The following is a 43,851-nucleotide window of genomic DNA, read 5'->3' as shown; positions in this document are numbered from 1 at the left end:
ACAATCCCTTGTCTGGTGGCGATAGCGAAGCGGCCACACCCGTTCCCATGCCGAACACGGAAGTTAAGCGCTTCAGCGCCGAAAGTAGTTGGGGGTCTCCCCCTGTGAGGATAGGACGTTGCCAGGCCATATGAAGGACGACCAAGCACATGCTTGGTCGTCTCTTTTTGTATAATTTATGCGTACGGTGTCGGATAAGGAGGATTTCCACATGACTCGAAAGCCTAAAAATAATCCATTCACGTTTATGGAAATGCTTGAACAGCACGTTCGGGAAGGACGTGTGTCGTTTCATGTGCCAGGTCATCATAACGGGACCGTGACAGATGATAGCCTCCCGACAGCATTTAATAAAATCATGCCGTATGATTTAACCGAACTTGCACATCTGGATGACCTTCATCACGCTGAAGGGATTATCCAGCAAGGTGAAGAGGCTCTTGGGACCCTGTATCAAAGTAAGAGTAAATGGTTAGTCAACGGATCGACCGTTGGCAACTGGAGCATGTTAGCTGCGACAGTCAAACGAGGTGAGCGGGTATACGTCCAGCGAAACTCACACAAATCAGTTTGGAACGCAATTGAATGGTTGGGCCTAGAGCCGATTTTATTGACTCCTGAACTAGAACGGGGCAGCGGTCTGCCGACGGTCGTGTCCCTTCGTACCGTCGAAGCGGCAGTTACGCAATACCCCGGAGGAAAAGCGTTACTGCTTACGTCCCCGACTTACTATGGGGATATGGCAGATGTACGGGCAATCAGTCGTTTTCTGAAAACGTTAACGATTCCCTTACTCGTAGACGAGGCGCATGGGGCACACTTGATTCATCCGAATCTCCCAAACCGCTCAGCAATTTTTGAAGGGGCGAGCGCTGTCGTCCAGTCCGCCCATAAGACACTCCCGGCATTCACGATGGGGGCATGGATTCATTATAAGGAAGATATTAATGAATCGCGTCTATTTCATGCGCTTTCTTCCTTCCAGACGTCTAGCCCGTCTTACTTGATCATGGCGTCGCTTGATCACGCTCGAGCTTATCTCGAAAATTTGAGTGACCGAGATTGGTCACTGATTCAAACGAGTCATTTAGCTTTTATTATGGAAATGAGACGTGCCGGTTTCACGATAAAAGTGGGCGACGATTTCACAAAAATGACGGTACTGACTTATCCGAAGAACGGTTTGATCTTTAGTAGACATCTATCTTCGATTGGAATTGATATTGAACTTGCGGCCGAGGACCATGTGTTATTCTGTCTGCCGTTCCGGGAATTAAAAACGCAAGAGATCCATCATTGGGTGAAGCTGATTAAAAATGCTTCTCAGCATGTCCCGCTTATTGACGAGGATGAAACAATTTATCCGTTTCCGATGACAGAGCCTGTTTCGCGCCTTCATCTTATAAAAGAAGATACACAGGTCGTGCGCCTTCCGTTCGATGAAGCGATCGGACGCATTGCAGCTGAGACGATTATCCCTTATCCGCCAGGGATCCCTTGGATTTTGAAAGGTGAGACCGTGACGGATGAGAAAATTCGTGTGTTAAAAGAGTGGATTTCGTTGGGACGGAACCTCCAGGCGAACAGACATGTTATGATAAAACAAATTGATGTTATCGTAGAGGAGTTTTAAACGTGAAAGGTATGTTCATCACTGTCGAAGGTCCAGACGGGTCTGGAAAGACGACGCAGTTGCAATTGCTGGCTAACGCCTTGACTAAAAAAGGGTATGAGGTTGTTATGACACGAGAGCCAGGAGGAACGAAAGTCGGGAATAGCATCCGGGAAGTGTTATTGTCTCCAGAGCATGACGAAATGACACCACGCACCGAAATGATGCTGTATGCAGCGTCTCGTGCACAAAACGTGGATCAGGTGATTCGTCCGGCCATCGACCGGGGTGCCATCGTTGTTTGTGACCGGTTTGTCGATGCATCCATCGCGTACCAAGGGTATGGTCTTCAGTATGACTTAGAGCAAGTTGTGTCGCTCAATAAGTGGGCGACAGCTGGAGTCACACCCGATTTGACTTTCTTATTCGACTTAAGTCCAGAGCAGTCGAGTCATCGCATGAAAGAACGTGGGCAGTTAGATCGAATCGAGAGTCGGGACGAGGCGTTTCACCAACGCGTCTATGAAGGTTTCTTGACGTTACTTCAACAAAATCCTGGCCGAATGGTCCGAATCGACGCAAGCCAGACGATTGAACTCATCCAAGATGAAGTGTTCGATATCACGATAGAACGACTACACGAAAGAGGAGTGAACGAATTATGAAAATGGTAATCGCAATCGTACACGATAAAGACAGCGCGCGTTTGTCAGACGCTTTAATTGAAGAGGATTTTCGAGCGACGAAATTGGCTACGACCGGAGGCTTTTTGAAGGAAGGTAATACGACGTTCATGATTGGTGTACCGAAAGAACGCCTTGACGATTTGCTAGGTTTGATCAAATCGAACTGCTCAAGCCGCGATCAAATGATTACGCCAATCTCGCCTATGGGTGGACATGCCGATTCATACATTCCGTATCCTGTTGAAGTCCAAGTTGGCGGAGCGACTATTTTCGTCTTGCCGATTGAAGGATTTCATCAGTTTTAATGGGAATGGTCACACATATGCGATTCCAAGAGTTGACTGAATCACAGAAAGTCGTAGCAAAAGTGATTGAAAATTCGATAGCCGCTCAAAAAATCGGGCACGCCTACATTTTTTCGGGTGACTATGAACCTTATCTGATTGAAACGGCCCAATTATTTGCCAAGGCACTTTTTTGTGAGATGCCGAGTGGAGCTGAACCTTGTGGCGTTTGCCGAAACTGCAAACGGATGGATTCTGGCAATATCGTCGACTACATGGAAGTTGAACCGGACGGGGCCAGTATCAAAAAAGAACAAATCCAGCAGCTATTGAGCGACCTGTCGTTACGGGGAGCCGAGGGCGATCGTCAAGTCTATGTGATCCACCAAGCGCATAAAATGACGACGCAAGCAGCGAACAGTTTATTAAAATTTTTTGAGGAACCCGGTGTCGGCAAACTCGCCATTTTGGTGACGACACAACCTCAACTGCTTCTCCCGACGATTCGTTCCCGGGCTCAACACTTAGTATTTCGCCCCATTGACCGGGTCCGCCTTGCTGAAAAACTGGCAGAAGAGATGCAATGCACGAACGATTTGGCACGTCTTGCCCTGACCGTTTATCCGAAATGGGACGATGCGCGCGAGGCACTTCACAACGACTGGTTTGTACAGGCGTACGGGCTAGTGGTACAATTAGTTGAAGTATTGACAAAACGGCCGCAAGAGTTGCTTTTGTTCGCCCAAGAGAAGTGGCTCGGTCACTTCAAAGGGCGCAATGAACTCCGAGTCGGCCTCGAACTGTTCGAAAGTTGGTTGGAGGAAGCTCTCCACTTCAAAGTTCGAACCGATTATGTCCCGGAACTGTTCACGAAAGAGCAGTCGTTATATACGGCTTTCGTGAATGATCGTCCGGTACACAAAATCGTCCATGCCATCGAATTCGTTCATGAAGCGATTCGACGGCTCGAGGCAAACGTCAATCCTCAATTAACGTTCGAACGGTTAACGTTCGATTTGCAGAAGGGATAGGAGAGCGTGCTTGAAGTAGTTGGAGTCCGTTTTAAAGAAGCGGGAAAAATCTATTACTTTTCACCAGGCGAAGCAACGCTTGAACGTGGAGACCATGTCATCGTCGAGACGGTGCGAGGAATCGAATACGGTGAAATCGTCCAAGTTGGTAAACAACTAGGTGAAGACGAAGTCGTCTTGCCGTTGAAAACGATCCTTCGTGTCGCCGATCAAAAAGATGCCGAAATCGTTCAAGACAACCGATTGGCAGCTGTTGACGCTCACGCCGTCTGTGAAGAAAAAATTCGCGAACATCGACTTGAGATGAAATTAGTAGATGTTGAGTATACATTTGATCGTAATAAAGTTATTTTTTATTTCACGGCTGAGGGGCGCGTTGATTTTCGCGAGCTTGTTAAAGACTTAGCGAGCGTGTTCCGGACACGGATCGAACTCCGACAAATCGGGGTGCGGGATGAAGCGAAGCTACTCAGTGGAATCGGTCCTTGTGGTCGAGTGCTGTGTTGTTCCTCGTTCTTAGGCGAGTTCGAACCGGTGTCCATCAAGATGGCCAAGGATCAAAACCTTTCTTTGAACCCTAACAAGATCTCCGGTGTATGCGGTCGTCTCATGTGTTGTCTCAAATATGAGAACGATACGTATGAAGAATTGAAACGAGACTTGCCAGACGTCGGGAAGCGAATCAAAATTCCAGAAGGTGACGGACGTGTCGTCGGTCTCAACATCTTGGATCAGTTGATTCAAGTCGAATTGAATGACCGGACTCGTGTTGTGACGTATACGATCGATGAACTCGTCGAAGTCGGTGCGGTCAAACGAAAACCGTTGAAACAGTGATGGGGTGCTGAGCAGTGGAGAGAATGGATAAAAAAGAAGTTATGATGCGGGTCGATGCCATCGAGCAACAGATGTACGTGTTGACGGAGCATTTAAGCGTGCTCAAAGAACAACTCGCCTATTTGCTTGAAGAAAACCAACATATGTATCTCGAGAACCATCACCTGCGTGAAAAGGTTGAGCAACTTGCAGAAGTCGAAACCCCTGATGGCGATCCGCAAATCGCTTTGTCCGGAAAAGGACAGAACAACTTGGCGGCGCTCTATCAGGAAGGGTTCCATATTTGCAACTTGCACTACGGACAAGTCAGAAAAGATGGCGATTGCCTTTTCTGTATGTCGATGTTAAATAAGCATTAATCTGGGGCGATAGACGGAGGAAATCTCTGTCCGTCGCCTCTGTTGTTATATAGGAGGGAAACAGCGTGACTGTAAAACAAGGGGAGCGCCTTGACGATTTGCTTGGACGCCCCGGTAAAATCATCCAAAGTGATGATGTCTTTTCATTCTCATTGGATGCTGTGCTACTCGCCGAATTCGTTTGGGTACCGATTCAACAAGGAAAGTTGGTCGATTTATGCGCTGGCACCGGCGCAATCCCACTCTTTTTATCTTATCGGACGAAAGGGACGGTGACGGGCGTCGAGATTCAGCCCCGGCTCGTCGACATGGCGAATCGCAGCATTGAGGTGAACGGTCTCGAAGAGCGGCTTCACATCATCGAAGGAGATGTGAAAACGGCCGCCTCCAGTCTCGGCCATGCCCGTTATGATGTTGTGACGTGTAACCCACCTTACTTCCTGGCCAATGAGACGTCGCTTCGCAATCAAAATGAGCACCATACGATTGCTCGTCATGAAGTACTCTGTACGCTTGAAGATTGCATTCGTTCGGCAAGTCAGCTTGTGAAGCCAGGCGGGAAAGTCGCGTTCGTCCATCGGCCCGAACGGCTGCTCGATATCGTCACGCTCATGCGGACATACCGCATTGAGCCGAAGCGGATGCAGCTCGTCTACCCGAAGGCAGGACGAGATGCGAACACATTACTTATAGAGGGGTCTAAAGATGGAAAACCAGGACTCACGATCTTACCTCCGTTTATCGTTTATGAGGAAGATGATACGTATACGAAAACGATGCGAGACATCCTCGATGCGTAACTATTATGCGTATATTCTTGAATGCAGTGACCAAACCTACTACACCGGTTACACGACCGATATCAAAAAACGGGTCACTGTGCACAACGCCGGTAAAGGTGCGAAATATACGAGGGCGCGTCTCCCGGTCAGTCTTCGATACGTCAAGTCGTTCGAGACGAAACAGGAAGCGATGCGGTATGAATGGTCGATCAAACAATTGACCCGCGCTCAAAAACAGCAGCTGATGGAGGGGACGACCAATGAATTCACAGAAAAGTTATCAAACTGAGGGGCCGACGCTTTATGTCGTACCGACACCGATCGGCAACTTAGAGGACATGACGTACCGGGCTGTCCGCATCATGCGTGAAGTCGATTTGATTGCGGCCGAAGACACACGGCAAACGATGAAACTATGTCGTCATTTCGAGATCGAGACGAAATTGGTCAGCTATCATGAGCACAATAAGCAAGTGAGCGGACCCCGTTTAATTGAAGACATTCAAAACGGTAAGTCTGTCGCTGTCGTATCGGATGCGGGCATGCCTGGTATTTCAGATCCTGGGAGTGACCTCGTCCGACTCGCGATCGAGGCGAAGCTGCCAGTTGTCGTCTTGCCAGGTGCGAACGCGGCACTCACGGCACTCGTCGCATCTGGCCTCGCGACAGAACGGTTCTTATACTACGGGTTTTTACCTCGTAAAAAGAAAGAGCGGACCGAAGTGTTGGCTTCCCTTCAATATGAACCGGGTACACTCATCTTTTATGAGGCGCCGCATCGGTTGAAAGAGATGTTGACCGGGGTGAAGGACGTACTCGGTAATCGCGAAATCGTGCTCGGTCGAGAGTTGACGAAAACGTTCGAAGAGTTTTTAAGAGGCACGGTTGAAGAGGCGCTCGCATGGTGCGAGGGCGAGGTGCGTGGCGAATTCGTCGTCATGGTGAGCGGCTCTACAGAGTCGGTACCGACGAGCGACTGGTGGGAAGCGCTGTCGCCTTTAGAGCATGTCGACCGGTACATCGAAGACGGACTCAAACCGAACGCGGCCATCAAGCAAGTCGCAAAAGAGCGTGGCTTGGCACGAAGCGAAGTCTACGATTCGTATCATCAAGTCGACAAAAAAGAGTAAGCAAGGGAATCCTTGCTTACTCTTCGCTGTAGTAGTTCTCGAGCATGTTTTTCAACTCGACGAGAACGCGCTGTGCGCCTTCAGGTGAAAGGATGAGTTTTCCGTCAGCCAACTTGAAGTTGTCGTCAGATACTTCGCCTGTCACTTGGCATGTCATGTTTGGTTTGTATTTTTTTAAGATGATTTGTTCGTTGTCGACGTAAATTTCGAGTGCGTCTTTTTCAGCGATACCGAGTGTCCGGCGCAATTCAATTGGAATAACGACGCGGCCGAGCTCGTCAACTTTCCGTACGATACCTGTAGATTTCATTTTGTGTTTCCTCCTCCAATGATGTCGAAATCTCATGGTGACATGAATCGTCAAAATTCGACAATGTAGCTTCAGCAAAAAGCATACTAAACTTTCCAATTGCAGTCAACTGCTTACTATTGGAAATGCGTATTTTTCGAAAAATGACGATAAGGGAATCATATATCCATAAAATTCCCCGAAAGTTTACACCTGAAACAAAGAAAGGTTTTTTTTGGAACATATTTTATGAACTAGTATCAAATTAATTCCAAACAATTGGTTTGGAAATTCTTTTGTCGAACCGTGTATAATGGAAATTGCAAATGTCGAAAGGATGGAGAACATACTATGGCGAAGCCAACTTTTTATATCACGACTCCGATTTACTATCCGAGTGCGAAACTACACATTGGTCATGCCTATACGACGGTGGCCGGCGATGCGATTGCTCGCTATAAGCGTTTGAAAGGATTTGACGTCCGTTACTTGACTGGGACCGACGAGCATGGACAGAAGATTCAAGAAAAGGCCCAAGAAGCTGGCGTGACGCCACAAGCGTTTGTCGATGAAGTCGTCAAAGACATCCGTGTGCTTTGGGACAAGCTTGAGATCTCATATGACGATTACATCCGGACAACTGACGCCCGTCATAAAGCGGTCGTCGAGCACGTATTTGAGACACTGCTCAAAAATGATGATATTTACCTCGGTGAGTACGAAGGGTGGTACTCAATCCCGGACGAGACGTACTATACAGAATCACAACTCGTTGATGGGAAAAGTCCTGACAGCGGCCATCCGGTGGAACTCGTGCGCGAAGAGTGCTATTTCTTCCGCCTCAGCAAGTATGCGGACCGGTTGATCGAGTACTTCGAGTCACATCCGGATTTCATTTTACCGGAATCGCGTAAAACTGAAATGATCAACAACTTCTTGAAACCGGGACTGCAGGATTTGGCAGTCTCGCGGACGACGTTCGACTGGGGTGTACAAGTCCCGTCGAATCCGAAACACGTCGTATACGTCTGGGTCGACGCGCTCACGAACTATATCTCCGCGCTCGGCTACGGGACAGATAACGATGAATTGTTCAATCGTTACTGGCCGGCAGACGTACACTTGGTCGGGAAAGAAATCGTTCGTTTCCATACTATCATTTGGCCGGCGCTGCTCATGGCGCTTGACCTACCGCTACCGAAGCAAGTGTTCGCGCACGGCTGGTTGCTCATGAAAGACGGTAAGATGTCGAAGTCAAAAGGGAACGTCGTCGATCCGATTCCACTCATCGACCGCTACGGTCTTGATTCGCTTCGCTACTACTTGCTCCGTGAAGTCCCATTCGGTGCAGACGGCACGTTCACACCGGAAGCGTTCGTCGATCGCTTGAACTTTGATCTCGCGAACGACCTCGGGAATCTTCTCAACCGGACCGTTGCCATGATCAAGAAGTATTTCGATGGCAACGTACCGGCTTATGCGGGGAATGTGACGGCGTTCGATGCGGAACTTCTCCGTATGGTAAACGAAACGACGAACAAGACAGAAGAAGCGATGGAGCATATGGAATTCTCGGTCGCCCTCGCAAGCATTTGGCAACTCGTCAGCCGAGCCAATAAATATATCGATGAGACACAACCATGGGTGCTCGTAAAAGATGAGTCGAAGCGTGATGAGCTTGCGTCTGTGATGACGCACCTCGCCGGCGTACTCCGCCATGTCGCGATCATGATTCAACCGTTCATGACACGGGCGCCGAAAGAAATGTTCCGTCAGCTCGGACTCGTTGACGAAGACATGTCATGGGAAGCGCTCGATACGTTCGCTGCCTTTGATGGGGCGGTCGTGACGGACGGAACGCCGATTTTCCCACGTCGAGACGTGAAAGAAGAAGTCGATGCGATTCAAGAGATGATGCGTCAAGCTTCGCAAGCGCGCATCGAAGCGGAAGCAACGCCGGCTGAAACTGAAGATGAGGACGTCCGTCCAGAAATCACGATCGATGTGTTCGACCAAGTTGAGTTTCGGGTCGGGCAAATCGTCGAAGCAGATAAGATCAAGAAAGCGAAAAAACTATTGAAGCTTCAAGTCGACCTTGGCGGCGAAACGCGACAAATCGTCTCGGGTATCGCCGAATGGTATGCGCCGGAAGACTTAGTCGGTAAAAAAGTGATCGTCGTCGCCAACTTGAAACCGGTCAAACTCCGCGGTGAACTGTCTCAAGGAATGATTTTAGCAGCCGATAAAGATGGTAAGCTAGAACTCGCCACCGTCTCAGAGAATATGCCGAACGGGGCCATCGTCAAATAATTTTGAGGGAGACTTCGGTCTCCCTCTCTTTGTCTAAATAAGGAGGATGCATCATGTTGATTGATACGCACACCCATATTAACGCTGAGCAGTTCAATGAAGATGTCGAGGCGACAATCGAGCGTGCTCGAACTGCCGGCGTCTCGCCGATGCTCGTCGTCGGATTCGATACACCTACGATTGACCGTGCCATTGAGTTGGCTGAGGCGTATGAGGACGTCTACGCCATCATTGGCTGGCATCCGGTCGACGCGATTGACTGCACCGAAGCTGAACTCGCCCGAATTGAAGCGCTTATGGCACATCCTAAAGTGATGGCACTCGGGGAAATCGGTCTCGATTACCATTGGGACAAGTCACCGAAAGATGTACAGCAGCGTGTGTTCCGTCAGCAAATCGCGATCGCGAAGCGGACGAACATGCCGATCGTCATCCACAACCGCGAAGCGACGGCGGACGTGCTCGATCTGCTAGAAGAAGAGCACGCGGAAGTTGTCGGCGGCGTGTTTCATAGTTACAGCATGTCTGTCGAACTGCTCGAGCGCTGTTTGAAGTTGAATTTTTATATCTCGCTCGGCGGACCGGTGACGTTCAAAAACGCCAAAGTGCCAAAGCAAGTGGCGCAGCAGGTACCGCTCGACCGTCTTCTTGTCGAGACGGATTGCCCCTATTTGACGCCGACACCGTTCCGCGGTAAACGAAATGAGCCGGCATACGTCACTTACGTCGCTGAAGAGATTGCAGCGCTCCGCGGCATACCTTACGAAGCACTCGCCGAGGCTACGACCGCCAATGCGAAACGGCTGTTCCGACTTCCATGATGATTAGACGTTTCGTGTTAAGTGTAGGCGTTATTGTCGTTGCCGTCTTCGCCTACATGATGATGCAGCCGGAGAAGATTACGATTATCGATAACGGTGTCAAGATTGAGCACGATACACAGGCTGATTCGGTCATCGAAGTGCTCACCGAGGCCGGGATCACGATCGATGAGGCTGACTATGTGACGCCGGCACTCAGTGCAGACGTCCCGCCGGAGCGTGTCATTCATATCGAACGGGCCCAAACGGTGTCGCTCCAGATCGGTTACGGTCAAATGGAGACGATTGATACCCGTGAGCGGACCGTTGGTGATGTCCTGCTCCGATACGGTGTGAGCGTGCGAGAAGGTGATGATGTCTATCCGTCGGTCAGAACGCCGATCACGTCAGGCATGACGATTCGCTATCAGCCGGTCGTGGCGCTTGATTTGATCATAGGCGATGATGCGTCAAAAGTTTATACGATGGCATCGACCGTGGAAGAGGCGTTACGAGAAGCCCGAATTGAGATTTCAGATAAAGATACGGTCGTTCCGGCGCTCACGGCCGAAGTGCGTGATGGGATGACGATCACCGTCAACATGAGCCGAGACGTCGTTCAATATGAGAACCGCTTAATCCCGTTCGAGATCATTGAAGAAGAGGATGCGACACTTGCAGCCGGAACGACCGAAGTGTCACAAGTCGGCGTCCCTGGTCTAGAGCGGACGCGGTATGCACTGACAGTTGAAAATGGTACAATTACAAATCGGACCGAGACAGACGTCGAAATGGTGCAGACAGTGCGACCGCAAATCATTAAGGTCGGTACGAAAGTCGCAACCGAGCGCGAAGCCGAGTTTGAAGCAGCCGAAGCGCCGACTGAGACCGTTGACTCGACAAGTCCATTCCGCGAGGAAGCGGAAATCAAAATCGAGGAAACACCTCGGGCCGACGATGTCCTTGACTTCACATCAGCCAAACAACTCCTCGTCGAGGCCACCGCCTATACGAACAATGCAGAAGACACCGTGACGTATGACGGCAGAGTACTGACGCGCAGCGGCTATGACGTGACGGATACGATCCTGTATGAAGGAATGCGAATCATTGCGGTCGACCCGGCCGTCATCCCGCTCGGAACCCGCGTCTATATCGAAGGGTTTGGCATGGCGATTGCTCTCGATACAGGCAGCGCGATCAAAGGCAATATTATCGATATCATGATGGATACGAAAGAGGAAGCGGTCACGTTTGGTCGTAAGCCACTGACGATTTGGGTGATCCCGAAGCAAGAAGAGAAAGAAGGAACTGACAATGCGTGAGAAAATACAAGAAGTGATCGTCGTCGAAGGACGCGATGATACGACCCGGCTTCAAGAAGTGTACGACGTCGACACGATTGAGACGAACGGTTCGGCCGTGTCAAAACAGACAATCGAACGGATCAAACGTGCCCAGGAGACTCGTGGTGTCATCATCTTGACCGACCCGGACTATCCTGGCGATCGGATCCGGGCCATCGTCGAAGAGCAAGTGAAGGGCTGTAAACACGCCTACCTCCCTCGGGCCGAGGCGAAAGACAAACGAGGGAAAATCGGCGTCGAACACGCGACACCTGCGACAATTCGTCGTGTGCTCGAGGCGGTTTATGAAACGCGAGTTGAGACGGACGAGCCGCTCGTCACGCGACAAATGGTGCTCGAGGCCGATTTGATCGGTGGGGCGGATGCCGCAACTCGTCGCAAGCGTCTTGGCGTCTTGCTCCGCATCGGGGAACCGAACGCCAAACAATTTGTGAAACGAGTCGAAGCGTTGCGCGTGACCATCGAGGAATGGGAGCGGGCGCTCGCTCAGTTAGAGGAGGAAAATCATTGAAAGATATTGCAACGATTCATCGCACGAAAGCGATTTTACAACGTCACGGCTTCTCATTCAAAAAGTCGCTCGGACAAAACTTTTTAATCGACTTGAATATATTAAATAAAATCGTCGACGCCGCAGAACTAGGTGAAGCGAGCGGTGTGCTCGAAATCGGTCCGGGAATCGGCTCGTTGACGGAACAATCGGCCAAGCGGGCGCAAAAAGTAGTCGCGCTTGAAATCGATCAACGCCTTCTACCGATCCTTGAAGACACGATGGCGCCTTACCCGAACGTTCACGTCATTCATGGGGACGCGCTCGAGCTCGACATTCGCAGCATCGTGGAACGTGAGTTCTTGAGTGAGGGGATTGACGATATCGCGGTCGTCGCCAACTTGCCATATTATGTGACGACGCCGATTATCATGCGTTTGCTCGAGAGCCGGATCAAATTCCGTTCGCTCGTCATGATGATTCAAAAAGAAGTGGCTGAGCGCATCGGGGCGAAACCTGGCACGAAAGCGTACGGTTCTTTATCAATCGCGATCCAGTATTATGCGGAAGCGAGTGTAAGCTTTATCGTACCGAAAAGCGTGTTCATGCCGGCTCCAAACGTCGACTCGGCCGTGATCACGCTCAAGATGCGTCCGCGCCCGGCTGTCGATGTCGAAGACGAAGCCTTTTTCTTTGAAATCGCCCGCGCTAGTTTCGCGCAACGTCGAAAAACGATTTTGAACAACTTGACGAATCATCTCGGCAAAGATAAAAAAGTAGACCTTGAACGTCTCTTGAATGAAGCGGGAATCGACCCGAAACGGCGAGGCGAAACGCTTTCGCTTCAAGAGTTTGCACGCTTAGCAGACACAATTTTACCACTTAAAAATAGTTGACGACTGGATAGCGAGTCGCTATAATATTTATTCTTTATTTCTGTTTTAGAATATGCTATACTTGTAACAGTGAGGTGAAGCGTATGCCAAAGACGTTGCAAGAAATCAGACAAAAACTCGAATCACATGTTGGAGAACGATTGACGTTGAAAGCAAACGGCGGTCGTAAGAAAGTCGTTACTCGGTTTGGAACGCTCGTTGAGACGTATCCCGCGGTGTTCGTTGTCAAGTTGGATGAAGAGCATCACAACGTGGAACGTGTCTCTTATAGCTACGCTGATGTCCTAACGGATACAGTTAAAATTGAATTCAGTAATTGATCGATAAATGAGGGGCGGATGCATTGGCAGCTGCTTCTTTTTTTGTGCGTCCGTTTACGGTACAATGGCGAACAGGAGATACATTGGGAAGGGTGAACGATATGCGTACGATCAGTGTGAAAGCGCCGGCAAAAATCAATTTGACACTAGACGTCCTCGGGAAGCGGACGGACGGCTATCATGAAGTAGAAATGGTGATGACGACAGTGGACTTGTCCGACCGGCTCGAATTGACCGTACTCGATACGGATGAGATTCGAATCCAGTCTGAGCACGCCTATGTCCCGAGCGATCATCGGAACTTAGCTTACCGTGCGGCCGATTTGTTGCGGAAGCGGTTCGACATCGCAGAAGGAGTCGAAATCGTCCTCGATAAACAAATCCCGGTCGCAGCAGGGCTCGCCGGAGGATCGAGTGATGCGGCGGCGACGCTTCGGGGAATGAACGAACTGTTCGAGCTCGGTTTGACGCTCGAGGAGTTAGCAGAGCTCGGAGCCGCGGTCGGTTCAGACGTCTCGTTTTGTGTGATGGGTGGAACCGCGATCGCCCGGGGCCGCGGTGAGATATTAGAGACGATTCCGTCACCGCCGCCGTGCTATGTCGTGTTGGCGAAGCCGAAGCTCGGTGTATCGACGGCTGACGTGTATCGAGCCGTTCAGATGGAGAAAATCGTCCATCCAGATACTGCGGCGATGGTTAAAGCGATTCGTGAACGGGACTTTGACGGAATTTGTGCGAACCTCGGTAACGCGCTTGAAGGTGTCACGCTTGAACTGCATCCCGAAGTCCGTCAAATCAAAGAGACGATGCTGCATTGTGGTGCTGATGGCGTGTTGATGAGCGGTAGCGGCCCGACCGTATTCGCGCTCATCGAGCACGAGCAAAAAGCGCACCGCGTCTATAACGGACTGAAAGGATTTTGTCCGGAAGTGTTCGTCGTTCGGATTCTCGGCAAAAAACATTGAACAAAGACGAATGAAAGTGATATATTCTGTTTAGAACATTCGTCTATTATTGACAAAGTGAAGGGGAATCCGTATGAAAATTCGTAGAAGTGGTCGTCTCGTCGATATGACCCGTTATATGCTTGACCATCCACATCAGCTCGTCTCGTTATCGATGTTTTCGAGCCGCTATCAGTCTGCTAAATCATCGATCAGTGAAGATTTAGTCATCGTCAGTGAAATGCTCGCCCACGACGGTACCGGGAAATTGATTACCGTCCCAGGTGCGGCCGGGGGAGTCATGTTCATTCCAGGGTGGAGCAAAGACAAGTCGCTATCGATGATCGATAGCTTGTGCGATCAACTGTCGAAACCGGAGCGTCTGCTTCCGGGAGGCTATTTATACTTAACCGACGTGCTTGGTAATCCGCGTCAAGTGAAACCGATGGGACAAATCTTCGCCTCGGTGTTTGCGGACCGTAAAGTCGACGTCGTCATGACAATTGCGACAAAAGGGATTCCGCTCGCCTACGCGGTCGCTGAGCAATTAGGTGTTCCGTTCGTCATCGTCCGGTCCGACAGCCGTGTCACGGAAGGGTCGACCGTCAGTATCAATTACGTGTCCGGCTCGTCAAAAGCAATCCGTACGATGGCGCTCGCCCGTCGAAGCTTGCCACGAGGCGCAAACGTCTTGCTCATCGATGACTTTATGAAAGCAGGCGGGACGATCCGTGGGATGATGAGCCTGTTGAATGAGTTCGAGGCAAACCTCGCGGGTGTCGGTGTCTTGATGGAGGCCGAAGGTGCCGAGAAGAAAATGGTGAGTGAGTACGTCAGCTTGATGAAGTTGACGAACGTTGATGCAGATGAAGGACTCGTCACAATTTCACGCGGTAACGTCGAACAGTTCTTAAAGTGATTGGCAAAAATTTGATTTCGTTTTATGATGAGAGGGTATATCAGTCATAGAAGTCAAAAACGATTCGCTTGAATCACCTCAACCTTTTAGTGAAGGTACACCATGGGATAGACAACGAAGAAAAGGGGATGCGAAACATGCAGATCACAGACGTAAAAATTCGCAAAGTGACGACGGAAGGTAGGATGAAGGCACTCGCTTCAATCACGCTCGACCAAGAGTTTGTCGTGCATGACCTTCGAATCATCGAAGGAAGCACTGGTCTCTTCGTCGCGATGCCGAGTAAACGAACGCCGGAAGGCATCTTCCGAGACATCGCTCACCCGATCAATGGAGATATGCGCCAAAAAGTCGAGGCGGCTGTGCTCGAAGCCTACGGCACGGTCGATGTTTCCACTTACGAAGCACAGGAATCATACAACGGTATAAACGAATAATGACTCGACAGCGGATGGGGACCCTTCCGCTGCCTTTTTGCGTTTGATTAGTTACGAATGGTTACAACGGTTGAAACCGCGTCACGGTTTCGATATAGTAGAAACGGTGTATTCAGGATTTAAATATAGAAAAAACCGAACGTTTGAATAAAAACAGTCGATTAAGATAGGGGCGAATCAAGAATGGATCGTTTTGCAGTCATTTTGGCAGCAGGTAAAGGGACGCGTATGAAGTCTAAGCTCTATAAAGTGCTTCATCCGGTCCTTGGAAAACCGATGGTCGAACATGTCGTCGACCAACTCGACAAAATCGGGGTCAGTCGTCAAATCGTCATCGTCGGTCACGGGGCTGAAGCGGTACAAGAGACGCTAGGCTCACGCGTCGAGTACGCGGTCCAAGAACAGCAACTTGGAACGGGCCATGCGGTTCAAATGGCAGAAGCTGAGCTCGCTGGTAAATCAGGTGCGACGCTTGTCGTCTGTGGTGACACACCACTTCTCACAGCGGAAACGTTGGAGGCGCTCCTTGCCCATCATGAGGCGCAGCAAGCGAAAGTAACGGTACTGACGGCGATCGCTGACGATGCGACCGGTTATGGTCGCGTCATCCGTGGAGAAGACGGTAACGTGACGAAAGTCGTCGAACATAAAGACGCCTCTGCCGCAGAGCAAGCGATTCTTGAAATCAATACGGGAACTTACGTGTTTGACAACGAATTATTGTTTGATGCCCTCAAACAAGTCGGTAACGATAACGTCCAAGGTGAGTATTACTTGCCAGACGTCATCGCGATTGCGAAAGAAGCAGGCGAAGTTGTCGCGGCCCATACCGCGCCGACGTTCGGTGAGACGATCGGTGTCAATGATCGCGTCGCTCTCGCGCAGGCTGAAACGATCATGCGCAAACGGACGAATGAACGCCTTATGCGTGAAGGTGTGACCTTCATGGACCCGGCCTCGACATACATTTCGCCGGACGCCGTCATCGGATCAGATACGATCATCTACCCAGGGACAGTCATTCTTGGCAAGACGGTCATCGGTTCAGAGTGCGTGATCGGACCGAACTCGGACATCCGCAACAGTGTGATTGAAGACGGTGCGACCGTTCGTCAATCGGTACTCAGTGATAGCCGTGTCGGAAATCATGCGCAAGTTGGGCCGTTCGCCCACCTTCGTCAACAAGCAGTCCTTGGCGCCAATACGCGCGTCGGCAATTTCGTGGAAATCAAAAAATCAACGTTCGGGGACGGTGCGAAAGCATCGCATCTCAGCTATATCGGAGATGCCTCGATCGGTGAACGTGTCAATCTCGGATGTGGATCGATCACGGTCAACTATGATGGTAAGAATAAGTTTGAGACGGTCGTTGAAGCAGACGCGTTTGTCGGATGTAACGTCAACTTGATTGCCCCGGTAACAGTCGGGAAAGGTGCGATCGTCGCTGCCGGTTCAACGATTACAAACGATGTCCCTGAAGAAGCTCTCGCGATTGCGCGCGAGCGTCAAACGAACAAAGAAGGTTACACGAAACGCTAAGTTGCTGCCTATTACTATGGAAAACGATGGAGGAGAATCCTAAACATGTCTACTGTATATGAACGTGAAATTCGCCTATTTAGCTTAAACTCGAACCGCCCGTTAGCTGAAGAAATTGCCAAAGAAATCGGTGTCCCACTCAGCGACTGCCAAGTGAAGCGGTTTAGCGACGGAGAACTTTACATCAATATCGAGGAGAGCGTCCGAGGCGACGATGTGTACATCATCCAATCGACGAGCTCACCAGTGAATGAAACGCTCATGGAATTGCTCGTGATGATCGATGCGCTGAAACGGGCCTCGGTACGCACGATCAACGTCGTCATCCCATACTATGGTTACGCACGCCAAGACCGTAAAGCACGGTCGCGTGAGCCGATCACAGCGAAACTCGTTGCCGATCTGCTTACGGTAGCCGGAGCGACACGCGTCATCACAATGGACTTGCACGCCGCTCAAATCCAAGGTTTCTTCAATATTCCAGTAGACCAATTGTTAGGTGTCCCGCTCATCTCGACGTATTTCGAGACAGATGAGTTCAAAGCAAAAGATATCGTCGTCGTCTCACCAGATCACGGCGGTGTCACGCGCGCGCGGAAGCTCGCAGAACGTTTGAAAGCACCAATCGCCATCATCGACAAACGACGCCCGGAAGCGAACGTGGCCGAAGTCATGAACATCGTTGGCAGCGTTGAAGGCAAAACAGCCATCTTGATCGATGATATCATCGATACGGCCGGTACGATCACACTCGCAGCAGACGCAATCGTCCAAGCGGGAGCAAAAGAAGTATACGCTTCATGTACTCACCCGGTTCTGTCTGGCCCGGCAATGGAGCGAATCGACAACTCGTCAATCAAAGAACTCGTCGTCCTCAACACGATCGATTTGACTGGTCGCGAGTACTCGAGCAAAATCAAGCAGATGTCGGTTGCCCGTTTGCTTGGGGAAGCGATCATGCGTGTCCACGAGCACAAATCGGTGAGCACGCTGTTCGATTAAAAAAAACGAGGCCCGAAGGCGTTCGCCTTTGGGCTTTTTTGTTCAGGAGGAACATGATGAAATGTATCGTCGGTCTCGGGAATCCGGGCAAGAAATATGGAATGACCCGTCATAATATCGGGTTTTTAGCAATTGATCGGTTAGCGGACAAGCACGGGATCACGCTTGACGAAGCCAAGTTTAAAGCAGTCATTGGAACGGGAAGAATCAATGGAGAGCGGGTCGTTCTCGTCAAGCCGCTCACGTACATGAATCTATCAGGTGAAGCGGTCCGTCCGATTCTCGATTACTATAAAGTCGATATCGACGATTTACTCGTCATCTATGATGATTTAGACATGGTCCCAGGCAAACTCCGCCTGCGTCCGAAAGGGAGTGCCGGTGGACATAATGGCATCAAGTCATTGATTCAGCATCTAGGGACGATGGATTTTAAGCGGCTTAAGCTTGGCGTTGGACGTCCCCCGCACCCGATCAAAGTCGTTGATTGGGTACTGATGAGTTATCGAAAAGAAGATATGTCCGAATTGAACGATACGCTCGACCAAGCCGTGGCCGCCGCAACAGATTTTGTGGACACGGACTGGGTCGCGCTCATGAATCGATATAACTAAAGGGTCACAGCACCCTTTTTTGTCGTATAAGGTGGAGGAAAACAAATGAACGCTTTAGAGAGATTTATGGTGACACTGCCGGAGACGAACGTGATTCGAGACCGGTTGCCTAAAGTCGACCGTCAACTCGTCACGGGATTGACGACAAGTGCCAAAGCGCTCGTTTTGGCCGGATTGGCGAAACAGTCGACACGCCGTCTCGTTGTCGTCACCCATAACATGTACCAAGCCCAAAAGATGTTCGACCAGCTTGAGCCGCTTGTCGGACCGAGCAAGACGTTGCTCTATCCGATTGACGAGACGCTCGCCGGGGAACTGTCGCTCACATCTAGTCCCGAGCTCCTCGCCGCGCGAATCGAAGCCAGAACACGTCTCCTGACCGAAGAGGGAGGCGTCCTTGTCGTACCGCTCGGCGGCTTGCGTCGTTTCGTGCCGAGTCCGACCGATTGGCTGGCGAGTCACCGGACGATCAAACCCGGGCAAGAGCTTGATTTAAAGCCGTTTGCCTCAACACTGATTGAACTTGGTTACGAGCGGACTGCCACGGTGACGGCACCGGGTGAGTTTTCGGTTCGCGGCAGCATTCTTGACGTCTATCCGCTCACGGAAGCGAGACCGTATCGAATTGATTTGTTCGACACGGAAGTCGATTCCGTCTTCACGTTCGATGCGGAGACGCAACGGTCGTTAGGTGTCGTTTCGGAAGCGGTCATCACGCCGGCGACCGAGTTCGTCGCATCGGTCGAACAGTTGAAGAAAGCCGGACAAGCGCTCGAACGGCAATACGACCGGACGCTCGAGCTGATTGAAACCGAGACGATTCGACAAGCGCTTGAATCAGGTATCGCCCGCGACATCGAACAGTTCGGGCGCGGTGATGTACCGGAGAAGCTCGGGAAGTATACGCCGCTACTTTATACGTCGACGCTACTTGACTATGTGGGTGCTGATTCGGTCCTCATGTTGGACGAAGTGGCCCGTATCGAGGACGCGGCGGACGTGCAAGACCGTGAAGAGGCCGAATGGTTCTCGTCACTGATCGAACGCGGGGAGTCGGTCAGCAACTATACCCTCGCCGTGCCAATGCACAAAGTGTTCCGAAACTTGAAACAAGTCGCGTTCTCGCTGCTACCATCACGGCGTTCGGGGATCCCGGAGACGAATACGGTCCATCTCAGTTGCCGCCCGCTCCCTGCCTTCCACGGACAGATGCACTTGTTGAAGCAAGAGGTCGAGCGGTGGCAACAAAGTGATCACCGAATCGTTTTCCTCGCTGGGGATCAAATGCGGGCAGACAAAGTCGTGGCGCTCCTTGAAGACTACGGGATCCCGTCCATGTTCACGAACGTTGACGGGGAGCTGTTGCCACGCCATGTCCACGTCATGATCGGACAGGTCGAAGGCGGATTCGAGTTATCGACGAGCCGCCTCGTCGTCGTCTCGGAAACGGAACTGTTCAAGCGGGTCACGAAACGGAAACGGCAGACGAAGAATTTGACGAACGCCGAACGGATCAAGAGTTATCAAGAGCTGAAGCCAAATGATCATGTCGTTCATATCCATCACGGGATTGGGAAATACTTAGGGATCAAAACGATCGAAGTCGGCGGGATCCATCAAGACTACCTCCATCTCGTGTACGCCGGGGATGACGCGCTTTACGTGCCGGTCGATCAAATCGACCTCGTCCAAAAGTACGTCGGGGCCGAAGGGAAAGAGCCGAAGATTTATAAACTCGGTGGAACCGAATGGAAGAAGGTCAAATCAAAAGTCGCCAAGTCGGTCGAAGACATTGCCGACGAGTTGATCAAACTTTATGCGGCCCGAGAGGCATCGGTCGGCTTCGCCTTCCCGGCGGACGATGACGAGATGAGCCAGTTCGAATCGACCTTCCCGTACGCCGAGACGGAAGACCAAGTTCGATCGATTGCCGAGATCAAGGCGGATATGGAACGGTCACGCCCGATGGATCGCCTGCTTTGCGGCGACGTCGGATATGGCAAGACCGAAGTCGCGATCCGGGCGGCGTTCAAGTCGGTGCTCGCCGGCAAACAAGTCGCGTTCCTCGTGCCGACAACGGTACTCGCGCAGCAACATTATGAGACGATGCTCGAACGGTTCAGTGAATTCCCGATCAACGTCTCGGTCATGAGCCGTTTCCGCTCGAAGAGTGAGCTGGCGGCGACGAAAAAAGGACTGAAAGAGGGAACGATCGACGTCGTCGTCGGGACGCACCGCGTGCTGTCGAAAGATGTGACGTTCGCCGATCTCGGCCTCGTCATCATCGATGAAGAACAGCGGTTCGGGGTCAAGCATAAAGAGCGCCTGAAACAGCTGAAGACGAACATCGACGTTTTGACGCTTACGGCGACACCGATTCCGCGGACGCTTCATATGTCGATGATTGGAATCCGTGATTTATCTGTCCTCGAGACACCGCCGGAGAACCGTTATCCGGTTCAGACGTACGTCATGGAATACGACGGCATCGTGTTGCGAGAAGCGCTCGAGCGCGAGCTCGCCCGTGGCGGCCAAGCGTTCTTCTTATATAACCGAGTCGAAGGGATCGAGCGGAAAGCCGAAGAGATTCGGGCGCTGTTGCCGGATGCTCGTATCGCGACGGCGCACGGCCGGATGACCGAGACCGAGCTTGAAAGTCAGCTCATCAGTTTTCTTGAAGGAGAAGCCGACGTCCTCGTCTCGACGACGATTATTGAGACCGGCATCGACATCCCGAACGTGAACACGCTCATCGTGCACGACGCTGATAAGATGGGGCTGTCACAGCTGTATCAGCTTCGAGGACGTGTCGGCCGATCGAACCGGATCGCGTATGCGTACTTCACGTATCGGAAAGACAAGCGGTTGACCGAAGTTGCGGAGAGCCGCCTCCAAGCAATCAAAGAGTTCACCGAGCTCGGCAGCGGGTTTAAGATCGCGATGCGTGACTTATCGATTCGCGGGGCCGGCAACCTGCTCGGTGCCCAACAATCCGGATTCATCGACTCGGTCGGGTTCGATCTGTATTCACAGATGCTGTCAGAAGCGATCGAAGAGCGGAAAGACCGCATGCGCGGTCAAGCGAAACAAGTCGTCTTCAAACCGGAAGTCACGTTCCAAGCGGATGCCTACATTCCGGACGATTACTTGTCGGACAGTGAACTGAAGATCGAGATGTATAAGCGGTTCAAATATGTCGATACACCAGAAGCACTGTTCGCGCTTCAAGACGAGCTGATCGAACGGTTCGGAGAATTCCCGGAACCGGTCGCGTTGCTCATCCAACTGACGCGTCTGCGCATTTACGGGGAGCTGGCGAAAGTGACACGGATCAAACAGTCACCAGAGCGGATCGATATCGTGCTATCGATGGAATCGACGACGGCACTCGATGTACCGTCGTTCATGGAATGGACGATGCCGCTCGGACGAAAACTCGGAGTCGGGCAAGACAACGGGGCGCTCAAACTGTCACTCAGCGGACGTATGCCAGTTGTCGAGCTGTTGAATGATGCCGACACGGTCCTTGAGGAACTCGTGAAGCGGTTGGTGGTCCATGCGGACGCCAAGTAAGTTCGCGACAGGCGTTGTCTTATTTGCGCTCGCAGGATACATTTCAAAATTTATTAGTTTTGCCTATCGGGTCCCGTATCAGAACATTGCCGGTGATTTTGGGTTATACGCTTACCAGACGGTATATCCGTTTGCGGCGATCGTCGCCTCGCTCGGGATTTACGCGATGCCGGTCGTGATTGCCAAAATCGGGGTCGGGGCACAAGGTCCAAGACAGAAGTTAGAAGTCCTGTGGGGCAGTTTTTATGCGCTCCTCGGCCTCGCTGTCGGCCTCGTGGTCGCGATGTTCGCGCTTGCGCCTGTCATCGCGCGCTTGCTCGGTGACCCCGAACTGGCGACGACGCTCCGGGTCATCAGTCTCAGCTACTTGTTGATGCCTGCGCTTGCGGTGCTGCGCGGGTCATTTCAATCAATCGATGACTTGCGACCGAGCGCGCTGTCGCAAGTACTTGAAAACTTGATTCGGGTCGCGGTGTTGCTCGTCTCACTGCTCGTCGGTGTCCGCTTCGGACGTGACGCATATGAACTCAGTCGCTATGCTTATGCGGCGACGTTAGTCGGCGGGAGTGTTGCTGTCGTCGTCTTGTCGATTTGGGCGAAAGGGTTCCGAATCGTCGCGGTCCGTGGCACAACACTGCGCGCCGTACTGCGTGTTCTCTTGACGAGCGGGCTTGCGGTCGGATTTGCGTCGCTCGGTATTCTTTGGATGCAACTCGTCGATTCATTCACGATCGTCAATTTGATGGGCGGCGATTATTCGGCCAAAGTGAGTAAAGGCGTGTTCGACCGTGGCTATCCGCTCGTGCAGTTTGCGATTCTCTTCACGACGGCACTCGGGATGGCGAACGTGCCGAACTTAGTCCGCCATTACCGGGCCGGGCGACTCACGGCGACGGCAACGGGCCTCAGTTCGATGATTCGAGTGACGACCACGGTCGCTGCGGCTGCAACAATCGGGCTGATGGGTGTCATGTGGCCTTTGAACGTCGCGTTGTTTGAAAACGCTGACGGTACAAGAGCGCTTGTATTGTTATCGACGAGTACGTTTGCGGCCTCGCTCGCGGTCGCGAGTATGACGTGCCTTCAAGCGATTGACAAAGAGCGGACGGCCGCCTTTGGTATGCTGTTTGCCATGATTGTAAAGTTTGCGATCAATTTGCTGCTCGTTCCACGTTATGGGATTGACGGGGCGGCAGTCGGTACATCGCTCGCATTTTTAGCGATGGCGGCCTTTAATTTTAATCGGCTCGACCAGAACATCCCGCTCGGTACGTTTCGGTTGCACCATTACGGACTGCTCTTAAAGACCGTCCTGCCCATGGGCATCGTCTTGCTCGGTTTGAACGCGTTAGCGTCTGAGTCACTATATAACCGCGTCAACGCACTCGGTTGGCTCGGTTTGATGGTGGTGTGCGGCGGCGCTTTGTACGTCTGGCGAGCGGTCAGGGAACAGGTGCTGACGATCGAAGAATGGGAGATGATCCCGTTTGGAAATCGACTCATCAATTTGATTGATAAAAAGGAGACCTAATATGAGTTATGGAATTACCGTCGTCGGACTCGGCTCCGGCGAACTCGAGCAACTTCCGCTCGGGGTATATCGTCATTTGAAACAGCAACCGCTCGTCTGGTTGCGCACGAAAGAACATCCGGTCGTCAAAGAGCTCGAGGCGGAAGGAGTTCATTTTGAATCATTCGACCACATTTACGAATCAAACGATACGTTTGAGGCCGTCTATAAACAAATCGTTGAAACGTTGCTCGACAAGAGCGACGAACTGGCGATCACATATGCGGTCCCGGGCCATCCGTTCGTCGCCGAGCGGACGGTCGAACTGCTCGTCGAACAAGGGGCGGATGTGACGTTCCTCGGCGGACAGAGCTTTTTGGACGCCATGTTTCAGGCGCTCCAGATTGATCCGATCAATGGGTTTCAACTGCTCGATGCGACCGCACTCGACGTTGAACGGCTCCAAGTCACGCAGCACGTGTTAATCGGTCAAGTGTACGACGGGTTTGTGGCCGGGGATGTGAAAGTACAATTGATGGAACGTTATCCGGACGAACATCTTGTCAAGCTCGTCACGGCGGCCGGAACGAAACGAGAGCGAATTTCCGAAGTTCCGCTCTACGAGATGGACCGGGTCGCTGAAGTCGACAATTTGACGACGCTCTATGTCCCGCCACTCACTGACGAGACGCACCTCGCGCGGGAGTTTGCGACGTTGACAGATATCATCGCGACACTCCGCGGTCCGAACGGCTGCCCATGGGACCGAAAACAGACGCACGCATCACTGCGGAAATATTTACTCGAAGAGGCGTATGAGTTGATCGAGGCGATCGACGAAGAGGACGATGATGCGATGATCGAAGAACTCGGAGACGTATTGCTCCAAGTCATGCTTCATGCGCAAATCGGGGCCGACGAAGGGTACTTTGACATTCGTGACGTGATCGGCGCAATCAGTACGAAAATGGTCCGTCGCCATCCGCACGTCTTCGGTGACGTGACGGTCGCAGACGCCGACGACGTGGTTTCGAACTGGAATGCGATTAAGCAAGACGAAAAAGGGGAAAATAAACATTCGCAGCTCGATGGTGTGCTCGTGACCCAACCGGGGTTAATGCGTGCCGAGCAACTCCAAAAGAAAGCGGCTCAAGTCGGGTTCGAGTGGGATGACGTAACCGGAGCGTTCGAGAAGCTCGAAGAAGAGTTACAAGAGTGGCGAGACCGTCCTGAAGACGAACAAGAACTAGGGGACGTACTGTTCTCAGTCGTTAACGTAGCCCGTTATTTCGGGTTGAACGCGGAACAAGCACTTGAACGGACCAATCAAAAATTCAAGAGACGATTTGAATATATCGAAGCGAACGGATCGCTCAGCGAGATGACGCTCGAACAGATGGATCGGCTTTGGGATGAAGCGAAGGAGAAGGGATTATGAGACTAGATAAATTTTTGAAAGTGTCGCGCTTGATCAAACGACGGACGTTAGCGAAGGAAGTGGCCGATCAAGGCCGTATCCGCTTGAATGGCCAAGTCGCCAAGGCCAGTACGGACGTCAAGGCCGGTGATGAGCTCCAAATCCGATTCGGGAATAAGCTGGTGACGGTCATTATCGATTCAATTGCCGAGCATGCCCGGAAAGAGGATGCGAAGGAAATGTACCGGTTGATCAAAGAAGAAAAGGTGAACAGTGGTACGGAAGCATAAAAAAAAGGTATACTGAACATAATAGGTCAAGAGGAAGGTGATTCGATGAATGGACGTAACCCGATGGAACGCAAACAGCGGATTCGGGCTCTCGACGAACGGAGAGAACAGCTGGAAAAAGAACAGAGCCGGCGACGTATCCATCTTCGACGCCGCCTAGCCGTGGCCTCACTTGTCTTTTTGTTGTTGATTGTCTTCATCGGCCAGAGCTATTTCTCAAAGATCGGATATGTAGCGGATCAAGAGCTAAAGCAAAACGAGGCTCGTGTCGAGCTTCGTGAAACGAAGGAAGAACAAGCGGAGCTAAAAGAGCAGGTTGAACGTTTACAAGACGAAGAATACATCGCCAATCTTGCACGCAACGAGCTGTTGTTCTCGAAAGATGGCGAGATTATTTTTTACTTCTCACCAGAGGAATAAGTAGGTTCGTTGACCGTTGACGAATCGACTCGTATAATTGTAGGGAATCATTCAAAAAAAGGAGTACATTATTTTATGTCAATTGAAGTAGGAAGCAAGGTACAAGGTAAGGTTACAGGGATTACGCATTTCGGAGCGTTCGTAGAGCTCCCTAATGGAAAAACGGGTTTGGTGCACATCAGTGAAGTGGCAGATTCTTATGTCAAAGACATCAATGAAGTCCTAACGGTCGGTCAAGAAGTCACAGTCAAAATCTTGAACATCGAAAGTGATGGCAAAATCGGGTTGTCTATCAAAAAAACTGTCGATCGTCCTGTTAGCGAACGCCCAGAACGTCCAGCCGGCGAACGCTTCTCACGAGGCCCTAGTTCAGGCGGCCCTGGTCAAGGCGGCCCACGTCCGGGCGGTCCACGTCCAGGTGGTCCTGGTCAAGGCCCACGCGGCGGCGGCCCACGCGGTGGCGGCGGTCCCCGTGGCGGTGGCGGCGCACGTCGTGAAGTACGTCGTGAGCCAGAAACGTTTGATACGTTGATGACCAAGTTCTTGAAAGATAGCGACGAACGCCTTACAACGTTGAAGCGTCAAACTGATTCAAAACGCGGTGGACGTGGAGCCAAGCGCGGGTAACCCTTCGTAAACCATCAGCTTCTACTCGTAACGATAACGCCACGGACAAAGGTCCGTGGCTTTTTTTCATGGCGCGACAATTGTCGGCGCTTTTTTTGTTATTAAAAATAACTAAAAAAGGTTGCAATTTTTCGACGGAGCGAGCACAATAGGGAACATGAAAAATAGTTATGTTTTATAAGTAAAGGTGGAGAAACAAATGAACGGATGGAAGTTGTGGAAAGCAGAATGGCAGAGCATCGGTAAAAATCCGCGGGTATGGATTCCGATTCTCGCGGTCGCGCTCGTGCCGCTCATGTATGCGGGCATGTTCTTGTGGGCATTTTGGGACCCTTACGGCCAAATGAAAGATTTGCCCGTCGCGATCGTCAATGATGACGCAGGGGCCACGTTTGAAGGGGAGGAACTCGCTGTCGGTGACGAACTCGTCGATAAGTTGACGACCTCGGAAGCGTTCCGATTCGTCGAAGTGTCGAAAGCAGAAGCGGACGCCGGGTTACAAGATCACGCCTTTTACATGGCAATCGAAATCCCGGATGACTTTTCAGAGAAAGCGACGAGCGCACTGTCCGCTGACCCTGAACAATTGGAACTTCGATATATCGCGAACGAGTCGTATAACTTCCTAGCCGCTCAAATCGGAGGTTCGGCGATGGAACAAGTGAAAGGCGAACTGTCGACTGAAGTGACAAAACAGTACGTCAACGCCATGCGGGATGGATTGAAAACCGTTGCTGACGGATTAGATGAAGCCGCAACCGGTGCAACGGAGCTTGCTGACGGATCAACGACTGCTAAAGAAGGTGCCGTTAAGCTAGCGGACGGCTCGCAACTGCTCGCTTCAAAACAGCAGGAACTAGCGGACGGTGCAGCCAAGCTCGATGACGGACTCGGTACGCTTGAGTCTGGGACGGCTGATCTCGTCGACGGGAGCCAGCGTATCCAAACCGGGAGTTCCACGCTGTCAGACGGTGTCCATCGTGTCGACGCTGGGGCCGCCGTATTAAAAGACGGTACGACTCAGCTCGTCGACGGAACGAGCGCGTTCTCTTCGAAGTTAGGCGAGTTGCACAGTGGGACGCAACAGCTTGACGCTGGGATTCAAGAACTAGCGGCCGGACTCGAGGACGCACAGGCTGGAAGCGGCCAACTCGTCAACGGCTCGAGCACACTCGCAGAAGCGCTTAGTGCGGCTAGTGCCGGAAACGAAGCACTTGTAGCGGGAACGGTAGGTGTCACCGCTGGCATTGACCAAATGAAAACGGAGTTGTTAGGCCAGCAAGAGCAACTGATCGCCAAGTTGTCTGCGCTCGCCGAATCAGGCACGCCCGCAACGCCAGACATGTTGCAAGCAATCGTCGCTGAGTTGTCTACAGGTATGCAGGCAACGGAAGCAGGTTTCGCATCGCTTTCAGAGGGCGCGTCTCGTGTCACGGAAGGCCAAACGGCACTCGGAGACGGGTTGGGACAAGCAGAAGCCGGTGCCACTGAGCTCGCAGCCGGATTGGTTGCGTTGAATGACGGACAGACTCAGCTCGTCAACGGGGCCGCGGCGCTGAGCGAGGGGTCAAGCCAAATCGAGCAAGGTGCCAAAACCGCGATGGATCGTTCAGGTGAACTTGCATCGGCAAGCGTTCAATTGAACGAAGGGGTGGCGACGCTTCATGACGGGACGACGGAACTGGCGTCGGGGAGTGATCAATTGGCTGACGCCACGCTCGCCTTGTCTGAAGGAAGTACGAAACTCGCCAACGGGGTCAAAACGGCGGGTCAAGGAACGGGTACCCTCGCTGAAGGGGCATCGCGTCTGGCTGAAGGGGGCCAAACACTCGGTTCTGGAAGTTCGGACCTGGCGGAAGGTCTGACTGAACTAGAGTCCGGGAACGGAAAACTTCGTGACGCCTTACTCTCGGGTGCGGAAGCGGCTGACGTCGACATTAGCGATGAGAACGTTGAAATGATGGCGGGACCGATTCAAATCGTGAACGACTCGATTCATCACGTACCGAACTACGGGACAGGATTTGCACCATACTTCATGTCGCTCGGTCTCTTCGTCGGGGCACTCTTGTTGTCAATCGTCTATCCGCTCTATGATCCGGCTGGCAAACCGAAGCGGAGTTTATCTTGGTTATTATCGAAATCGGGCGTATTAATCGTCATCGGTTTCGTTCAGGCGTTCGTCTTAAACGTGGCGATGATGACGTTGCTCGGACTCGAGGTCGAGTCACCGCTTCGTTTCTTCGGTTTCAGCTGGCTCGTCAGTATTACATTCTTATTGATTGTTCAGTTGCTAGTCACGACGCTCGGAAACCCGGGGCGGTTCGTTGCCATCGTCTTATTGATTCTTCAATTGACGACGTCGGCCGGGACGTTCCCGCTTGAATTGATTCCACGTGCCTTGCAGCCGTTCAACGCGTTACTTCCAATGACGTATACGGTGGCCGGCTATAAAGAGATTTTGTCGGCGGACGGGCTCAGTTATTTACAAGGGGCGATTCTATACTTGGCGCTCGTGTCGGTCGGTTGCTTCTTCTTGCTCTGGGGATATTTCCGTATCGCTTGGAAGAAAAAATATCGACCGGCTCCGTCGGAAGCGTGATGCACAATCAACCGAAAATCGTGTATAGTGTATGAGATGGCACTATACACGTTTTTTTGTGAAAAAAGTTTTAAAAAAGAATTGACACGGACGTGGCTACTGGTTATTATAGAAAATGTGCTTAGGACACAACACAATAACATGGCGGTGTAGCTCAGCTGGCTAGAGCGTACGGTTCATACCCGTGAGGTCGTGGGTTCGACTCCCTCCGCCGCTACCATTTTATTTAGGCCCGTTGGTCAAGCGGTTAAGACACCGCCCTTTCACGGCGGTAACACGGGTTCGAATCCCGTACGGGTCACTTACCTAAGCGAAAAGAAGCCATCTCAACTTGAGATGGCTTCTTTTGTTATATCAAGGAGGAGCGACGATGACGAAAGTGCTGGTGGCCGTATCGGGTGGGATGGATTCGATCGTCTTGTTAGACCGCGTCGTGAGAAGCGGTGCTGACGTCGGGGTCGCCCACGTCCATCATGGACTTAGGCCTGAGTCCGATGAAGAGTTCGAGTTCGTGAGACAGTTGGCGAAAGCGTACGGTGTGCCGTTTCACGGGAAGCGTCTTGCGTTTCCGGACGGGGGATCGCAAGCCGTCTATCGGGCGGCGCGGTATGCATTTTTTGAAACGGTCATGCGTGAAGACGGGTATATCGAACTGATGACGGCTCATCACGCCGATGACGAGCTCGAAACGGTACTCATCCAGCTTCATCGAAACGTCGTCGAAGTGACGGGGATCCCGGAACGTCGTCCGTTCGCCGGAGGGACAATCGTTCGTCCGTTGCTGACGGAAACAAAACGACAGCTCTTGGCGTACGCGTCAGCGAACGGACTCGTTTGGCGAGAAGACGCGTCGAATGAGCAGACGGATTATTTGCGCAACAAAATCAGGCACCACATCGTCCCGCGACTGCTCGATGTTTGGCCGAACGTGGTTCAAGACGTCGGTAGCGCGGCCCGTCGGCAGCGTGAACTCTGGCATAAACGCTACGACGGCGTCGGGAAGTGGATGGTGCGCCACGTCCGTTGTAATATGAAAACGTTTCATGTGAAACTTGAAGACGTGGCCGGTTTGAACGAACCTGAACGATACGTACTCGGCCGACTCTTATCGGCTAGATATGGTGTCGAGATGGGCGAAGCTATCCGTCGTCTCCTCGGTAGTCCAAAAGGAACAGGACGATACGATCTCGAAGGCGGCGCGCGCCTGCAAAAGTATGATGGGGTGATCAGCCTCGTCACGGAGGAACGACCGGATTCGTCACAAGCGCCGGATGAACACATGGTGTTAAGCGTCCCGGCCCGTCTATCGTTCGGCAATCGCGACGTCTCGCTCGAAGTCGTCACAGGCAAGTACGGGATCCCCCTCGAGGTGCTCACATTCCCGTTGACCGTCCGCTCCGTTCGGCCAGGGGATGTGATGAAACTCTCAATCGGGACGAAAAAAGTCGCCCGAATCTTGGTCGATGCGAAAATCCGGCGTGAAAATCGTCCGTTTGTCCCCTTAGTAGTTGACGCGACAGGGAGGATTGTCGCTATAGTAGGAGTAAGAGTTTCGGATTTTCCGGATAAGTCAGATGCGATTTGCCCACGATTAATGGTAAAATGATGATTGTGTCGGATTAGAAAGAGGAGGATTTCAAGATGTCATTAATGAACGATATGGAAAAGGTGCTTATTTCAAGTGAAGAGATTCAAGTAAAGGTGAAAGAACTCGCGACAACGCTCAGCGAAGAATATAAAGAAGAGTTTCCGCTTCTCGTTTGCGTATTGAAAGGCGCGATGCCGTTCATGTCAGACCTTGTCAAAGAAATGGACATCCATTTAGAGATGGACTTCATGGACGTATCGACGTATCACGGTGGAACGTCGTCAACTGGTGAAGTGAAAATCGAGAAAGATTTAAACACGTCTGTAGAAGGACGAGACATCTTGATTGTAGAAGATATTATTGATAGCGGGCTCACGCTCGGCTATCTCGTCGATCTCCTCAAATATCGGAAAGCCAAGTCGGTGAAGATCGTTACGTTGCTCGATAAACCGACGGGTCGCAAGAATGGTCTATCGGCAGACTACAGCGGTTTCGTGATTCCGCACGAGTTTGTCGTCGGCTACGGTCTCGATTACGAAGAGAAATATCGTAACCTTCCTTACGTCGGTGTGCTCAAGCCGAGTGTTTACGGGGGCTAACGTTTTTCTTTTGAAAATGTGACGTGTTAAGATAAAAGAAATACCCCAAAGTATACACATATACTGAATGGGCGAGAACATCGTTTCTCGGAATAGGAGGCAGAGAATGAATCGTGCAGTGAAAAACACCTTAGTGTTCGGTGTGATTTTCCTGGCCTTGATCTTGTTCCTTCAATATTTACAGAACCCGAGTAGCCAGAGCGAAACGCTCTCTTATTCGAAGTTCTTGGAATATGTGGAAGATGATCGGATCGAAACGGCAACCGTACAGGAAATCCCGGGAGCCATCTCAATTACAGGTGACCTTACAGGAGACGAAGACCAGCGTTACGAAACGAATATCCCGGCTAACGAGGCCGAATACGCCGAAGTGCTCTCGCAACTTCGTGCGAATACCGACATTCAAATCGAAGAGTCAGAGTCGAGTGGTAGCTGGTTTAGCATCGTATTCGCGATCTTACCGTTTATCATCATCTTCATCTTGTTCTTCTTCTTGCTCAACCAAGCCCAAGGCGGCGGCGGTGGCGGTCGTGTGATGAACTTCGGGAAATCGAAGGCGAAACTCTACGACCAAGAAAAACGTCGTGTAACGTTTGATGATGTTGCCGGGGCGGATGAGGAGAAACAAGAACTCATCGAAGTCGTCGAATTCTTGAAAGACCCTCGCAAGTTCTCGAAACTTGGAGCACGGATTCCAAAAGGCGTCTTGCTCGTCGGTCCTCCGGGAACAGGTAAGACGTTACTCGCTCGTGCAGCTGCGGGAGAAGCCGGTGTACCGTTCTTCTCGATCTCAGGTTCTGACTTCGTCGAAATGTTCGTCGGTGTCGGGGCGTCGCGTGTCCGCGACTTGTTCGAGAATGCGAAAAAGAACGCACCGTGTATCATCTTCATCGATGAGATCGATGCGGTCGGACGCCAGCGTGGTGCCGGTCTTGGTGGCGGCCATGACGAGCGTGAGCAAACGCTCAACCAACTTCTCGTCGAGATGGATGGATTCAGTGACAACGAAGGAATCATCATGATTGCCGCGACGAACCGTCCGGACATTCTTGACCCGGCCCTTCTTCGTCCAGGTCGATTCGACCGTCAAATCACGGTTGACCGTCCGGATGTTAAAGGCCGTGAAGCAGTACTCAAAGTTCATGCCCGCAACAAACCGCTCGATTCGACAGTTGACTTGAAGTCGATCGCTCAGCGGACGCCTGGATTCTCAGGTGCTGACCTTGAAAACTTGTTGAACGAAGCAGCGCTCGTCGCAGCCCGGTCTGACCGTTCAGCGGTCTCGGTCGTGGATGTCGAGGAAGCGATTGACCGTGTCATCGCTGGTCCTTCTAAGAAGAGCCGCGTCATCTCGGAGAAAGAACGCCAAATCGTCGCCTATCATGAGGCGGGTCATACGATTATCGGGATTGAACTCGAGAACGCAGACGAAGTGCACAAAGTGACAATCGTTCCACGTGGAAACGCTGGCGGATACGTCGTCATGCTTCCGAAAGAAGATCGTTACTTCATGACGAAACCTGAACTCGAAGATAAAATCGTTGGTCTCCTCGGGGGCCGCGTGGCGGAAGACGTCATCTTCGGTGAAGTATCGACAGGAGCAAGCAATGACTTCCAACGCGCGACTGGTATCGCTCGGAAGATGGTCATGGATTACGGGATGAGCGACAAGCTCGGACCGCTCCAACTTGGATCGAACCATGGAGGACAAGTCTTCTTAGGTCGCGATTTCCAAACGGAACAAAACTACTCGGATGCGATTGCACAAGATATCGACCTCGAGATTCGGGACATCATCAACCGTTGTTACGCGAAAGCGAAACAGATTTTGACGGACCGTAAAGACGATCTCGAGCTCGTCGCGAAGACGTTGCTCGAAGTCGAGACGCTCGATTCGAAACAGATTCGTCACTTGATTAAGACGCGCGAGTTCCTTCCGAACGAACCGGAAGAGCCGTCTGAACCATCGAAAGATGATGCAAGCGATGAGGCGAAGAAAGATGAGGCGGCCGTCAAGCACGGGCAAGTCATCGATCAGCCTGGAGTCGTTCAAGAAGCGAAGCCGGACGTTGTCCCTGAAGGCGATAAGCCGGAAGCGACACCGACGGAACGCCCGAACAACGAATCACGGTAAGTGTAAGAGACGAATGCCCTAAATAAGGCATTCGTCTTTTTTCGTGTTATAATTCGAGCGAACTGTAATTGACAACAAAGTGAGGAACCATATCATGATTTTAGTGATCGATGTTGGGAATACAAATATTGTCCTCGGGATGTACGATGGTGAGACGCTCGTCCATCATTGGCGCATCTCGACGGACCGCACGAAAACGACCGATGAGTACGGTATGCTCGTCAAGTCTTTGTTTGACCACTCGAACGTCTCGTTTGACCAAATCGACGGCGTCATTTTGTCTTCGGTTGTTCCACCAGTCATCTTCCCGCTCGAACAGATGTCACAGCGCTACTTCAACGTCCGGCCAATCGTCGTCGGTCCCGGCGTGAAAACAGGTCTCGACATCCACGTCGACAATCCGCGTGAAGTCGGGGCGGACCGCATCGTCAACGCGGTCGCAGGTATTGCCAAGTACGACGGTCCATTGATCATCGTCGATTTCGGTACGGCGACGACGTATTGCTACATCGATGACAAACGTCGTTATCACGGCGGGATCATCTCCCCAGGGATTATGATCTCGGTCGAGGCGCTCTATCAACGGGCCGCGAAATTACCGCGCATCGAGCTCGCGACCCCGCCGACCGTCGTCGGGAAAAATACAATCCAAGCGATGCAATCGGGCACGTATTACGGGTATGTCGCCCAAGTCGATGGCATCGTCAGTCGCGTCAAGCGTGAAGTCGGGGAAGCGACCGTCATCGCGACAGGTGGGCTGGCCCGTTTGATCAGTGAACATGCCGAAACGATTGACGTCGTCGACTCGTTCTTGACGCTCGATGGACTTCGCCTCATCTATGAGCGCAACCAGAAATAAACTTTAAAGGAGTTACTCAATATGATTCAACCAGAACAACAAGCGTTACTTGACCAAATGAAAGACGACTATCTCGTCCGTGCCCTCGGGTTCGGTGGAGAAGTCCGGGCGTTCGCCGTACGGACGACGAAAACGATTTTCGAAACGCAACTTCGCCATCAGACGACACCGGTCGCCTCAGCTGCACTCGGTCGGACGATGACGATCGGGACGATGATCGGTTCGATGCAAAAAGGAGCCGCGCGCGTCACCCTTAAAGTCGAAGGCGATGGACCAATCGGGAAAATCATCGTCGATGCGGACACGGCAGGAGACGTTCGCGGATACGTGTCACACCCTCGTGTCGAAGGCGGCACGTTCGTCAACGACCACGGATTGACGAAGTTGAAAGTTGGCGAAGTCGTTGGCCGAGGCACGGTCTCGGTCATCAAAGACCTCGGTCTAAAAGACTTCGTTGGCGGTTCGTCCGAAATTCAAACAGGTGAGATCAGCGAAGACTTCACGTACTACTTCGCGACGTCGGAACAAGTGCCTTCAGTCGTCGGAGCAGGCGTGCTCGTGCTTCCGGAAGATGAATCGATTTTAGCTGCCGGCGGGATTATCGTCCAGTTGATGCCAGACGCTTCAGAGCAAACGATTCAAGCGTTAGAAGACGCATTGAAGACGTTCCCGCCAGTGTCGGTTCTCATCGGAGAAGAGAAGACACCGGAAGAGATGCTGCATATGCTCCTCGGAGATAGCTTAGAAGTGCTCGATCACAAACCAGTACAGTTCAACTGTACGTGCAGCCGAGATCGGATGGAGAGTGCGATCATCGGACTCGGTACCGAAGAGATCCGTCAAATGATCGAAGAAGATGGCGGCGCTGAAGCAGTTTGTCACTTCTGCGGCGAAAAGTATCACTTCTCGGCTGAACAGCTCGAAGTGATGAAACAGCAAGCGCGCTGAGGCTGTCGTTCCAAATTGCATATTTTCAATCCGATAGGGTATTATTACAATATCGGAATAGTCGGAATTATGAAGGAGGAAATGAAATGCGTATCGTAGATTCAGTGACAGACTTAATTGGCAAGACTCCAATCGTGAAGTTAAACGGGCTGACTGGCCCGGATGACGCGACGGTTTACATGAAGTTGGAATATATGAACCCTGGTTCGAGTGTAAAAGACCGGATCGCTTTAGCGATGATCGAGGCCGCTGAGGAAGAAGGCGTCTTAAAGCCGGGTGACACAATCATTGAGCCGACGAGTGGGAACACGGGCATCGGACTCGCGATGGTCAGTTCTGCTAAAGGCTATAAGGCAATTCTCGTCATGCCGGAAACGATGAGTATGGAACGTCGCAACTTGCTTCGCGGATACGGTGCCGAGCTGATTTTGACGCCGGGTCCTGAGGGGATGGGCGGAGCGATTCGCCGGGCGACAGAAGAAGCTGAGAAAAACGGCTACTTCCTCCCGCAACAATTCAATAATGCGGCCAACCCGAACGTCCATGAAATGACGACCGGCCCTGAGATCGTTGATGCGTTCGACGCGTCAGGTCTTCAAGTCGATGCGTTCATCGCGGGTGTCGGTACAGGCGGAACGATCACAGGAGCGGGGAAAGTATTGAAAGCCCACTATCCAGACGTGCAAATTTTAGCTGTCGAACCGGTCGACTCTCCAGTCTTATCTGGAGGGAAGCCAGGGCCACATAAAATTCAAGGCATCGGAGCCGGCTTTATCCCGTCGATTTTAGACACTGAGATTTACGAAGGTGTCCTTCAAATCACGACAGAGCAGGCGTTCGAATACGCGCGTCTCGCGGCTCGGACGAACGGTGTGCTCGGTGGCATCTCGTCAGGTGCAGCCATCGCGGCCGCGGTCGATACGGCGAAGCGCCTTGGAAAAGGCAAAAACGTGCTCGCAATCATCCCGTCAAACGGAGAACGCTACCTTAGCACGCCGCTCTATCAGTTCGACGAAGAATCAGATAGCGTTCGCGCATAAACAAACGGCAGTTACCAGAAGACATCTTCTTTCGGTAACTGCCTTTTCTTGTGTACAATTAGAGGCATGAATGAGTGGAACGGGGGGATTTGACGTGAGAACGACAGCGTTCAAAACGATGCGAACGACAAAAGAGAGAATGTATGAGACGTATATGACGTTGACGGAAGCGGGCGAGTGCTATGCGTGGCTCGAGAGCGGAAGGGCTGGACGTTACACGATGGCCGGAATCGAGCCGTTCGGTGCGCTTCACGTGAAAGACGGGACTGGAACGCTCGTCATTTCAGATAAGACCGAGACGTTTTATGGCCAACCGCTCGACATCGTCGAGCAAGTACGGGCCCGTTACGTTGCCGCAAGACCAGAAGGGGCACCGCCATTCTTCGGCGGAATGATTGGTTATGTCAGTTACGATGTCGCCCGGACACTTGAACGCTTGCCGCGTCAAGCGGAAGATGATCTAGGGACGCCCGACGTCTCGTTCTTGTTGTTTGACGAAGTGGCGGTATTCGACGAAGCGACGTCGCTCCTCTATTTGCTAGTCACCGCCGATGAAGAAGTAGAAGCGAAGCTCGAGCGCTGGGCTGCCTTATGGCAGACAGAGACGCATTACGCGTTCAGACCGGTCGCGCAAGCACCGCTCGAGCGAGCGCGTTCTCTATCGCAAGGTGAATTCGTCGAAGCTGTGCAGAAAATTCAAGACTACATCGTCGAAGGCGACGTGTTCCAAGTGAACCTGAGCGTCCGCCAATCGGAAGCGCTGCTCGCGGACCCGCGCCACGTCTATGACACGTTGCGCCAAATGAATCCTTCACCGTACATGGGGTACTTCGTCGACGATTTTTTGACGATGGTGTCGGCTTCGCCAGAACTGTTGATTGAGAAACATGGGACGTCGATCTCGACACGCCCGATCGCCGGGACACGGCCGCGCGGACGGGACGAGGCAGAAGATATGGAACTAGCGCGGACGTTGCTCGATAACGAGAAAGAGCGGGCCGAGCACGTCATGCTCGTTGATTTGGAGCGGAACGACCTCGGGAAAGTGGCCGCTTATGGGACGGTGCACGTCGACGAATTGATGGTCATCGAGAAGTACTCACACGTCCAGCACATCGTTTCGAACGTGCGCGGCACGATGCGAGACGGTGTGTCCGGGTCAGAGGCGCTCGGGGCGATGTTCCCGGGCGGAACGATTACCGGTGCCCCGAAAATTCGGACGATGGAAATCATCGAGGAACTTGAACCGGTTCGACGTGGGATTTACACGGGTTCGTTCGGCTGGATCAGTTGGGACGACGACCTCGTCTTTAACATCACGATCCGGACGATGGTCGTCAAAGACGGGATGGCCCACGTCCAGGCCGGGGCAGGTATTGTCATCGACTCCGACCCGGTCGCTGAATATGAAGAATCGTTGTCGAAAGCGAAGGCGCTATGGGCCGCGAAAGAAATGACGGAGGCGACGGTATGATTTTACTCATCGATAACTACGACTCATTCACGTACAACTTGGTTCAATACTTTGGTGAGCTCGGAGAGGACTTGATCGTGCGTCGCAATGACGACGTTACGATCAAAGAGATTAAACAGATGGGTCCGAGTTATCTCGTCATCTCGCCAGGTCCGCGGACGCCGAACGAAGCGGGAATCAGCGTCGACGCGATTCGGACGTTTGCTGGGAAGATCCCGATTTTCGGTGTGTGTCTCGGTCATCAAGCGATCGGTCAGGCGTTCGGCGGGAAAGTCGTCCATGCGGACCGCCTCATGCACGGGAAGACGTCACCGATCGAACATGACGGTAAGACGTTATTTAAAGACATCCCACAGCAGACGATCGTGACGCGTTACCATTCGCTCGCCGTCGAGCGCGCTTCATTGCCGTCCTGCTTAGAAGTGACGGCTGAGACGAGCACGGGCGAGATCATGGCGCTACGCCATAAAGAATTGCCGATCGAGGGCGTCCAATTCCATCCTGAAGCCATCTTGACGGAACATGGGAAAGACATGATTAAAAATTTTATCGAGGCGTATCGTCATGTGGCTTTGGCATAACGGCGAACTGCGCGGCAGTTCAGAAGTGACGGTGCCGGTTCACGACCACGGTTTTTTGTACGGGATGGGGTTGTTCGAGACGTTCCGGACGTTTGACGGGGTCCCGTTCTTGTTCGACCTCCATTGGGACAGGCTTGAGAAAAGTATGGACGCACTTTGGATCGATCTACCTTATACGAAGCAGGAAATCAGACAGGCGATTCAAGACGTCGTGCGTCAAAACGAGGCGCCGAACGTATATATCCGACTGAACGTCTCCGCCGGTGTCGCTCCGCTCGGTCTGCACGACGGGCGTTACTCACGGCCGAACGTGACGCTGCTCGTCAAACCGTTACCGGACACGTTCGAACCGACCGAGAAACGGCTTGAGGCACTCCCGTTTCCGAGAAGTCGACCGGAAGCGGCGTTCCGTTTGAAGTCACATCACTATATGAACAACATCCTTGGAAAACGTGCCTTGGTCGACCGGGAAGCGGAAGGTTTGTTCGCGGACGAGGCGGGACGTGTCGTCGAGGGACTCGTCTCAAACATCTTTTGGGTAGAACAGGATGGGCGGCTATGGACGACGCCGCTTGAGACCGGGGCGCTTGCCGGCGTGACCAGGCACTGGCTGATGGAGACGTTTGACGTGCTCGAGCGTGATGTGACGTTTAAAGAACTCGAGCAAGCGTCCGAAATTTGGCTCACGAACTCGGTGCAACAAATCGCACCGGTCACCGCTTATGCCGGCCGGACGTATCCAGGCAAGCAGGGGGCTCGATTTACAGCGTGTTGGTCCGAGTTACGACGAGCAATTGAAAGTGAGGGAACAGCATGACAAAAATTATGGGCATTTTAAACGTGACGCCAGATTCGTTTTCAGACGGTGGGCGTTATAACGCAGTCGAGCAAGCGCTCGAACACGCTAAACGGCTCGTTCAGGACGGAGCCGATGCGATCGACGTCGGAGGCGAGTCGACAAGGCCTGGCGCACAGTTCGTCACGGCGGATCAAGAGATCGCCCGCGTCGTCCCGGTCATTCGCCGCCTGAAAGAGGAGCTTGACGTCCTGATCTCGATCGATACGTACAAACCTATCGTTGCGCGAGCGGCACTTGAAGCAGGCGCTGACATCATCAATGACGTGTGGGGGTCGAAGTGGGACGATCAATCGATGGCGGAAGTGGCCAAAGAGTTTAACGTCCCGATCATTTTGATGCATAATCGAGACAACCGAAACTATGGACACTTCATCGAAGAAGTCGTTGGCGACATACAAGAATCAATCGCGATCGCCCGTGCCGCCGGTGTTCGTGATGACCAGATTTGGTTAGACCCCGGCATCGGCTTTGCCAAGGACTACAACCAAAACTTAGAACTCATGAATCGGCTCGACGTCATCACGAATCTCGGATTCCCGGTTCTGCTCGGGACGTCACGTAAGTCGTTCATCGGCCAGACACTCGATTTACCGACCGAGGAGCGGGTCGAAGGGACGGTCGCGACGACATGTCTCGGAATCGCGAAAGGATGCGCGTGGGTAAGGGTGCATGATGTGTTAGAGAACAAACGGGCGTCACGGATGATGGATGCGATGTTAGGAGGCGGACAAGTTGGATAAAATGTTTGTGAACGGGATGCGTTTTTACGGTTACCACGGTGTCTTTGAAGAAGAGAACCGGCTCGGTCAGCGATTTAATATTGATTTGATGTGTGAGTTAGACCTGGCCCCTGCCGGCCAGTCCGACAATTTGGAGGATGGTGTCAGCTATGCCGGACTCTATCAACTGACAGAAGACATCGTCACAGGCGAGGCGGTCAACTTACTCGAAGCACTCGGTGAACGGATCACGACGGCCGTGCTCGCCCACAGTGACAAGATTCAAAGTGTGACGGTCAAGGTCATCAAACCTGACCCGCCGATTCCGGGCCATTATGATTCGGTCGCGATCGAGATGACGCGGAGGCGTAACGGATGATGTATGTGGCGCTTGGTTCGAATATCGGTGAACGGGAGCGTTACTTGTTCGATGCCCTTCAAGAGATGGAGGCGGCCGGTCTTCACGTGACGAAACAATCGAACGTATACGAGACGGCACCGGTCGGCTATATAGATCAACCATCGTTTTATAACATGGTCGTCGAAGTCGATACATCGCTCGGGGCGGACGATGCACTCGTTCGTCTCCAACAGGTTGAGCGCGGTCTTGGAAGAGAGCGTCTGTTTAAGAACGGGCCGCGTACGATCGACCTTGACATCTTGCTCTATAACGGCGAATATATACAATCGAAGCACTTAACTGTTCCGCATCCGCGAATGCATGAACGTGCTTTTGTCCTTGCCCCGCTCGCGGAGATTGCTCCGACGCTCGAGGTGAATGGAAAGACGGTTCGACAATTATGCGACGCCTTGCCGGAATCGGAGCGGCGCGACGTCGTACGTCTACAGTCGTTAACGTCATTAGTCGGTTCTGTTTAACGCTATTGAAGGAAGTGAAGCAATGTCAGGGTTCAAAATTGGTAACGTTGATATAAAAAATCGGGCGGTCCTCGCCCCGATGGCCGGAGTGACGAACCCGGCATTCCGTTTGATTGCGAAGGAATTCGGTGCCGGACTCGTTTGTGCGGAGATGGTCAGCGACAAAGGGATTTTATTTGAAAACGCGAGAACGCTGCGCATGTTGTACGTTGATGAGCGCGAAAAGCCGCTCAGCCTGCAAATTTTTGGCGGTTCGAAAGACACGCTCGTGAAAGCGGCGCAATACGTGGATCAAAACACGAACGCCGATATCATCGACATCAACATGGGGTGCCCGGTCCCGAAAGTCACGAAATGTGAAGCGGGTGCCAAGTGGCTCCTCGATCCGGATAAGGTTTATGAGATGGTGAACGCCGTATCGAAGGCGGTGGACAAACCGGTGACCGTCAAGATGCGCACCGGTTGGGATAGTCAGCACATCTACCTTCTAGATAACGTCAGAGCGGCCGAATCCGGTGGCGCGGCAGCGATCGCGATTCACGGACGGACGCGGTCCCAATTGTATGAAGGAACAGCCAACTGGGAACTTATTGGTGAGGCGAAGAAAATTGCGGGCATCCCGATTATCGGGAACGGTGATATTACGACGCCGCAACAAGCGAAGCATGCCCTCGACCATTATGGTGTCGATGCGGTCATGATCGGGCGGGCTGCCCTCGGAAATCCATGGATGCTCTATCAGACGGTGCAGTACCTTGAGACGGGTGAGCTTCCGGCCGAGCCGGAGGCACGCGAGAAAATTGACATTTGCATGCTTCATCTCGATCGTTTGATCGACTTGAAAGGCGAGGTGGCGGCGGTTCGTGAAATGCGTCAACACGTGGCCTGGTACTTGAAAGGTCTCAAAGGGAACGGGCCGGTCCGTAAGCAAGTCTTCGAGTTGGAATCACGGGATGCCGTCGGAAGTGTGCTCTACGATTTCGTCGGACAGATCGAGAACGCGCCACAAGAAGTGTGAACTAGTGTAAAAAAGTGATTTATGGTAAGCTTGTTTGGCGAAAAAGTGATACGCAAAGAGCGAACAGCTTAGGCTGTGCTGTTGGCCGTGAGGTCGACAGCTTTTTGTTAGGACCAAACCCAATATGTATAGAGGAGTGAATGGAGTAGTGAGTCACGAGTTGGAAATGAACGACCAAATGCAGGTTCGATTTGAAAAGATGACTGAGATGCGCGCGCAAGGGCTCGACCCGTTCGGACATCGGTTCGAACGCTCAGCCCATGCCGGTGAATTACATGAGCAATATGAAGCGATTGAGAAAGAGGAGCTCGCTGAGCAAGACGTAGAAGTCACGCTCGCGGGACGGATTATGACGAAACGTGGAAAAGGGAAGGTCTTCTTCGCCCACATCCAAGACGTCACGGGACAGGTTCAAATCTACGTCCGTAAAAATGACGTAGGTGATGAGGCGTTTGATTTGTTCAAATCGTCTGACCTCGGTGATATCGTCGGGGTGAAAGGCAAGCTGTTCAAAACGAATGTCGGTGAGTTATCGATTCACGTCGAGACGTTTGAACTTTTGACGAAAGCGCTCCGTCCGCTTCCAGACAAATATCATGGCTTAAAAGATGTCGAACAACGTTATCGTCAACGCTATCTCGACTTGATCACGAACAATGATTCGCGCCAAACGTTCATTTTGCGTAGCCGAATCATTTCAGAGATTCGCAACTTCTTGAACCATCGCGGTTTCTTAGAAGTGGAGACACCGATGCTCCATACGATTGCAGGCGGAGCAGCTGCCCGTCCGTTCTTGACGCACCATAACGCCCTCGATATGGAACTTTATATGCGCATCGCGATCGAGCTTCACTTGAAGCGCCTCATCGTCGGTGGCCTTGAGCGTGTTTATGAGATTGGCCGTGTCTTCCGTAACGAAGGGATCTCGACACGACACAACCCAGAGTTCACAATGATCGAGCTCTATGAAGCGTACGCTGATTACAACGACATCATGGATTTGACAGAAGAACTCGTTGCGCACGTTGCTAAAGAAGTACTCGGTACGACAGACGTGAAGTATGGAGAAGATACGATCCATCTTGGTGTCGGTTGGAAGCGGGCCCATATGGTCGACTTGGTTAAAGAAGAGATGGGTGTCGACTTCTGGCAGCAGATGTCTGATGAACAGGCACGTGAACTTGCGAAAGAGCACGGGGTAGAAGTCCAAGACCATATGACGTTCGGTCATATCGTCAACGAGTTCTTCGAACAAAAAATCGAAGAGACGTTGCTTCAACCTACGTTCGTCACGGGACATCCGGTCGAAGTGTCACCGCTTGCGAAGAAGAATGATCAAGACCCGCGCTTCACAGATCGCTTCGAGCTGTTCATCGTTCGTCGTGAACACGCGAACGCGTTCACAGAGTTGAACGATCCAATCGATCAACGTGAGCGCTTCGAAGCCCAACTACTTGAAAAAGAAGCTGGGAACGATGAGGCCCATGAACTTGATAACGACTTCCTAGAAGCGCTCGAGTACGGGATGCCGCCAACAGGTGGTCTCGGAATCGGGATTGACCGTCTTGTCATGTTGCTCACAGACGCACCATCGATTCGCGATGTATTGCTCTTCCCGACAATGCGTCACCAACAGTAACAAGTTACGACCTCTCACCATTGCGGTGAGAGGTTTTTGGTTTCTACAGCCAAGCTATAACGTGGCAGAAAATTTTTTTAGAAAAACTTTTACCGAAACTATTGCATTCTATTTGAGGATGGGTTAAAGTAATAAACGTTGCCGCTGATGGCAGCGGAAAAGAATTAAAAAAGTGGTTGACAACTGTGTCGATGACTTGTAATATTGTAAGAGTCGTTAAGAGCGACAGACGAACTTTGAAAACTGAACGATGAGGCAAAAAAAGTTTTACAAGTTTTGATTGAAGCGCAAGCTTCGTCATTTTCAAGAGCTATATCAAATTCTTTGGAGAGTTTGATCCTGGCTCAGGACGAACGCTGGCGGCGTGCCTAATACATGCAAGTCGAGCGCAGGAAATCGACGGAACCCTTCGGGGGGAAGTCGACGG

General features: G+C 52.0%; 43 protein-coding genes, 2 tRNA genes and 2 rRNA genes. 46 read left to right on the top strand and 1 reads right to left on the bottom strand.

Features of this window, described 5'->3' with window-relative positions; all coding sequences use genetic code 11:
* The first annotated feature begins 11 nt into the window (after window positions 1–11).
* The 10 genes from rrf to rsmI all read left to right on the top strand — a co-directional run bounded on the left by rrf (window position 12) and on the right by rsmI (window position 6,721).
* Window positions 12–127, top strand: a 5S ribosomal RNA gene (gene rrf, locus EVJ24_RS14460).
* A gap of 84 nt (window positions 128–211) precedes the next feature.
* Complete coding sequence (locus tag EVJ24_RS14455; RefSeq protein WP_236637680.1) at window positions 212–1,633, top strand: aminotransferase class I/II-fold pyridoxal phosphate-dependent enzyme; 1,422 nt, start codon at window positions 212–214, stop codon at window positions 1,631–1,633.
* A gap of 2 nt (window positions 1,634–1,635) precedes the next feature.
* Window positions 1,636–2,277, top strand: a complete 642-nt coding sequence (gene tmk / locus EVJ24_RS14450) for a dTMP kinase (RefSeq protein ID WP_071398623.1) — start codon at window positions 1,636–1,638, stop codon at window positions 2,275–2,277.
* Window positions 2,274–2,603, top strand: a complete 330-nt coding sequence (locus EVJ24_RS14445) for a cyclic-di-AMP receptor (RefSeq protein ID WP_070329395.1) — start codon at window positions 2,274–2,276, stop codon at window positions 2,601–2,603. The genes tmk and EVJ24_RS14445 overlap by 4 nt, the downstream gene beginning before the upstream one ends.
* 5 nt (window positions 2,604–2,608) lie before the next feature.
* Window positions 2,609–3,613 (top strand): DNA polymerase III subunit delta', encoded by a 1,005-nt coding sequence (locus EVJ24_RS14440; RefSeq protein WP_236637678.1) that lies wholly within the window; start codon window positions 2,609–2,611, stop codon window positions 3,611–3,613.
* A gap of 6 nt (window positions 3,614–3,619) precedes the next feature.
* The gene (locus EVJ24_RS14435) at window positions 3,620–4,450 is read left to right on the top strand and encodes a PSP1 domain-containing protein (protein WP_070329394.1); all 831 of its coding nucleotides are present in this window, start codon (window positions 3,620–3,622) and stop codon (window positions 4,448–4,450) included.
* 23 nt (window positions 4,451–4,473) lie between these two features.
* Complete coding sequence (gene yabA, locus EVJ24_RS14430) at window positions 4,474–4,809, top strand: DNA replication initiation control protein YabA (protein ID WP_016510808.1); 336 nt, start codon at window positions 4,474–4,476, stop codon at window positions 4,807–4,809.
* A gap of 65 nt (window positions 4,810–4,874) precedes the next feature.
* Window positions 4,875–5,609 carry a tRNA1(Val) (adenine(37)-N6)-methyltransferase gene (locus EVJ24_RS14425; RefSeq protein ID WP_131441719.1) on the top strand — a complete coding sequence of 245 codons (735 nt, stop codon included), beginning with the start codon at window positions 4,875–4,877 and terminating at the stop codon, window positions 5,607–5,609.
* Entirely contained in the window at window positions 5,602–5,880 is a 279-nt protein-coding gene (locus EVJ24_RS14420) for a GIY-YIG nuclease family protein (RefSeq protein ID WP_131441718.1), read from the top strand. The genes EVJ24_RS14425 and EVJ24_RS14420 overlap by 8 nt, the downstream gene beginning before the upstream one ends.
* Window positions 5,852–6,721, top strand: a complete 870-nt coding sequence (rsmI, locus tag EVJ24_RS14415; RefSeq protein ID WP_131441717.1) for a 16S rRNA (cytidine(1402)-2'-O)-methyltransferase — start codon at window positions 5,852–5,854, stop codon at window positions 6,719–6,721. The genes EVJ24_RS14420 and rsmI overlap by 29 nt, the downstream gene beginning before the upstream one ends.
* A 16-nt stretch (window positions 6,722–6,737) precedes the next feature.
* Here the strand turns inward: rsmI and EVJ24_RS14410 are convergent, their stop codons facing one another.
* The gene (locus EVJ24_RS14410; protein WP_070329391.1) at window positions 6,738–7,031 is read right to left on the bottom strand and encodes an AbrB/MazE/SpoVT family DNA-binding domain-containing protein; all 294 of its coding nucleotides are present in this window, start codon (window positions 7,029–7,031) and stop codon (window positions 6,738–6,740) included.
* Window positions 7,032–7,361: 330 nt separating this feature from the next.
* Here EVJ24_RS14410 and metG point away from each other — a divergent pair, with 330 nt between their 5' ends.
* The 36 genes from metG to EVJ24_RS14230 form a co-directional block, all read left to right on the top strand.
* The gene (gene metG, locus EVJ24_RS14405) at window positions 7,362–9,320 is read left to right on the top strand and encodes a methionine--tRNA ligase (RefSeq protein WP_071398625.1); all 1,959 of its coding nucleotides are present in this window, start codon (window positions 7,362–7,364) and stop codon (window positions 9,318–9,320) included.
* A gap of 53 nt (window positions 9,321–9,373) precedes the next feature.
* Complete coding sequence (locus tag EVJ24_RS14400) at window positions 9,374–10,141, top strand: TatD family hydrolase (RefSeq protein ID WP_071398626.1); 768 nt, start codon at window positions 9,374–9,376, stop codon at window positions 10,139–10,141.
* Window positions 10,138–11,445 (top strand): 3D domain-containing protein, encoded by a 1,308-nt coding sequence (locus EVJ24_RS14395; RefSeq protein ID WP_084813009.1) that lies wholly within the window; start codon window positions 10,138–10,140, stop codon window positions 11,443–11,445. Before EVJ24_RS14400 ends, EVJ24_RS14395 begins: the two co-directional genes overlap by 4 nt.
* The gene (gene rnmV / locus EVJ24_RS14390; protein WP_016510695.1) at window positions 11,438–11,998 is read left to right on the top strand and encodes a ribonuclease M5; all 561 of its coding nucleotides are present in this window, start codon (window positions 11,438–11,440) and stop codon (window positions 11,996–11,998) included. Before EVJ24_RS14395 ends, rnmV begins: the two co-directional genes overlap by 8 nt.
* Window positions 11,995–12,873, top strand: coding sequence for a 16S rRNA (adenine(1518)-N(6)/adenine(1519)-N(6))-dimethyltransferase RsmA (gene rsmA / locus EVJ24_RS14385; RefSeq protein WP_071398628.1), 879 nt, complete (start codon window positions 11,995–11,997; stop codon window positions 12,871–12,873). The genes rnmV and rsmA overlap by 4 nt, the downstream gene beginning before the upstream one ends.
* An 83-nt stretch (window positions 12,874–12,956) precedes the next feature.
* Complete coding sequence (locus EVJ24_RS14380; protein WP_070329386.1) at window positions 12,957–13,193, top strand: Veg family protein; 237 nt, start codon at window positions 12,957–12,959, stop codon at window positions 13,191–13,193.
* Window positions 13,194–13,294: 101 nt separating this feature from the next.
* Window positions 13,295–14,158 carry a 4-(cytidine 5'-diphospho)-2-C-methyl-D-erythritol kinase gene (ispE, locus tag EVJ24_RS14375; protein ID WP_071398629.1) on the top strand — a complete coding sequence of 288 codons (864 nt, stop codon included), beginning with the start codon at window positions 13,295–13,297 and terminating at the stop codon, window positions 14,156–14,158.
* Between the two features lie 73 nt (window positions 14,159–14,231).
* Entirely contained in the window at window positions 14,232–15,056 is an 825-nt protein-coding gene (gene purR / locus EVJ24_RS14370; protein WP_071398630.1) for a pur operon repressor, read from the top strand.
* A gap of 137 nt (window positions 15,057–15,193) precedes the next feature.
* Entirely contained in the window at window positions 15,194–15,493 is a 300-nt protein-coding gene (gene spoVG, locus EVJ24_RS14365) for a septation regulator SpoVG (RefSeq protein WP_070329383.1), read from the top strand.
* Between the two features lie 183 nt (window positions 15,494–15,676).
* Window positions 15,677–17,032 carry a bifunctional UDP-N-acetylglucosamine diphosphorylase/glucosamine-1-phosphate N-acetyltransferase GlmU gene (glmU, locus tag EVJ24_RS14360; protein WP_071398632.1) on the top strand — a complete coding sequence of 452 codons (1,356 nt, stop codon included), beginning with the start codon at window positions 15,677–15,679 and terminating at the stop codon, window positions 17,030–17,032.
* A 45-nt stretch (window positions 17,033–17,077) separates the two neighbouring features.
* Window positions 17,078–18,034, top strand: a complete 957-nt coding sequence (locus EVJ24_RS14355; RefSeq protein WP_016509622.1) for a ribose-phosphate diphosphokinase — start codon at window positions 17,078–17,080, stop codon at window positions 18,032–18,034.
* Window positions 18,035–18,090: 56 nt separating this feature from the next.
* On the top strand, window positions 18,091–18,648 hold the full coding sequence (pth, locus tag EVJ24_RS14350) for an aminoacyl-tRNA hydrolase (RefSeq protein WP_131441716.1): 558 nt from the start codon (window positions 18,091–18,093) through the stop codon (window positions 18,646–18,648).
* 45 nt (window positions 18,649–18,693) lie between these two features.
* Complete coding sequence (mfd, locus tag EVJ24_RS14345; RefSeq protein WP_131441715.1) at window positions 18,694–22,221, top strand: transcription-repair coupling factor; 3,528 nt, start codon at window positions 18,694–18,696, stop codon at window positions 22,219–22,221.
* A complete protein-coding gene (locus EVJ24_RS14340; RefSeq protein ID WP_131441714.1) occupies window positions 22,205–23,752 on the top strand; it encodes a polysaccharide biosynthesis protein in 1,548 nt (515 codons plus the stop codon). The genes mfd and EVJ24_RS14340 overlap by 17 nt, the downstream gene beginning before the upstream one ends.
* Window position 23,753: 1 nt before the next feature.
* The gene (gene mazG / locus EVJ24_RS14335) at window positions 23,754–25,169 is read left to right on the top strand and encodes a nucleoside triphosphate pyrophosphohydrolase (RefSeq protein WP_131441713.1); all 1,416 of its coding nucleotides are present in this window, start codon (window positions 23,754–23,756) and stop codon (window positions 25,167–25,169) included.
* Window positions 25,166–25,438, top strand: coding sequence for an RNA-binding S4 domain-containing protein (locus tag EVJ24_RS14330; RefSeq protein ID WP_070329377.1), 273 nt, complete (start codon window positions 25,166–25,168; stop codon window positions 25,436–25,438). Before mazG ends, EVJ24_RS14330 begins: the two co-directional genes overlap by 4 nt.
* 45 nt (window positions 25,439–25,483) lie before the next feature.
* Window positions 25,484–25,858, top strand: coding sequence for an FtsB family cell division protein (locus EVJ24_RS14325; protein ID WP_131441712.1), 375 nt, complete (start codon window positions 25,484–25,486; stop codon window positions 25,856–25,858).
* A gap of 75 nt (window positions 25,859–25,933) precedes the next feature.
* Window positions 25,934–26,485 (top strand): S1 domain-containing RNA-binding protein, encoded by a 552-nt coding sequence (locus EVJ24_RS14320; protein WP_131441711.1) that lies wholly within the window; start codon window positions 25,934–25,936, stop codon window positions 26,483–26,485.
* Between the two features lie 199 nt (window positions 26,486–26,684).
* Window positions 26,685–29,087 carry a YhgE/Pip domain-containing protein gene (locus tag EVJ24_RS14315; protein ID WP_236637677.1) on the top strand — a complete coding sequence of 801 codons (2,403 nt, stop codon included), beginning with the start codon at window positions 26,685–26,687 and terminating at the stop codon, window positions 29,085–29,087.
* Between the two features lie 143 nt (window positions 29,088–29,230).
* Window positions 29,231–29,307 (top strand) — tRNA-Met (locus EVJ24_RS14310).
* Between the two features lie 9 nt (window positions 29,308–29,316).
* A tRNA-Glu gene (locus tag EVJ24_RS14305) sits at window positions 29,317–29,388 on the top strand.
* A gap of 69 nt (window positions 29,389–29,457) precedes the next feature.
* On the top strand, window positions 29,458–30,693 hold the full coding sequence (tilS, locus tag EVJ24_RS14300) for a tRNA lysidine(34) synthetase TilS (protein ID WP_236637676.1): 1,236 nt from the start codon (window positions 29,458–29,460) through the stop codon (window positions 30,691–30,693).
* A gap of 35 nt (window positions 30,694–30,728) precedes the next feature.
* Window positions 30,729–31,274 carry a hypoxanthine phosphoribosyltransferase gene (hpt, locus tag EVJ24_RS14295; RefSeq protein WP_016509617.1) on the top strand — a complete coding sequence of 182 codons (546 nt, stop codon included), beginning with the start codon at window positions 30,729–30,731 and terminating at the stop codon, window positions 31,272–31,274.
* Between the two features lie 106 nt (window positions 31,275–31,380).
* Entirely contained in the window at window positions 31,381–33,408 is a 2,028-nt protein-coding gene (gene ftsH / locus EVJ24_RS14290) for an ATP-dependent zinc metalloprotease FtsH (RefSeq protein WP_071398642.1), read from the top strand.
* Between the two features lie 94 nt (window positions 33,409–33,502).
* On the top strand, window positions 33,503–34,267 hold the full coding sequence (locus EVJ24_RS14285; RefSeq protein ID WP_070329371.1) for a type III pantothenate kinase: 765 nt from the start codon (window positions 33,503–33,505) through the stop codon (window positions 34,265–34,267).
* Window positions 34,268–34,288: 21 nt separating this feature from the next.
* A complete protein-coding gene (hslO, locus tag EVJ24_RS14280; protein ID WP_071398643.1) occupies window positions 34,289–35,215 on the top strand; it encodes an Hsp33 family molecular chaperone HslO in 927 nt (308 codons plus the stop codon).
* Window positions 35,216–35,301: 86 nt separating this feature from the next.
* Window positions 35,302–36,255: a cysteine synthase A gene (cysK, locus tag EVJ24_RS14275; RefSeq protein ID WP_071398644.1), complete on the top strand. Its 954-nt coding sequence runs from the start codon at window positions 35,302–35,304 to the stop codon at window positions 36,253–36,255.
* Between the two features lie 94 nt (window positions 36,256–36,349).
* Window positions 36,350–37,729 carry an anthranilate synthase component I family protein gene (locus EVJ24_RS14270; protein WP_236636494.1) on the top strand — a complete coding sequence of 460 codons (1,380 nt, stop codon included), beginning with the start codon at window positions 36,350–36,352 and terminating at the stop codon, window positions 37,727–37,729.
* On the top strand, window positions 37,726–38,310 hold the full coding sequence (gene pabA / locus EVJ24_RS14265) for an aminodeoxychorismate/anthranilate synthase component II (RefSeq protein WP_131441707.1): 585 nt from the start codon (window positions 37,726–37,728) through the stop codon (window positions 38,308–38,310). The genes EVJ24_RS14270 and pabA overlap by 4 nt, the downstream gene beginning before the upstream one ends.
* Window positions 38,294–39,127 carry an aminotransferase class IV gene (locus EVJ24_RS14260; RefSeq protein ID WP_131441706.1) on the top strand — a complete coding sequence of 278 codons (834 nt, stop codon included), beginning with the start codon at window positions 38,294–38,296 and terminating at the stop codon, window positions 39,125–39,127. The genes pabA and EVJ24_RS14260 overlap by 17 nt, the downstream gene beginning before the upstream one ends.
* Window positions 39,124–39,909 (top strand): dihydropteroate synthase, encoded by a 786-nt coding sequence (gene folP / locus EVJ24_RS14255; RefSeq protein ID WP_131441705.1) that lies wholly within the window; start codon window positions 39,124–39,126, stop codon window positions 39,907–39,909. The genes EVJ24_RS14260 and folP overlap by 4 nt, the downstream gene beginning before the upstream one ends.
* Window positions 39,902–40,267 (top strand): dihydroneopterin aldolase, encoded by a 366-nt coding sequence (folB, locus tag EVJ24_RS14250; protein ID WP_070329365.1) that lies wholly within the window; start codon window positions 39,902–39,904, stop codon window positions 40,265–40,267. The genes folP and folB overlap by 8 nt, the downstream gene beginning before the upstream one ends.
* Complete coding sequence (folK, locus tag EVJ24_RS14245; RefSeq protein WP_131441704.1) at window positions 40,264–40,767, top strand: 2-amino-4-hydroxy-6-hydroxymethyldihydropteridine diphosphokinase; 504 nt, start codon at window positions 40,264–40,266, stop codon at window positions 40,765–40,767. The genes folB and folK overlap by 4 nt, the downstream gene beginning before the upstream one ends.
* Before the next feature lie 22 nt (window positions 40,768–40,789).
* Window positions 40,790–41,785 (top strand): tRNA dihydrouridine synthase DusB, encoded by a 996-nt coding sequence (gene dusB, locus EVJ24_RS14240; protein ID WP_016509635.1) that lies wholly within the window; start codon window positions 40,790–40,792, stop codon window positions 41,783–41,785.
* Window positions 41,786–41,933: 148 nt separating this feature from the next.
* Entirely contained in the window at window positions 41,934–43,424 is a 1,491-nt protein-coding gene (gene lysS, locus EVJ24_RS14235; protein WP_131441703.1) for a lysine--tRNA ligase, read from the top strand.
* Window positions 43,425–43,745: 321 nt separating this feature from the next.
* Window positions 43,746–43,851 (top strand): 16S ribosomal RNA (locus EVJ24_RS14230); the annotation flags it as partial.

This window comes from Exiguobacterium sp. SH1S21 (assembly GCF_004337175.1).
GTDB lineage: Bacteria > Bacillota > Bacilli > Exiguobacteriales > Exiguobacteriaceae > Exiguobacterium > Exiguobacterium aurantiacum_A.
This window is presented reverse-complemented; position numbering and strand designations above follow the sequence as displayed.

Bases quoted from the DNA above. Each gene is read 5' to 3' on its own strand.
- yabA (WP_016510808.1), top strand. From the start codon at position 4,474: ATGGATAAAAAAGAAGTTATGATGCGGGTCGATGCCATCGAGCAACAG.
- EVJ24_RS14380 (WP_070329386.1), top strand. From the start codon at position 12,957: ATGCCAAAGACGTTGCAAGAAATCAGACAAAAACTCGAATCACATGTT.
- EVJ24_RS14330 (WP_070329377.1), top strand. From the start codon at position 25,166: ATGAGACTAGATAAATTTTTGAAAGTGTCGCGCTTGATCAAACGACGG.
- glmU (WP_071398632.1), top strand. From the start codon at position 15,677: ATGGATCGTTTTGCAGTCATTTTGGCAGCAGGTAAAGGGACGCGTATG.
- dusB (WP_016509635.1), top strand. From the start codon at position 40,790: ATGTCAGGGTTCAAAATTGGTAACGTTGATATAAAAAATCGGGCGGTC.
- mazG (WP_131441713.1), top strand. From the start codon at position 23,754: ATGAGTTATGGAATTACCGTCGTCGGACTCGGCTCCGGCGAACTCGAG.
- purR (WP_071398630.1), top strand. From the start codon at position 14,232: ATGAAAATTCGTAGAAGTGGTCGTCTCGTCGATATGACCCGTTATATG.
- EVJ24_RS14420 (WP_131441718.1), top strand. From the start codon at position 5,602: ATGCGTAACTATTATGCGTATATTCTTGAATGCAGTGACCAAACCTAC.
- EVJ24_RS14445 (WP_070329395.1), top strand. From the start codon at position 2,274: ATGAAAATGGTAATCGCAATCGTACACGATAAAGACAGCGCGCGTTTG.
- EVJ24_RS14260 (WP_131441706.1), top strand. From the start codon at position 38,294: ATGTGGCTTTGGCATAACGGCGAACTGCGCGGCAGTTCAGAAGTGACG.
- hslO (WP_071398643.1), top strand. From the start codon at position 34,289: ATGATTCAACCAGAACAACAAGCGTTACTTGACCAAATGAAAGACGAC.
- EVJ24_RS14320 (WP_131441711.1), top strand. From the start codon at position 25,934: ATGTCAATTGAAGTAGGAAGCAAGGTACAAGGTAAGGTTACAGGGATT.
- folP (WP_131441705.1), top strand. From the start codon at position 39,124: ATGACAAAAATTATGGGCATTTTAAACGTGACGCCAGATTCGTTTTCA.
- tilS (WP_236637676.1), top strand. From the start codon at position 29,458: ATGACGAAAGTGCTGGTGGCCGTATCGGGTGGGATGGATTCGATCGTC.
- pabA (WP_131441707.1), top strand. From the start codon at position 37,726: ATGATTTTACTCATCGATAACTACGACTCATTCACGTACAACTTGGTT.
- spoVG (WP_070329383.1), top strand. From the start codon at position 15,194: ATGCAGATCACAGACGTAAAAATTCGCAAAGTGACGACGGAAGGTAGG.
- EVJ24_RS14455 (WP_236637680.1), top strand. From the start codon at position 212: ATGACTCGAAAGCCTAAAAATAATCCATTCACGTTTATGGAAATGCTT.
- EVJ24_RS14400 (WP_071398626.1), top strand. From the start codon at position 9,374: ATGTTGATTGATACGCACACCCATATTAACGCTGAGCAGTTCAATGAA.
- mfd (WP_131441715.1), top strand. From the start codon at position 18,694: ATGAACGCTTTAGAGAGATTTATGGTGACACTGCCGGAGACGAACGTG.
- pth (WP_131441716.1), top strand. From the start codon at position 18,091: ATGAAATGTATCGTCGGTCTCGGGAATCCGGGCAAGAAATATGGAATG.
- ispE (WP_071398629.1), top strand. From the start codon at position 13,295: ATGCGTACGATCAGTGTGAAAGCGCCGGCAAAAATCAATTTGACACTA.
- EVJ24_RS14440 (WP_236637678.1), top strand. From the start codon at position 2,609: ATGGTCACACATATGCGATTCCAAGAGTTGACTGAATCACAGAAAGTC.
- folK (WP_131441704.1), top strand. From the start codon at position 40,264: ATGATGTATGTGGCGCTTGGTTCGAATATCGGTGAACGGGAGCGTTAC.
- EVJ24_RS14340 (WP_131441714.1), top strand. From the start codon at position 22,205: ATGCGGACGCCAAGTAAGTTCGCGACAGGCGTTGTCTTATTTGCGCTC.
- EVJ24_RS14325 (WP_131441712.1), top strand. From the start codon at position 25,484: ATGAATGGACGTAACCCGATGGAACGCAAACAGCGGATTCGGGCTCTC.
- metG (WP_071398625.1), top strand. From the start codon at position 7,362: ATGGCGAAGCCAACTTTTTATATCACGACTCCGATTTACTATCCGAGT.
- EVJ24_RS14355 (WP_016509622.1), top strand. From the start codon at position 17,078: ATGTCTACTGTATATGAACGTGAAATTCGCCTATTTAGCTTAAACTCG.
- rnmV (WP_016510695.1), top strand. From the start codon at position 11,438: ATGCGTGAGAAAATACAAGAAGTGATCGTCGTCGAAGGACGCGATGAT.
- EVJ24_RS14395 (WP_084813009.1), top strand. From the start codon at position 10,138: ATGATGATTAGACGTTTCGTGTTAAGTGTAGGCGTTATTGTCGTTGCC.
- rsmI (WP_131441717.1), top strand. From the start codon at position 5,852: ATGAATTCACAGAAAAGTTATCAAACTGAGGGGCCGACGCTTTATGTC.
- EVJ24_RS14410 (WP_070329391.1), bottom strand. From the start codon at position 7,031: ATGAAATCTACAGGTATCGTACGGAAAGTTGACGAGCTCGGCCGCGTC.
- hpt (WP_016509617.1), top strand. From the start codon at position 30,729: ATGTCATTAATGAACGATATGGAAAAGGTGCTTATTTCAAGTGAAGAG.
- ftsH (WP_071398642.1), top strand. From the start codon at position 31,381: ATGAATCGTGCAGTGAAAAACACCTTAGTGTTCGGTGTGATTTTCCTG.
- EVJ24_RS14285 (WP_070329371.1), top strand. From the start codon at position 33,503: ATGATTTTAGTGATCGATGTTGGGAATACAAATATTGTCCTCGGGATG.
- cysK (WP_071398644.1), top strand. From the start codon at position 35,302: ATGCGTATCGTAGATTCAGTGACAGACTTAATTGGCAAGACTCCAATC.
- EVJ24_RS14315 (WP_236637677.1), top strand. From the start codon at position 26,685: ATGAACGGATGGAAGTTGTGGAAAGCAGAATGGCAGAGCATCGGTAAA.